Genomic DNA, 55,463 nt, shown 5'->3' with positions numbered 1-55,463 from the left:
GCGGCAAGCTGGCACAGCTGCTCAACGACGCCCGCAGCGCCGTCACGGTGAACTCCACCGCCGGGCAGCAGGTGCTGTGGCGGGGCATCCCGCTCAAGGTCTATGGCGAGGCGGTCTATGCCAAGCCCGAGCTCGTCTCGGCGCAGCCGCTGCCCGAGTTCTTCGCCCAGCCGGCCCGGCCCGACACCCGTGCCTATCGCGATTATCGGCGCTATCTGCTTGAAACCAGTCAAGTTCCCGGCGGCTTCTACTCCTCGCGCGGGCGCCGGCAGCTGCTGCGGCTGGTGGTCGACATGATGCTCTCGGCCGATGATCCCTACGATGCCCTGCGTCACGGCACCGCGGCCCCTCGGCAACAGTTGCGCGTGGTGCGCTGAGGCCGAGAAGCCCTCGGACTGGCTTTTGAGGCCGGATTCCGATAGGTTAGCGAAAAAACCTGAGGCAGATAAGAACAGGTCGAGGAGACCGAGCAGTGAACCTTTCCACCACACGATGGGTGAAGACCGTCGCGGTGCTGGCCGCGATGTCCATCCTGGCCTCCTGCACCTTGCCGCGGTCTGGCCCCACCAAGAGCGAGATCTACTCCGGCTCGGTGATGCGCGAAGGCGACGCCTTCATCGTCACCGTGAACGACCGGGTGAGCCGCGCCACCGCCGTGGTGCCGGCGCTCGGCTTCACCGAGGGCTTCCAGAGCGCCTCGGTCGTGGGCTCCGACACCATCCAGCCCGGTGACACGCTCGGGCTGACGATCTGGGAAAACGTCGATGACGGCCTGCTCGTGGCCGAGACCGCCAATGCCACCACGCTGGAAGAGGTGCAGGTCGACGGCTCGGGCTTCATCTTCGTGCCCTATGCCGGCCGCATCCGCGCCGCCGGCAACTCGCCCGAGGCGGTGCGCCGGATCATCACCGAGCGCCTCGCCGAGCAGACCCCGGACCCGCAGGTCGAGGTTCGCCGCCTGGCCGGCGACGGCTCCACCGTCAGCCTCGTGGGCGCGGTCGGCGGCCAGGGCGTCTATGCCATCGAGCGCCCGACCCGTACGCTCTCGGCCATGCTCGCCCGCGCAGGCGGCATCACACTGGAGCCCGAGATCACCCAGATCTCGGTGATCCGCGGCCAGCAGACCGAGCGCATCTGGTTCCAGGATCTCTACAAGAACCCGCGCTTCGACATCGCACTGCGCGGCGGCGACAAGATCCTCGTCGAGGCCGACACCCGCTCCTTCACCGCGCTCGGCGCCACCGGCACCCAGGCCCGCGTGCCGTTCGAGAGCCAGACGCTTTCGGCGCTCGAGGCGATCGCCCAGGTCGGCGGCCTGCTGTCGACCACCGCCGATCCCACCGGCGTCTTCGTGATGCGCAACGAGCCGGCCGAGATCGCCAACCAGGTGCTCGGCCGCTCCGACCTGATCGGCGCGCAGCGCATGGTCTACGTTCTCGACCTGACGCAGCCCAACGGCATGTTCATGGCGCGCGATTTCGTGGTGCGCGACCAGGACACGCTCTACGTCACCGAGGCGCCCTTCGCGCAGTGGAGCAAGACGATCTCGTCGCTGCTCGGCTCCTTCGGCGCCGTCAACACGCTGGCGACGACCGCGACGCTGGTGCAGGGATCGGGGGGCTGATCCTGAGCCAGACCGACGATGGTCGACCGGACGCCGGGGGTGAGAGCCCCCGGCGTCTTTACGTCTACAATGCCGGTTTTCTGCGCCAGCCGAGGCTGCGCCGCATCCTGTCGCTGGCAGGCTACCGGGTGTCGCTGGGCCGCCCCGGAGACGGCGACATGGTCGGGGTCTGGGGCCAGTCGCCCTATGCCCATCGCGGCGAGCGGGTGGCAACGGCGCGGGGCGCGCCCCTCCTGCGCATCGAGGATGCCTTCCTGCGCTCGCTGCATCCCGGCCGCAGCGGCGAGCCGCCGCTGGGCCTGCTGCTCGACCGCGCGGGGGTGCATTTCGATCCCGCAACCGTCTCCGACCTCGAGACGCTTCTGGCCACCCATCCGCTCGACGATCACGCGCTGCTCGAGCGCGCCCGCGGCGCGATGGCACGGATACAGGCCGCGCATCTGACCAAGTATGCCGCCGTCGATCCCGCCGACCCGGTGCCCGAGCCCGGCTATGTCCTGGTCATCGACCAGACCGAGGGCGACGCCTCGGTGCGCGCCTCCGGCGCCGACCGCAACCGCTTTCTCGAAATGCTCTACTGGGCGCAGGAGGAGCACCCGGGCCAGCGCATCGTGATCCGCAGCCACCCCGAAACCCGCGAGGGCTTCCGCGGCGGGCACTATCGCCCCGAGGACGCCACCGGGCGCGTCACGCTGTTCACCGACCCCGCCTCGCCGCAGGCGCTGCTCGAGGGCGCCATCGCGGTCTATACCGTGTCCTCGCAGATGGGCTTCGAGGCGATCCTCGCCGGCCACCGGCCGCGCGTCTTCGGCCAGCCTTTCTACGCCGGCTGGGGCCTGACGGACGAGGAAACACCCCTGCCCCGCCGCCAGCGCCGCCTGACCCGCACCCAGCTCTTCGCGGCGGCGATGATCCTCTATCCCACCTGGTACGATCCCTACCGCGACCGGCTCTGCGAGATCGAGGACGTGCTCGCCACGCTCGAGGCCCGCGCCCGGGCCTGGCGCGAGGACCGTCACGGCTGGGTCGCCGAGAACATGCGGCTGTGGAAGCGCAAGCCGCTGCAGGGATTCTTCGGCAGCGAACGCCCCGTGGTCTTCGCCCGCAGCGCCGAGGAGGCCCGGCAGCGGGCCGAGGGGGGCCGCGCCCGGATGATCTGGGGCGCCGCCGAAGCCGACCCCGGCACCGTCCGCATCGAGGATGGCTTCCTGCGCTCGCGCGGGCTCGGCGCCGAACTGGTGGCGCCGCTGTCGCTGGTGGCCGATGATCTCGGTATCTACTACGATCCCACGCGCCCCTCGCGGCTCGAACGCCTCATCGCCGAGACCGCCCAGCCCCGCCCCGACCAGAGCGAGCGCGCCCGACGTCTCATTGCCCGCATCGTCTCGGGCAGGCTCACCAAATACAACCTCTCCGGCCCCCTGCCGCCGCTTCCCGAGGGCCACCGCATCCTCGTGCCCGGACAGGTCGAGGACGACGCCTCGATCCGCCTCGGCAGCCCGGAGATGCAGAGCAATGCCGATCTGCTCGCCCGCGTCCGGGCCGCGAACCCCGGCGCGGTGATCCTCTGGAAGCCGCACCCGGATGTCGAGGCGGGCCTGCGCCCGGGCCACGTCGCGGCGCCCGAGCAATGGGCCGACCTGACGCTCCGGGACGCCGACATGGGCGCGCTGCTGCCACAGGTCCACGAGGTCTGGACCCTGACCTCGCTTACCGGCTTCGAGGCGCTGCTGCGCGGCCTGCCGGTCACCACGCTCGGCGCGCCGTTCTACGCAGGCTGGGGCCTGACCCGCGATCTCGGGCCCATCCCCGCCCGCCGCCTCGGCGGGCCGCGCCCGACGCTCGAGGCGCTCGTCCACGCCACGCTCATTGCCTACCCGCGCTACCGCGACCCGCTCACCGGCCTGCCCTGCCCGGTCGAGCTCGTGGCCCATCGGCTCGAGAGCGGCGCCCTGCCGCGCCCCGGGCCGGCCAACCGGCTGCTTTCCAAGCTTCAGGGCCTGTTTGCCAGTCGCGCGCCTCTCTGGCGCCGCTAGTCGCGGCCGCCCCACTTGTCGATCGCGGCCACGACTGCGATATACTGGGGCAAATGCCAGGGCCGCGATCCCCGCGCCCGCGACGCAGGAGAGAGATGATGCTGAAAGGTTTGGGCGGACTTGGCGACATGGCCAAGATGATGAAGGCCGCGCAGGACATGCAGGGCAAGATGACCCAGCTGCAGGACGATCTGAAGGCGATGGAAGTGACCGGCGAGTCCGGCGCGGGCCTGGTCAAGGCCACCGCCTCGGCCAAGGGCGAGCTGCGCGGGCTCGACATCGACCCGTCGATCTTCAATTCCGACGACAAGGAAGTGGTCGAGGACCTGATCCTCGCCGCCATCAAGGACGCGCAGGCCAAGGCGCAGGAGAAAGCGCAGGAGGAGATGCAGAAGCTCACCTCCGAGATGGGCCTGCCCGCCGACATGAAGCTGCCGTTCTGATCCGGCCTTCGGGCGGATCCGCGCCCTGACGATCCCCTCGCGGCGCCGGCCCCCGGCGCCGCGCATCCGCGCCCGCCGGAGTTTCCCCTTGCCCGACCGCACCGAAATCGACGCGCTGATCGACCTGATGGCCAAGCTGCCCGGCCTCGGGCCGCGCTCGGCGCGGCGCGCGGTGCTGCACCTGATCCGCAAGCGCGCGCTGCTCCTGCAGCCGCTCGCGGATGCCATGCAGCAGGTGGCGCGCTCGGCGCGCGAATGCCTCAACTGCGGCAATGTCGGCACTGCCGAGATCTGCCCGATCTGCGCCGACGAGCGCCGCGCCAACGGCCAGATCTGCGTCGTCGAGGACGTCGCCGATCTCTGGGCGATGGAGCGCTCGGGCGTCTTCAAGGGCCGCTACCACGTGCTCGGCGGCACGCTCTCGGCGCTCGACAACGTGGGCCCCGAAGAGCTGCGCATCCCGCAGCTGGTGGCGCGCATCGACGGCGAGGCGATCACCGAGGTGATCCTCGCGCTCAACGCCACCGTCGACGGCCAGACCACCGCGCATTACATCGCCGACCAGCTCGAGACCCGGGTGGAGCTGACCTCGCTGGCCCAGGGCGTCCCCATCGGCGGCGAGCTCGACTATCTCGACGACGGCACCATCACCGCCGCGCTGAACGCCCGCAAGCGGGTCTGAGCGCCGTTCCCCCCCTCGGACCATGAAAAAACGCGCCACTCTCGCGGCGCGTTTCCTGTCTCTGGAGATGAGGGGCGCGATCAGCGGCGCGGATCGTCGCTGTCGTCGTCCTCGTCATCGTCGCCGCCCGAGGGCAGGTTGAAGAAGCTGTCCGCATCCGAGAAATCGCTCGGGCCGCGGGTGTCCTCTTCCTCGTCATCCTCGCCGCGCGGGTCGGAGAGCGAGAAGGTCTCGAGCCCTTCGATGGCCGAGGGCAGACGCGGCTCGGGCTCCATGCCGAGGCTCTGCTCGGTCGAGACCAGCTTGCGGCGCTCGTCGTCGGTCATCACCTCGTCGAGCTTCTTGGCGGCCTTGGCCACCGCGGCATCGAGCTCGGACTGGCGGCACAGCCCCAGCGCCACCGGGTCGATGGGCTGCATGTTCTGGATGTTCCAGTGGGTGCGCTCGCGGATCGACTGGATCGTCGGCTTGGTGGTGCCCACCAGCTTGGAGATCTGGCCGTCGGACAGCTCGGGGTGGAACTTGACCAGCCACAGGATCGAGTTCGGACGGTCCTGGCGCTTCGACAGCGGCGTGTAACGCGGCCCGCGGCGCTTGTCTTCATCGACGGCGGCGGCGTTGTACTTCAGCTTGAGCTTGTGCAGCGGGTTGTTCTCGGCCTTGTCGATCTCCGACTGCTCGAGCTGGTTGTTGGCGACCGGGTCGAAGCCCTTGACGCCGGCGGCGACGTCGCCATCCGCGATCCCCTGCACCTCAAGCTCGTGATAGCCGGTGAAATCGGCGATCTGCTTGAAGGTCAGCGTGGTGTTGTCGACCAGCCAGACGGCGGTCGCCTTGGGATGCAGCAGTTTGGCCATGTCTCGTCTCCTTGCAAGTCTCCGTCCCCTCCCCCGGGCCCTCTTCGGGCCGGGAGGTCCCGAATCTGAACTCGGGACAGGTTACCGTTGTCGGGGAACTTGCGCGCTATATAGTGATCGAGACGCCAAGAGGGAAGAGAAAATGCGCTGGCTGGTTGTGTTGTTGCTGTCGGCCGGTCTGGCCAGCCTGTCCCATGCCGAGGGCGAACGCTCCGCGCGCTTCGATTACTACGTGCTGTCGCTGAGCTGGTCGCCGACCTGGTGCGCGCTCGAAGGCGACGCCCGCGGTGCCGAGCAATGCGAGAGCGATCACGGCTGGATCCTGCACGGGCTCTGGCCGCAATACCACCGCGGCTACCCCTCCTACTGCCCCAGCTCCGCGCGGCCGCCGAGCCGCGCCCAGACCGGCGCCATGGCCGATATCATGGGCTCCGGCGGCCTGGCCTGGCACCAGTGGAAGAAGCACGGCAGCTGCAGCGGGCTCTCGGCGGAGGAGTATTTCTCCCTGTCCCGAGAGGCTTACGGGCGCGTCACCCGGCCAGAGGTGCTGCGCCGGCTGGACGAGCCCGTCACCCTGCCTGCGACGGTCATCGAAGACGCCTTCCTGCAGGCCAATCCCGGTCTCGAGCCCGACATGCTCACCATCACCTGCCGCGCGGGCCGCATCCAGGAGGCCCGGCTCTGCCTGTCGCGCGACCTCGATCCGGTGCCCTGCGGCAGCGACGTGGTGCGCGACTGCTCGCTCGACAACGCGCTGTTCGATCCGGTGCGCTGACCGCCATCTCCGGCCACGAGGGGCGCTGCCCCTCGCGCTCCCCGGGATATTTTCAGCCAGAAGAAACACATTATTAAGATTAACGGCTCAGAATGGTTTCACGGTACAGGCGGGGACGCCGATGACCGTGCCAGGAGAAGCCTCGGCTTCGCCGCCCGTCCCTTCGGGAGCGGGTTTCCTTTTGGCCACAGGGGATTGAGCAGGGGATTGAGCGGCCCTGTCTTCTTCTGGCCAAAAATATCCCCGCCGGAGGCAGCCAGACAGCCTCACCCGGGCAACGCCGAGGCGTCTGAGACCACGTCGTCAAACCGGTAGCCGAAGCGGGCGATATCCTCGGCGCAGAGCCCCGCCACGCGTTCCGCCGTCGCGTCGTCGTAGTAGCTTCGGTAGTCGCTCCGGCGCTCAGAGGCGTTGATCCGCGCGATCTCGGGGCGAAAGCCGAGATGCGCCACGAAGGGCGCCATGTCTTCCTCGAGGTGCTCCAGCCGGATGTAGAGCGTGGCGCGTTCCTGCCCCGTTACATCGCGCATGTAGCGCCCGTAGGGCGCGGCGCGCAGGCTGGCGGCGGTCTGCGGGTGCGCCAGGAAGGAGGCGAAGGGCAGCTCCGCGGCAAGCGCCACCGCCGGGTGGTCGAAGCTCTGCGCCTGGAGCCAGTGATAATAGCTCACCATCCGGTCCCACGGGTTGCGCACCAGCGTGACGGTGAACATCGCCGCGATCTCCCCGGGGCTCAGCACGCCGTCGATATCGCTCAGCATCGCGTGCTTCCAGAGCCGCCCCCGCGCCGAGAGCTTCGCCACCCTCCCCCGCCGCTTTTGCGCCTTCGGAGTGTCGCCGATCAGGATGTCGTCGCGATGCGCCCGCGCTTCGAGCGCCGCCGCCATCGAGGTGCCGCCGGTCTTGGGGATATGCACGAAGATATAGCGGCGGCCGGGCGAGATGATCATGCCAGGCAGCGTAACCGCACGCGCGCGCATCGGGAATCCCCATTCGGGGCTTTTCGGCGCGCGCCCATCTGCGCATAGTCGGCGCAAGGAGACATCAGGGAGGATCCGCCATGGGCTGGCTTGCCAACGAAACCGGGCTCGGGAAATGCGCCGCGAACCACGTGCCGCTGACGCCGCTCTCGTTCCTGCGCCGGGCGCGGCAGATCTATCCCGATCACCCGGCGGTGCTCTACGGCCCGCACCGCAAGAACTATGCCGAGTATCACGACCGGGTCAGCCAGCTCGCCTCGGCACTTACGAAGATCGGCATCAGGCCCGGCGACGTGGTGGCGACGATCCTGCCCAACATCCCCGCGCAGGCCGAGGCGCATTTCGGCGTGCCCGCCTGCGGCGCCGTGCTCAACACCATCAACACCCGGCTCGATGTCGACACCATCGCCTATATCCTCGATCACGGCGAGGCCAAGGTGGTGCTCTGCGATCCGCAGTTCATACCGCATCTCGCCGAGGCCATCGAGCTGATGGAGCAGGAGCCGCCGACAGTGATCGAGGTGGCCGACCCGCATGGCGGCGCCAAGGCCTTCGGCGACTACCTCGAATACGAGGATTTCCTCGCGACCGGCGATCCGGAGTTCGACTGGATCATGCCCGAGGACGAGTGGGAGAGCCTCGCGCTCAATTACACCTCCGGCACCACCGGCCGGCCCAAGGGCGTGGTCTATCACCATCGCGGCGCCTACCTGAACGCCATGGGCCAGGTGCTGAGCTGGCGCATGGTGCTGCACCCGGTCTATCTCACCATCGTGCCGCTCTTCCATTGCAACGGCTGGTGCCACACCTGGATGATGCCGGCGGTGGGCGGCACCGTCGTCTGCTGCCGTGACATCACCGCCCACAATATCTACGACGCCATCGCCGACGAGGGCGTCACCCATTTCGGCGGCGCACCCATCGTGCTCAACATGCTGGTCAACGCCCCCGAGCAGGAAAAGCGCGCCTTCGAGCACGTGGTCGAGGTCTTCACCGCCGGCGCGCCGCCCGCTCCCGCAACGCTGGCCAAGATCGAGACCATGGGCTTCCACGTCACCCAGGTCTACGGCCTGACCGAGACCTACGGCCCCGACGTGGAATGCGCCTGGCAGGGCGGGTGGGATCATCTGCAGGGCGCCGAGCGCGCCGCGATGAAGGCGCGCCAGGGCGTCGCCATGCCGTTCATGGAACATGTCACGGTGATGGACGAGCAGATGAACATCATCCCAGCCGACGGCGAGACCAAGGGCGAGATCATGCATCGCGGCAACGGCGTGATGAAGGGCTATCTCAAGGCGCCGAAAGCCACCCGCGAGGCCTTCGAGGGCGGCTATTTTCATTCCGGCGACATCGCCGTCTTGCATCCCGACAGCTACGTGCAGATCGCCGACCGCGCCAAGGACATCATCATCTCCGGCGGCGAGAACATCTCCTCGGTCGAGGTCGAGAACACGCTGATGGGGCACGAGGCGGTGCTGCTCTGCGCCGTGGTCGCAAGGCCCGACGAGAAATGGGGCGAGGTGCCCTGCGCCTTCGTCGAGCTCAAACCCGGCCATGAGGCCAGCGAGGCCGAGCTCATCGCCTTTGCCCGCGAGCGGCTGGCCGGGTTCAAGACCCCCAAGAAGGTCGTCTTCGAGGAGCTGCCCAAGACCTCGACCGGCAAGATCCAGAAGTTCCAGCTCCGGGCCCGCGCCAAGGAGATCTGAGCGCGTCGAGGCGAGGCCCCCGAAGCTCCCGGCTCCCGGCGCCCTGCAGCTCTGCCATCCGCAAGGCACCGGGCCCTCCCGGTGCCCGGAAGCGCTCAGTGCGCCATCATTTCCTGCGCGATCTCCTCGCCGCTCAGATCGGCGGGATAGTAGGTCGGCCAGTTGCTGACCTCCTCGAGAAGCGCCGCACGGTCATCGCCCCAGTAGAGGTGATAGTGGTCGGCAGACTCCGGAGCGATCTTGTGGTCGCTAAACTGGATATACTCGGCCGCCTCCGCGTCCCCCTCCTGCTTCTCGAAGATGAAGCGCACGCCGCGATTGCCGGCGGCGTAGGTCAGCACCTCGTAGCCATCGCTGGCATAGCTGCCGCTGACCGCGCCGTCGGGGGTGTGAAACGTCACCGTCTGGCCATCGATCTCGATGCGGTCGACATCGGTGCGATAGCCGGTCTCGTAGGTGGCGCGGTGCTCGGCGGCGCTTTTCTCGCCGCTTTCGGCCTTGTGCGCCATGACCACGTCAAGCGTGCCATCCTGCAGATAGGGATAGACCGACTGCCAGTCGCCCTGCCAGTCCGACAGCGGGCGCGGGGCGATCGCGCTGTCTTCGAAATAGCCGCGATAGACATCGCTCTTGGCGTGATCATGGGCTTGCGCGTGTCCTTGATCGTGCTCGTGATCATGGTCGTGGCTGTCGCCGGACTGGGCGAGAGCGGCCAGCGGCGCCGCGATCAGCACGGCCATGACCGGCAGGTCGAAGCGATTGGAAAGAATGGACAACATGAAGACCTCTCAGGATAGGTGATTCTATTATGTTATAACGTTACACGTCCTGCCTACCTGCCCGGAGCCTGCCCCGCAACGCCCAATCTCCCAAGAGAGACCTGCGCTCCCAAACCGCGACCGTCCCGGCCCCGACCGGAACGCGTTGCCCCTGTCTCGACGCCCATGCTACGGTGCCGCGAAACGAGGCAGAGCAGCCCTGAATGACGGCACTCAAAGAGTATCAACGGTTGGAAGCATCGGGCCTGTGGCGGCCCGAGCCCGACGCGCAGCGTCGTGAAGTGATCGTGTCGCTGGGCGATGCGTCGCTCACGATCGCGGAGTTCTCAGGCCGCCCCCTCGCTCACTGGTCGCTGGCCGCGGTGCGCCGCGCCAACAGGGGTCAGACCCCCGCCATCTACCACCCCGACGGCGATCCCGGCGAGACGCTGGAACTGCCGGAAGACGAAACCACGATGATCGAGGCCATCGAGCGGCTCCTGCGCGCCATCGACCGGCGGCGGCCGAAACCGGGCAAGCTGCGCGTCGTGCTGCTGGGCGCGGTGGCGGCCACGGTGCTCGCGGGGGCGGTCTTCTGGCTGCCCGGAGCGCTGCTCGAGCACACGCGGCGGGTGGTGCCCGCGGTCAAGCGCGACGAGATCGGCGAGGCGCTGCTGGCGCGGATCACCCGGATCTCGGGCCAGCCCTGCATGACCGATGAGGCCCGCATGCCACTTCGCCGCCTCGCCCAGCGGGTGCTCGGGGAGGCGCGGCGCAACGATCTGGTGGTGCTGCCCGGCGGCGTGCGCGACACCGCCCACCTGCCCGGCGGGCTGATCCTGATGAACCGGGCGCTGATCGAGGATTACGAGGATCCCGACACCGCCGCAGGCTACCTGCTGGCGGAATCGCTGCGCGCCCGCGCCTCGGATCCGCTTGGCGAGTTGCTCGAGCATACCGGGCTGTGGTCGACGCTGAAACTGCTGACCACGGGCGCCCTGCCAGACGCCGCGCTCGATGCCTATGCCGAGACCCTGCTGACCGAGGCGAGCCCCCCGGTCCCGACCGACACGCTGCTGCGCGCCTTCGCCGCCGCCGAACTGCGCAGCACGCCCTACGCCTTTGCCCGCGACGTCACCGGAGAGAGCACCGTGGCGCTGATCGAGGCCGACCCGCGCGCGCTCGAAGGCAGCCGGCCCGTGCTCTCCGATCCCGACTGGCTGCGCTTGCAGGCGATCTGCGGCGGCTGACCGACAAGGCCCGCCGGCGTGCGTCCCTCCCCGACAAGGCAAAAGGCCCCGACGTTTCCGCCGGGGCCACAATTCGCGAATAGACCAACCGTCAGCGCAGATAGGCCTGTACGTAGCCGGTGCGCTGGACCCGGCGCAGCGCCGTTTGCAGCGCCGCCGGATCGCTGTAGGGGCCAACCACCACGCGGCGGGTCTCACCGCTGCGCAGGGTCCGGACCGGCAGCCCGGCACCGCGCAGACGCGCGGCGGCGGAGGCGGCCTTGTCCTCGGTGGTGAAGAGCCCGATCTCGACATAGCGCGCCGCCGCGGCGGCCGTCCGGGCCGAGGCCCCTGCCGCCGGCGCCGAGCGCGTCGAGACCACGCCGGTCCGGCGCGCCTGCGCCTCTGTCCGGCCGCTGGTGGCGATGATCTGCGCCGGCAGCGGAGCCGGCTCGCTGTCACGGTAGACGAGCTTCGGGTCGCGGGCCGGGATCCGGCGCAGGCTGGTGTCGTTGACCCGTGGCACGGTGTTGGTCCAGCGCCGCTGGGTGGCGTAGTAACCCTCGACCGTCTGCCAGGCCCGGTAACGGTTCAGCCGGTCATCCTCCCAGGCCGGGCGATAGCCGGGCGGCACCACCGGCGGCACCTCGGAACGGGCTTCCCAGACATGCTTCGGCACGATGCGCGCCTGCGGCTGGCGCGCCAGCTCGGCCAGGGCGACCGGATCATCCTGCGCGCTGACGGCGCTGCTGTCCTGCCAGCTGCCCTGCCCGTTGCCGTAATTGTAATAGACGTTCTTGCCGGCACTCGGCGCCTCGCCGCGACGCAGCTCGGTGACGAAGGGGCTCGACTGCACGCCACAGCGCACGGTGCGCCCGTTGGTCTGGATGGTGCCGGTGGCGCCCGGCGGGCAGAGCTGCGAGGGCGTCGCCACGCGCGGCATCTGCGACGCCGTGGTCACCGGGGCCGGCACCGTCTTCACAACGGTCTGCGGCGGCGGCGCCGAGGGCGGCTTGGAGGCCGGTGCCTTGACCACGCGCTGCGGCGCCGGTGCGGCCGGCTTCGAGGCCACGGTCTCGACCGGCTGGCGCTGCGGCGCGGTGCGGGCGGGAGCGGAACGGGCGGGAGCGGAAGCGACGGCGGCGGGCTTCGGCGCCACGGTGGGTTTCGGAGCGGGGGCCGGTGCGGCGGCGGTGGCGCGCGGCGCGGCCTGCGCGAAGGTCGGCGGGTAGCCGCAGACCTGGTCGCGATCGCGGGTCACCCGCGGCACCCAGACCACCGCCCCGTCATAGCCCGCGCGTACAAAGACGCAGCCGCGGCTGTCGGCGTATTGGGTGCCGGTGAAGCCGGCCGGCGGAAGCTCCGCCGGCGTGTCGATGGTGGTGATCCCCTGGGCCAGCGCCGGGCTGAGCCCGGCCCCTGCCGCCGCAGTGGTGATGGCCAGGAACGCCAGAGTTTTCAATCGCATGTCAGCCCCCACAGGATTGCCGGAATCATGCCTGATCCATATAGCCCTGTAAAGCGCGGTGACCGCTTATTTTGTGCCGAACATGCGGTCGCCCGCATCCCCTAGTCCCGGAACGATGTAGCCGTGCTCGTTCAGGTGATCGTCGAGCGCTGCGGTGATGATCGGCACGTCCGGGTGCGCCTCCTTCATCCGCGCCACACCCTCGGGGGCGGCCAGCAGGCAGAGGAAGCGGATGTCCTTGGCACCGGCCTGCTTCATCAGGTCGACCGCGGCGACCGAGGAATTGCCCGTCGCCAGCATCGGATCGACGAGGATCACGCAGCGGTCCTCGAGGTTCTTCGGCACCTTGAAGTAGTATTGCACCGGCTTCAGCGTCTCCTCGTCGCGGTAGAGCCCGACGAAGCCCACACGCGCCGCCGGCACCAGCTCGAGGATGCCGTCCAGCAGGCCGTTGCCGGCGCGCAGGATCGACACCAGCACCAGCTTCTTGCCCTCGATCACCGGCGCATCCATCTCGCACATCGGCGTCTCGATGCGCTTGGTGGTCACCGGCAGCTCATGGGTGACCTCGTAGGCCAGCAGCAGGCTGATCTCGCGCAGGAGCTGGCGGAAAGACGCGGTCGAGTTGTCCTTCTCCCGCATCAGCGTCAGCTTGTGCTGCACGAGCGGGTGATCGACGACGGTGAGATGCTGTTTCATGGCCCCGGGACTCCTTGCGCTTTGATCGCCTTCCTCCTTAGACCTCACGCCCGCGCGCCGCAACGCCCCGAACCCGCGCCACGCAGGGTTCCGGCGCGTCGACCAGCAGCACGAGCGCCGGAGCCCGGGAAAGCGGCGTCAGGCGTCCAGCCGCTTCAGCACCGCCTTGCGGGTCTCCTCGTCGCAGAACGCAGCCTCCGCGGAGGTGCGTGCGATCTCGCCGAAGACCTCCTCGTCCCAGCCGAAGGTCTTCGCCAGCGCCTCGTACTCGTCGGCCATGGTGGTGTGAAAGAACGGCGGATCATCGGTGCTCACCGTGACCTTGACGCCGCGCTCGCGCAACCGCTCGATCGGGTGTTTCGAGAGCGTGGGATAGACCCCGAGATTGACGTTCGAGCCCGGGCAAACCTCGAGCACGATGCCGTTCTCTACAAGCTTGTCCACAAGCGCCAGATCCTCGATCGCGCGCACCCCGTGGCCGATGCGCTCGACCCGCAGGTCGGTGATCGCATCCTCGACCTCGCGCGGCCCCCGCCATTCGCCGGCATGGCTGGTCAGGCGCAGCCCGGCCTCGCGGGCCATGTCGAACGCATAGGCGAAATCCCTCTGCTTGCCCTGGTTCTCGTCGCCGCCCATGCCGAAGCCCACGATCCAGTCGCCGGCGGTCTCCGCAGCGCAAAGCGCCGAGCGCTTGGCGGTCTCGGGGCCGAAATGGCGCACGCAGGTGACAATTCCCCTCAGAGTTATCCCCAGGCTTGTCTCCGCCTTGTCCGAGGCCTCCCGGATGGCGTGGAGATACTCGCGCCACGCCCCCAGATCGCCCCCGCCGCAGAAGTCGGGCGAGATGAAGGTCTCTGCGTAAACCACGCCGGTCTCAGCACATTCCTCGAGCACCGCGGTGGTCAGCCGGGCGTAATCCTCGGGGCTCTTCAGCACCGAGGTGGCGGCCTCGTAGACCGACAGGAAATGCACGAAATCGTTGAATGCGTAATTGCCGCGCTCGTCGAACACGCCATCGAGCCTGACCTTCTTTTCCTGCGCCAGACCACGGATGAAGGCGGGCGGCGCCGCGCCCTCGATATGCAGGTGCAGCTCGACTTTCGGCAGCCCCCGTATGGCCGCGATGCGCTCCTCGTCCATGCCGGTCTCCCTCACAGAAATGATTTTCCCGGCCCGCGCGCCGGCACGTTCAGATGCTTGGCGACGCTCGCGGCGACATCCGCGAATGCAACCTGCCCGAGCGCCCCTTCCCCGGCCCCCGCGACCAGCACCGGCACCCGCTCGCGGGTGTGATCGGTGCCGCTCCAGCTCGGGTCGTTGCCGTGATCGGCGGTGATCACGAGGATGTCGCCTTCGCGCAAGCGCGGCAGCAGCCGGCCCAACTCGGCGTCGAACCACTCGAGCGCGCGAGCATAGCCCGAGACATCGCGGCGGTGGCCGTAAAGGCTGTCGAACTCGACGAAATTCGCGAAGGTCAGCGATCCCTCCTCAGCTTTATCCACAAGCTCGGACAGATGCCGCATCAGCGTCGCGTCATCGCCTTTGTGCAAGTGGTCAATGCCTTCCATCGAGAAGATGTCACCGATCTTTCCCACCGCGTGCACCGTCCGGCCCGCCTCCTGCACCCAGTTGGTCAGGATCGGCTCCGGCGGACGGATCGCATAATCGTGCCGGTTCGAGGTGCGCTTGAACGCGCCCTCCTCGCCAACGAACGGCCGCGCGATCACCCGCCCGACCTTCCTCTCGTGCAGCATCGGCGCCATGCGCTCGCAGAGATCGAGCAGCCGCTCCAGCCCGAAATGTTCTTCATGCGCGGCGATCTGGAAGACGCTGTCGGCGGAAGTGTAGCAGATCGGCCAGCCTGTGCGGATGTGCTCGGCGCCGAAGCGGTCGAGCATGACGGTGCCCGAGCCGTGGCAATTGGCCAGCGTGCCCTCGGTGCCGGCGATCTCGCAGACCGCCTCGATCAGCGCCTGCGGGAAGGCCGGCTGCTCGTCGGGGAAATAGGTCCAGTCCCACGGCACCGGCAGCCCTGCCAGCTCCCAGTGCCCCGAAGGCGTGTCCTTGCCGCGCGAGCTCTCCGTCGCGGCGCCCCAGCGCCCCTGCGGCGCGGCCCCCAGCCCCGGCGGCAGCGTGCCGCTCGCCAGCTCCACCGCGCGCCCCAGCCCGAGCCCGTCGAGCACCGGCAGCGCCAGCGACCCGCTGCGCCCCTCCTCGGCCGCGCCGCGCGCGCAGGCCTCGGCGATATGCAGCAGCGTGTTGGCGCCGGTGTCGGGCACGCCATCGTTGAAATAGCTCGCCGCGTCGGGCGCGCCGCCGATGCCGACGCTGTCCATCACCACGAGAAACGCCCTCATCCGACGCGCTCCCGCACCAGTGGCCCGGGCTTGGCGGCCTCGCCGAGGGAGATCGCCGCCTGCACCACGCGCACCGCCTCGTCGGCCTGGTCCTCGCGCGCCGCGTGGACCCGCGCCAGCGGCATGCCCGTCTCGACCCGCGCGCCGAGCCGCACCACGTCCGACAGGCCCACCGCCGGGTCGATCATGTCGGTCTCGACGGTGCGCCCGCCGCCAAGGCGAACCACCGCCAGCCCCAGCGCCTCGCCGTCGATCGCCGCCACGTGGCCGGCCTCCGGCGCCGGCACCTCGCGGATCACCGTGGCCTCGGGCAGGAAACGCCCCCAGTTCTCGACGAACTCCACCGGCCCGCCGAGCCCGTAGACCATCCGCCCCATGCGCTCCGCCGCCGCGCCGCTCTCGAGCGCCTCGCGCAGCCGCGCCTCCGGGCGATCAAAGCCTGCGCCCTCGAGCAGCGCCGCGCCCAGCGCCAGCGTCAGATCGAAGAGCGGGCCCTTGTCGCGCCCGGTCAGCACGCCCATCGCCGCGTCGACCTCGAGCGCGTTGCCCAGTGCAGGGGCGATGGGCTGGTTCATGTCGGTGACGAAGGCGGTGGTCGGGCAGCCCGCCGCGTTGGCGGTCGAGACCAGTGCCTCGGCCAACCGGCGCGCCTCGGCGTCGGTCTTCATGAAGGCGCCCGAGCCCACCTTGACGTCGAGCACCAGCCCCTGCAGCCCCGCCGCCAGCTTCTTGGCGAGGATCGAGGAGGTGATCAGGTCGAGGCTCTCGACCGTGGCGGTGACATCGCGCACGGCGTAGAGCCGCCGGTCCGCCGGGGCGATCTCGGCGCTGGCCGAAACGATGGCGCAGCCCGCCTCGCGTACCACCCGATCAAAGCGCGCCTCGTCGGGGGCGACGATGTAGCCGGGAATGGCGTCGAGCTTGTCGAGCGTGCCGCCGGTATGGCCGAGCCCACGGCCCGAGATCATCGGGACGTAGCAGCCGCAGGCGGCCAACGCCGGGGCCAGCACCAGCGAGACGCAATCGCCGATGCCGCCGGTGGAATGCTTGTCGAGCACCGGCCCGTCGAGATCCCAGCGCATGACATGGCCCGAATCGCGCATCGCCAGGGTCAGCGCAACGCGGTTCTCCTCGGTCAGCCCGCGCAGGCAGATGCCCATGGCGAAGGCCCCGGCCTGGGCATCGCTGACCCGGCCATCGGCAAGGCCCGCCGCGAACCAGCGCAACCCCTCGGTGGCCGGCTCCTCGCCCCGCCTCAGGGCGGCGATCACCGTGCGCGCGTCCATCATGTGCGATCCATGTGGCCCGCCCCGAAGGCGCCGGGCAGGAGCTCGGCCACGGTGGTCTCGAGCGTGCCGCCGTCGACCGTGGCCAGCGTCACCGGCGTGTCGCCCCTGGCGAATTCCGCCAGCTTCTGCCGGCAGCCGCCGCAGGGCGGCACCGGGTGGGCGCTGTCGGCGATGACATAAGCCTCGGCGATCTCGGTCTCGCCAGCCGCGACCATGGCGGCGATGGCTCCGGCCTCGGCGCAGGTGCCCTCGGGATAGGCAACGTTCTCGACATTGCAGCCAGCATAGATCTTGCCCGAGGGCGCACGCAGCGCCGCCCCCACCTTGAAACGCGAATAGGGCACGTAGGCGTTTTCGCGCACGTCGCGCGCGGCTTTCTCGAGATCCACGTCCCAGACTCCTTCCAGACTTACGGACCCTCATGTTTGCGAGCCGCCCTGCCCGAATGCAACCCCGCAGCGACCACCTGCCGCGACGCCACCGGCGACGACCTCGATCGCCGCGCCCCGCCCAGTCGTCCGGCCTGCCTCCGGCGGGAGTATTTTTGACGAAGAGAAGCCAGGGGGCGCTCTTCCCGTGGCTTCTCTGGTTTCAAAATACCTCGGGGGTGAATTGGCCGTAGGCCAAGAGGGGGCTGGCCCCCCTCTTTGCTTGAAGCCGGCGCCGCGCCGGGTGGCCCGGACGACCTCAGCCCCGCGCGCCCTTCGGCATCGGGGTGGTGCCGCGGTTGTACGGGGTCCAGTCCTCGATGTCCGGATACCAGGCGCGCCGCCAGGACCGTACCTTCGGGTTCATGATGCGGCGCCAGAGCGGCGGCACCATCGCGGCCATGGTCATGATCGGGTAGCCATAGGGCAGCTGCGGCGCCTCGCTCTCCTGGTAGGTCTGCAGCAGGGGAAAGCGCCGGTCGGGCTTGTAGTGATGATCGGAATGGCGCTGCAGGTTGATCAGCAGCCAGTTGGTCGCGGTGTGGGCCGAGTTCCACGAGTGATGCGGCCGCACGTGCTCGTAGCGGCCATCACCCAGGTGGCGGCGGGTCAGCGCGTAGTGCTCGACATAGTTGGTCAGCTCCAACTGCCAGATCGCCACCCCCGCCTGCACCACGAAGAACAGCAGCCCCGGCCAGCCGCCGAGCAGCAGCGCCAGCGCCAGCATCGCCGCCTGAAGGGCGCCATATTTCCAGAACGGGTTGCGCCGGTGCCACCATGGCAGCCCGCGCCGCGCCAGCAGCGCCGCCTCGGCGCGGAAGGCCGAGACCGGGCTTTCCCGCAGCACCCGCGGGTAGAAGCGGTGGAAGCCCTCGTTGTAGCGCGCCGTCACCGGATCACGCGGGGTGCCGACCCAATGGTGATGCACCAGCAGGTGCTCGGAGCGGAAATGCGAGTAGAGCACCATAGCCAGCAGCGCGTCGCCGAGATGACGCTCGAGCTTGTTGCGCTGGTGCAGCAGCTCATGGGCGTAGACGATGCCCACCGAGCCGGTCATCACCCCGGTCCCGAACATCACCCCGAACGTCTCCCAGCCGTTCAGATGCGCAGCCCCCGGCACGTAGCAGATCAGTGAGACCAGCGTCACGAACTGCACCGGCGCCCAGAGCATCACCCCGGCGCGGTACCAGATCAGGTGCCGCTCCTCGGTCTGCGGGTCGGCATTCTCGGTGTTGAGGCCGAGCGCCGCGTCGAGCGCCGAGAACAGGTACCATGTCGCCAGTGGCGGCAGCAGCACCCAGAGCCCGCCCTTCACGGCGCCGATCCAGACCAGCGGCGGCAGGATATAGGTCAGCCAGAACGGCGCGGCCGCCCCGATGCGGGCAATCCTGTCCGACGAGATCATTCGGCCTCCTTCTCTGCTGCTCCCCTGTGCGCATGCGGGCCGAGACTAGCCCGCTGCCCGGGCGGCGTCACGGCCCCAGCGCCGGTCGCGGCAACAAAACCCGGCGGGCTGGCCTTTCTGCCTCAGCCGCCCCTGGCGAGATCGTAGGCCTTGCGCATCACCGTGGGCAGATCCTTGGGATCGAAATCCTCGGCATCGACGAATTCCCCGCGCGTGGGCGGGCGGTCCATCGGCACCAGGGCTGTCTTGACCGTCAGGCGCAGGTGAAAATGGGTGAAGGTATGGCGCGCCTCGGCGTTGAGCGCCTTCCACTCGGCGGCGATCGGCGGCGCCTCCTCCGGCGACTCGCCCCACTCGCTGCCGGGCCAGCCCAGCATGCCGCCGAGCAGGCCCTTGTCGGGGCGCCGCTCGAGCAGCCAGGCGCCGTCGACCCGGCGCACCAGGTAGGCGATGCCGAGCCGCGTCGGTTTGCGCTTCTTCGGCACCTTCTTCGGCAGCTCGGCCATCGTCCCCGCCTCCCAGGCGGCGCAGGCGCCGCGCCACGGGCAGAGCCCGCAGGCCGGGTTGCGCGGGCTGCAGATCGTGGCGCCGAGGTCCATCACCGCCTGCGCGTAGCAGCCCGGGCGCTGCTCGGGCGTGAGGGCTGCGGCCATCTCGGTGAGGATCGGCTTGGCCTGCGGCAACGGCGTGTGCTCGTCGTGCAGCCGCGCCATCACCCGCTCGACATTGCCGTCGACCACGGTGGCGGGGATGTCGAAGGCGATGGCCGCGATGGCGCCGGCGGTATAGGGGCCGACGCCCGGAAGGCTCAGCAAGCCTTCGAGATCGGCCGGGAACGCGCCGCCGTGTTCGGAGGCGACCACGCGGGCGCATTTCAGCAGGTTGCGGGCGCGGGCGTAGTAGCCGAGCCCCGCCCAGGCGGCCATCACGTCGGCATCCTGCGCCGCGGCGAGGTCAGAGACCGTCGGCCAGCGCGTGGTGAAGGCCTCGAAATAGGGCTTCACCGCCGGAACGGTGGTCTGCTGCAGCATGATCTCCGACAGCCAGACCCGGTAGGGATCAGGCCGGAGTCCGGCAGCACGGGCGCGCGGGCCCACCCGCCACGGCAGGTCGCGGGCGTGGCGGTCGTACCAGTCGAGAAGATCCGCGGCGCGGGCGGGGTCACGCAAAACTGACATTCCCTTGATTGGATGATTCCGGGCTGGCGCCCGTTGGCGCGGTCACTAGAATAGTGCCGCAGAGAGGGATTCAAGATGCAACGGCGCAAGAGCACCACCAAGGGCTTCGCCCTGACAGCGGGCCTGCTGAAGCAGAACATCCGCAAGGCCAGCGAAAGCCGCGGCTTTGCGCAATCCCGTGTTCTCACCCACTGGGAAGAAATCGCCGGCGCCGACATGGCGGCGATCTCGCGCCCGGTCGAGATCGGCTATGGCCGCGGCGGGCTCGGCGCCACGCTCACCCTGCTCACCACCGGCGCCAACGCGCCGCTGCTGGAGATGCGCAAGGAAGAGCTGCGCGAGCGCGTCAACGCAATCTACGGCTACAACGCCATCGCCCGCATCCGTGTCACCCAGACCGCCGCCACCGGTTTCTCCGAGGGCCGCGTCGCCTTCGAGCACCGCCCCAAGGAACAGGCCAAGCCAGAGCCCACGCCCGAGACCCGCGCCGAGGTGCATCGCGCCACGCAAGGGGTTGGCGACGAAGGGTTGCGGGCGGCGCTTGATCGTTTGGGTGCAAACGTCATAACCAAGTCACATCGCTGAGGCCCGTGAGGGGCTGTCGCAGAAAGAAGGAAGACCCATGAAGCGTATCCTGACCACCGTCGCGCTGGCCGCAACCCTCGCCGCAGGCGGCAGCTGGGTTCTGAACCCCACCGCCCAGCCCCCGCTCGGCGCCGCCGCGGCGCAGGACGCCACGGTGACCGACATGACCCTCGGGCAGGCCGACGCGCCGGTCGAGATCATCGAGTACGGCTCCTTCACCTGCCCGCACTGCGCCACCTTCGAGCAGGAGGTCTTCCCGCAGATCAAGGAAGACTACATCGACACCGGCAAGGTGAAGTTCACCTTCCGCGAGGCTTATTTCAACAAGTACGACATGTGGGCCTCGCTGATGGCGCGCTGCGGCGGCGAGATGAAGTATTTCGGCATCGTCGACATGATCTACGAGACCCAGAACGAATGGGCCCGCCAGAGCACCGAGGCCGGCGTCGCCGACGCGATCCGCAAGATGGGCCTGCAGGCCGGCATCGGCAAAGAGCAGCTCGATGCCTGCATGCAGGACGGCGAGCAGCTCAAGGCGCTGGTCGGCTGGTATCAGCAGAACGTCGAGGAAGACGGTTTCAACTCGACCCCGTCCTTCATGATCGACGGCGAGCTGCACACCAACATGCCCTACAGCGAGTTCACCGAGATCCTCGACGAGCGTCTCGAAGCCGCGCAATGACCTCGGCACCACGCGGCCCCCTCGAGGGGGTGAAGGTCATCGAACTGGCCCGAATTCTGGCCGGCCCCTGGGCCGGTCAGATTCTGAGCGACCTCGGCGCCGAGGTCATCAAGATCGAAGCGTCGCGCGGCGACGACACCCGCAAGTGGGGCCCACCGTTCATCGACCGCGAAAGCGAGCGCTCGGCGGCCTATTTCCATTGCTGCAACCGGGGCAAGCACTCGGTGGTGGTCGACATCTCCACGCCCGAGGGTCAGGCGCAGGTGCGCGAGCTGGTGGCCGATGCGGATATCCTGATCGAGAATTTCAAGGTCGGCGGCCTCGCCAAGTACGGGCTCGACTTCGCCTCGCTCTCGCAGGTGAACCCCGGCCTGATCTACTGCTCGATCACCGGCTTCGGTCAGGATGGCCCCTACGCCCACCGCGCCGGATATGACTACATCATCCAAGGCATGTCGGGCTTCATGTCGATCACCGGCACGCCAGATGGCCAGCCGCAGCGCGCCGGCGTCGCGATCACCGACCTGTTCACCGGGCTCTACTCGGTCTCGGGCATCCTCGCCGCGCTGCACCAGAAGCAGCGCACCGGCAAGGGCCAGCATATCGACATGGCGCTGCTCGATTGCGCAGTGGCAGCAACGGCGAACCAGGCGATGAACTATCTCGCCACCGGCGAGGCGCCCGGGCGCACGGGGAATTACCACCCCAACCTCACGCCCTACCAGGTGTTCGACTGCTCCGATGGCTACATCATCATCGCCACCGGCAACGACCCGCAGTATCAGCGGCTCTGCCGCCTGCTCGGGCTCGACGACCTGGCCGAGCATCCCGATTACCTGACCAATGCCGATCGCATCGCCAACCGCACCTCGCTGGAGGCGCATCTGATGGCCGAGACCGGCAAATGGACCAAGGCCGATCTGCTCGCCGGCTGCGAACGCGAGGGCATCCCCGCGGGACCGATCAACGATCTCTCCGAGGTCATGGCCGATCCGCAGGTGCAGGCCCGCGGCATGCAGATCTCGCCCGAGGGCGTCCCGGGCGTGCGCTCGCCGTTCAAGTTCTCGGATGCCGAGCTGTGCCTCGACAAGGCCTCGCCCAAGCTGGGCGAAGGCTGAAGCGCTTGCCCCGGCCGCTCTCACGAGGGGCGGCCGGTGGCCACGGGCTCAAGGCTCGGGACTCAGAGCTCGATGGTGCCGAGCACGCTATTCTGCGGCAGCCGCGCCACTTCGACACCGCCCTCGACGCGGCGGAGGTTGTAGCCGTAGCCCCGCATGCGAAACCGCCATTCGGTCTCGGTCAGGGTCTTGGCCCGCTCGTTGATCAGGAAATCCCGGACCTCGCTCAGGTCCTCGGTCATCTTGTTCTCAGCAAACATCACACTCTCCACTACGCCAATCACTGAACCCAGCCTGCCGCCGGATTGCGGCGCGAATGCGGAGACGTGGAGAATTTTTCGAGAATTGGAAACGCTGCGTTTCCGACCCGCCGCTCAGCTCTGCGCTTCCGGCCCGGCCGGCGCGACCCGCCGCTTCAGCACCGCCTCGCGCCAGGTGATGAACAGCACCGCGCCCATGATGATCGCACCGCCCAGGACCACCCAGGGATCGACCGGCTCGGCGAAGAAGATCGCGCCCACCAGCACCGACCAGACCAGTTGCAGGAAGGTCACCGGCTGGGTGACCGTCACCGGCGCGGCGGCGAAGGCCAGCGTCATCGCGTAATGCCCGCCGGTGGCAAAGCAGGCGACGAGGAAGAGGATGCCAAGATCGCCCCAGGACGGCGTCACCCAGACGCTCCACGCGAAAGGAAACAGCCCGATCGTCACGGTGATCGAGAGCAGCGCCACCACGACGGCGGCGCTCATCTCGCCCGAAATGATCTTGGCGATGAGGTAGGAGACCGAGAACAGCAGCGCTGTCCCCAACATCGCGAAATGGCCCGGGTCGAGCTCGCGGAAGCCCGGCCGCAGGATCAGCAGCGCGCCGCCCAGCGCCACCACGATGGCCATGATGCGCCGCATCGCCAGCCGCTCGCCAAGCACGAAGACCGCCAGGATAGTGACATAGACCGGCGTGAGATAGTTCATCGCCGTGACCTCGGCGATCGGGATCCGGGTCATCGCGAAGAACCAGCAGATCACCCCCACGGTCTGCGCCGCCCCGCGCAGCACCACCAGCCAAAGCTGACGTTTGCTGAGCCGCAGCGCGGCGAGGCTGCGCCAGGCCGGCAGCAGGAAGACCAGCCCGAAGATATAGCGCAGGAAGGCCGATTCCGCCGCCGGGACGCGCCCGGCCAGCAGCTTGACCAGCGCCGTGACGCCGACGAAGCACAGGCCGGTGACGACCATCCAGAGAATGCCCCTTACCGGGGCGGAAACAGCGCTCATGCGATGGTGTTAGACCACGAACAATCTCTCGAAAAGCGGAAAGCTCGCGGCGATAGCGTCCATGCCGCCGAGCACCAGCCTGGCCGCCAGCGTCCACATGATCCCCGCCATGGCCAGATCCAGCACCTGCCAGGCCCGTGGCCGGGCGAAGACAGGCGCCAGCGCGCGCGCGCCGTAGCCCAAGCTGAAGAAGAACAGGAACGAAGCACTGACGGCGCCAAGCCCGAAGGCGGCGGGCTGGTCGTATTGCGCCGAAATCGCGCCCAAGAGCATCACCGTATCGAGATAGACATGCGGATTGAGCCAGGTGAAGGCGAGGCAGGTCAGCACCGCCGCCCTGAGGCTCAGCGCCGCCCGCCCCTCGCCCATCGCCTCGCCACCGCGCCAGGCCGAGCGCAGGCTGCGCGCGCCGTACCAGGTCAGGAAGGCCGCGCCGAAAAGGCGCATGGCGGGCTCGAGCCCCGGGATCGCCTGGGTCAGCGCGCCGAACCCCGCGATGCCCGCGACGATCAGCACCGCGTCGGAGAGCGCGCAGATCAGGCAGACCGGCAGCACATGCGCCCGCATCAGCCCCTGCCGCAGCACGAAGGCGTTCTGCGCGCCGATCGCCACGATCAGCGAAAGCCCGAGGGCAAATCCCGCCAGCGCTGCCTGCATGTCTCTTTCCTCCATCTGTCGGCAAGGGCAGGTAGCATGCGGCGGGCGCGACAGCCTAGTTAAAGAAATTTAGTTCTGTTAAGTCTGGCTAATGTCGTTCGATCCCCAACAACTGGCCGCCCTCGACGCGGTGCTCCGGCTCGGCAGCTTCGATGCTGCCGCCGCGGAGCTGCATGTCACGCCCTCGGCGATCTCCCAGCGCATCAAGGCGCTCGAAGACCGGGTCGGTGGTGCCTTGGTGGTGCGCGCCGCGCCCTGCACCGCCACGCCCACGGGCGCAAGGCTCGCCCGCCACGCCGGCGAGGTGCGGCTGCTCGAGGCGGCGCTGGCCCGCGATCTCGAACTGCCCGGCACCCCTGCCCGGCTGCGCCTCGCGATCAACGCCGACAGCCTCTCGACATGGTTCCTGCCGGCGCTTCTGGGGCATGACCTGCTCTTCGACATCGCGGTGGATGACGAGGCGCATTCCGCCGACTGGCTGCGCCGTGGCGAGGTCTCGGCGGCGATCACCGCCCATGCCCGCGCAGTGCAGGGCTGCGACGCCTACGCGCTCGGCAAGATGCGCTACGTGGCGACCTGCGCGCCGGGCTATTACGAGAGGCATTTCAAAGCTGGCGTCACCACCGAAGCCTTCGCCCGCGCGCCAATGCTGCAGTTCAACGCCAAGGACGCGCTGCAACACGACTGGCTGCGGCGGATCACCGGACAGGCGCTGAGCCCGCCGCTGCACCGGTTGCCCTCGTCGCAGGGCTTTGTCGATGCGGCGCGGCTCGGGCTGTGCTGGGGGCTGAATCCCGAACCGCTGGTGCGCGAGGATCTGGCGCAGGGACGGCTGGTGGCCTTGCGGCCCGACCAGCCGCAGGACGTGGCCCTCTACTGGCAGGTCAACCGGCTGGTGGCGGGCGCGATCACCGGCCTCACCGACGCCGTGCGCCGCGCCGCAAGCGCCGCGCTGGTGCCGGCCTAACCGGCCTCGGTCTCGACCTCGTCGAGCCCCAGCGCGATCACGCCCCCCAGCGCGCTCAGCGCGGCAAACCCCGCCAGTGCCGCGATCGGCCCGATCCAGGCCAGTGCGCCGCCGAAGGCGCCTGAGAGCAGCAGCAGCCCGCCGATCAGCGTGTTGGCGAGTGCGGCATAGCGCGAGCGGGCATCCTCGGGCGCCATGTCGACAAGGTAGGTCGAGCGCCCCTGACGGACGCCGTGATAGGCGATCATCAGCGCGAACAGCAGCAGCGGCGTCACCCAGATCGCCGCCCCCGCCACGCCGGTCAGGCCTGCCAGCACCGCCAGCGCCATCGCCGCGGCGCCGGAGAAGCCGGAATACATCAGCACCTGCCGCGACGAGCGGTCCGAGAGCCGCCCCCAGACATAGGAGCTGACGAAGGAGGCCGCCGCCGAGGCGAGCACCAGCGCGCCGAGCTTCTGCAGCGCGCCCTCGCCGGTGTCGAGCAGCACGATATAGGGCGGCGCCAGCGCCGTGGCGGTGAGCGCCCCGCGGGCATAGACGAAGCGGCGGAACTGGCCATCCTCGCGGAATGGCGAGAGGTCGATGGCCGGGGCATCGCCGGTCTCTTCCGAAGCCTCTTCCTCAAGCGTCGAGAACAGCGCCGCCGCCCCGAACCACAGCAGCGCCGCGAGGCCCACGGCGAGCGCCAGGGGCGTCACGTCCTGCAACAGGCCGGTCATCAGCAGCAGCGCGAAGAGGATCACCCCCGCCGAGGCAACAGAGGCGGCGGTGCCGGTCACCGCGCCGCGCCGGGTCTTCTCGATGGTCTTGCCGAGGATGTCCTTGAAGCTCACCGAGCAGGCCGCGCGCGACAGCGCGAGGAAGGCCAGCAGCACGCAGAGCGCGACCCCGGCGGCCCAGCCCTCAAGGGTGAAGGCGACCGCAACCATGAGCGCGGCGGCGATCCCCTGCCCCAGCGAGCCGAACACCCAGGCCCATTTGCGGTGCCTCAGCGCCTCGACCCGATGCGCCAGCAGCATCTGCGGCAGCAGCGCGCCGGCCTCGCGGATCGGCACCAGCAGCCCAACGAGGACCGCCGGCGCGCCCAGCGCCTGCGCCAGCCATGTCAGCACCAGCTTGGGATTGATCAGGCCATCGGCCAGCTTGGTCATGGACAGCGACACGACGTGGCGCAGGCCGTTGCGGGCCTCCTCCGCCGGCACCTCGCCATCCGCCTCGCTCAATGCCGCAAAGGCGCGGCCTGCCAGCTTCCCGTCCATCTGTCCCTCACCTCGCATCTCGCTGGGGTCATGGGAGGGATGTAATCCGGCCGTGGCCGGCGTCCATCAGCCGATGCTGCGGGCCAGCACGCGGCTGATCGTGGTCAGGCTCTCGCCGCTCTCGGCGGCCCAGGCGTTGAACGCCTCCTGCATCGGCTGCATCGCCTTGCGGGAGCCCGGCGGTTTGTCGATCACGCCCTCCGCCACCAGCCGCGCCACCACATCCTTGCTCAGCATGTAGCCATCCTTGCCCATGCTGCGCAGCAGGTAGGCGCCGGTATTGCCGCCAAGCCGGGCGCCCTCGCGCTTCAGCCAGTCGAGCAGCCCGGCGAAATCCTCTCCCGGCCAGTCGGCCATCTTGCGCCCGAAGCCGCCCTCTGTCTCGCTGACACGCCGGATGAAGGCGGCGTTGTCGCGGATGGCGGCGATCTTCGGGCCCGAGCGGATCACCCGCGTATCGGTGAGCAGGCCGTCGAAGCGCTCCTCCGACATCAGCGACAACGGCCCCACCTCGAAGCCGTCAAACGCCTCCTCGATGCCGGGCCACTTGGCCTCGACCACCTTCCAGCTGATGCCGGCCTGAAAGATCCCGCGCGCCATGCCGGCAAGCCAGCGATCATCGGGGATGGCCGCGATCTGATCCGCACTGCGCGGCGCGGGCGCATCGCCCAGCACCGCCTCGCGGCTGCCCTTGCGCGCGATGGCGATGGCGAGAATATCGTCGAATGAACGCATGAGGCCCCTCCGGCAGGCTCTGGATCGCGTCCAGAGTGCCGAAGGGGCCCGGTCAGGTAAAGCGCCATGCGCGGTGCACGTCAGTCGTTGGCGGCGGGAGCCGTCTCCATCTGCGTGCTGCCGGCCTCGGTCTCGGTGGCGGCGGCGGGCTCGGTGGTCGCGGCGGCGGGCTCGCTGTCATCGGCGGCCGCAAAGACCCAGGCCAGCCAGCCCACCAAAAGGATCGCGACGATCCCCAGCCCGCCCCAGATGCCGACCAGGGGGCCCTTGTGCTGCTTTTCCTGCGTCTTGATGTTGGTGTCGGGTGCCGACATGGGAATGCTCCTCTCGAATTCAATTTTTGAGGCCACACGGTTGTGGCTGATGACTTGCGGACCTAACACTTCGCCATCGGGCGCAGTTCCTGCGCCGCCCCCGCCGACAGGATGAAGACGCATGAAAGACGCAAGCCCGCAGACGATTTACCTCAAGGATTACACACCCTTCGGCTGGCAGGTCGCGGATGTTCACCTGACCGTGAAGCTCGCCCCCAAGGCCACGCGCGTGGTCTCGCGCATCCATTTCGTGCCCAATCCCGGCGCGCCCGCGCAGGACTTCTTCCTGCACGGCGAGGAGCTCAAGCTGATCCGCGCCGCCATCAACGGCAGCGAGGTCACGCCCGAGCTGACGCCTCAGGGCCTCAAGTGCCAGGTGCCCTCCGGCCCGTTCCTGTGGGAAAGCGAGGTCGAGATCGCGCCGGCCGAGAACACCGCGCTCGAGGGGCTCTACATGTCGAACGGCATGTATTGCACCCAGTGCGAGGCCGAAGGCTTCCGCAAGATCACCTACTACCCCGACCGCCCCGACGTGATGGCGACCTTCACGGTGCGCATCGAGGGCGACGAGCCGGTGCAACTGTCGAACGGCAACCCCACCGACAGGGGCGAAGGCTGGGCCGAGTGGCATGACCCGTGGCCCAAGCCCGCCTATCTCTTCGCGCTTGTGGCCGGCGATCTGGTCAACCATCCCGGTGAATTCACCACAATGTCGGGCAAGGATGTCGAGCTCAACATCTGGGTCCGCCCCGGCGACGAGGGCAAATGCGCCTTCGGCATGGAGGCGCTCAAGGCCTCGATGAAATGGGACGAGGAGGTCTATGGCCGGGAATACGATCTCGACATTTTCAACATCGTCGCCGTGGATGATTTCAACATGGGCGCGATGGAGAACAAGGGGCTGAACATCTTCAACTCCTCCTGCGTTCTCGCCTCCCCCGAGACCTCGACCGACGCCAATTTCGAGCGCATCGAGGCGATCATCGCGCACGAGTATTTCCACAACTGGACCGGCAACCGCATCACCTGCCGCGACTGGTTCCAGCTTTGCCTGAAGGAGGGTCTGACGGTCTATCGCGATAGCCAGTTCACCTCCGACATGCGCTCCGCCGAGGTCAAGCGGATCTCCGACGTGATCGACCTGCGCGCCCGCCAGTTCCCCGAGGATCAGGGCCCACTGTCGCACCCGGTGCGCCCCGAGAGCTTTCAGGAGATCAACAACTTCTACACCGCCACGGTCTACGAGAAGGGCGCCGAGGTGATCGGCATGCTCAAGCGGCTGGTCGGGGATGAGGCCTATGGCAAGGCGCTGGATCTGTATTTCGAGCGCCATGACGGCGACGCCGCCACCATCGAGGATTGGCTCAAGGTGTTCGAGGATGCCACCGGGCGTGACCTGACGCAGTTCAAGCGCTGGTACGCGCAATCGGGAACGCCGCATCTGAGCGTCTCCGAGGCCTATGCCGACGGCACCTTCACCCTGACCTTCAAGCAGGACACGCCGCCGACCCCGGGCCAGCCCGAGAAGGCGCCGCAGGTGCTGCCCATCGCCGTGGGCCTGCTCAACCCCAATGGCGACGAGGTGGTGCCGACCACCGTGCTCGAGATGACCGAAGGCGAGCAGAGCTTCACCTTCGAGGGGCTCAGCGCGCGGCCCGTGGCCTCGATCCTGCGCGGCTTCTCGGCGCCGGTGGTGCTCGACCGCGAGAGCTCGGCGGAAGAGAAGCGCTTCCTGCTGGCGCATGACACCGACGCGTTCAACCGCTGGGAGGCGAGCCGCGATCTCGCCCGCGCCTGCCTCTTCGCCATGGTGACCGAGGGCGCCGGGCCGGATGTCGCGTGGATCGACGCGCTCGAGCAGGTGATCCGCGACGGCGACCTCGATCCGGCCTTCCGGGCGCTGATGCTGGCGCTGCCGACCCAGTCGGAACTGGCGCAGATGCTGCACGCCAAGGGCGTCACCCCCGACCCCGACGCCATCCACGCCGCCGCCGAAACCCTGCGCAACGCCATGGCCGAGCGCTGGTCTTCGCTGCTGCCCGAGCTGATGGCCGCGACCCGCGTCACCGAGCCCTACAGCCCCGACGCGGAACAATCGGGCAAGCGGGCGCTCGGCAACGCCGTGCTGTCGCTGCAGACCCGGCTCGATGGCGGCACCGCCGCGCAGGCGCAATATGACGCCGCCGACAACATGACCATGCAGCTGAGCGCGCTCTCCTGCCTGATCATGGCCGGCGCCGAGCAGGCCGCGCTGGCGGCCTTCGAGGAGCAGTGGAAGGACGATCGTCTGGTGATGGACAAGTGGTTCGCCCTGCAGGTCGCCGCCACCCGTCCCGAGAACGCCGCCCCGCGCGCCGAGGCGCTGACCAAGCGGCCGGATTTCGACTGGAAGAACCCCAACCGCTTCCGCGCGGTGATGGGTTCGCTGGCGATGAACCACGCCGGCTTCCACGCCAAGGACGGCAGCGGCTACCGCCTGCTCGCCGAGTGGCTGATCAAGCTCGACGGCAAGAACCCTCAGACCGCGGCGCGCATGTGCTCGGTGTTCCAGACCTGGAAACGCTACGACGCGGGACGTCAGGCGCTGATGAAGGCCGAGCTCGAGCGCATCGCCGCCAAGCCCGACCTGTCGCGCGACGTGACCGAGATGGTGGGCCGGCTGCTGTCCTGAGGTCGCATCATACTTGACGAATGGCCGGTGCACCCAGCTCCGGCCGACCATGTCTGGCCGCCACGCCGTGCGGAGCGATCGCTCCGCACGGCGATCTCCGCCGCGGCACATCTTCGCCTCAGGTCAACGGGCCTTGATGCCAGCGCCCTCGCTGAAGACGGAATCGGCTTCGAGATCGCATCGCCACAGAAGGATCACCGCGGCAGTCGCGGCGAGGAGACCATAATCCGGCGGAATAGTCAGCAACGCACCTGTGCTTCCGCCAATCACCCCCCAGAGCACGGGAGACACGAAGAGCGTGCCGGCGCCAGTCCCCCGCAGGATCATGAGTATGCCGAGCGTAAACATCGTGGTCGGATTGGGCGAAACGCCGAGGAGCTGCAGCGACAGAGCGCCCTCTTCTGACCACCACCCGAGCAGCGGATAGAGAAAGAGCCCGTAGGCCATGATGCCAAGCGCGAGGACCGAGAGAAGATCGCGCCGGATCTCGGCGCGCAGCTCGGTGGTCAACGCGAACAGGATCAGAAACACTCCCTGCAAGGCGTAGGATGGAGAAAAGATGGCGGATGTCCAGGAAATGCCCCTGATGAAATGACCTCCGAAATAGCCGATCCCGCAGACGATCCACATGATGCCGAGCAGCAGCAGGACAATCTTCATCGAACGGTCTTTGCCGTTCAGGCAGAGGACAAATATCAGCAGGCCCGCATGATAGGCCAGCAGCGCGAAGGGCCATGCCGCCGCGTTCCAAGCCGCGAAGATCGCATCGAACTCATCGCTAGTGAACGGCATAAGCCATCTCCCGGTCCAATCTGCGTGCTGTCCGGAAAGGCTCCCACGAGTGCCCACGACGGTCAATCCTGCAGGTCGCGAAAAGCCGGCGCGCCCTGCCGGCTTTGCCAAGGGGAGTTGGGTTTGCCTCGACAAGGGCAGCCCTTGCGAGAGCTGGCTCAGCAGACGCAAAAAAGGGGGCCAATTGGCCCCCTTTTTCATGCGCAATGCTGCGCGCGCTCGACAGGTTTGCGCCAGGGCGCGGATTGTCTTGGTTATTGTGCCGTGGCGTCCTGAGACTCGGTTGTGCCCGAAGTGGCGATGATCGGGTCCTGCGTCGGGCGCAGGATGGCGCCGTCAACGCTGTAGGCGATCACGCCGTCATGGGCGGGCAGCGCGGCCATAATCGCGTCTTCGCCCCAGCTGTCGGGGCGCGCCACCGGCTTCAGCGAGCGCGGCAGGCCGGCGCAATAGGGCTGCGCGCGGGTCCAGGCGATCATGTCCTCGCGCTTCTTGCGCGAATGAAACGGCCCCCAGTCGGCGGCGACGCCGCGCATGTTCTGGCTGACCACGCCGTCGCGCTGCACCGTCTTGGCCATGATGCGCAGACCGCAGGTCAGGTTGAGATGCGGGTCCTTCAGCTCGGCGCCGGTGCCGGCCTGGCAATCGTAGAGCCGTGCCGTCGAGGGCAGGATCTGCAGCAGGCCGTACCACAGGCCGCCGCCGCCAACGGCGGTCGGGCGGTAGGTGCTCTCGTGCTTGGCGAGCGCCGAGACAAGGCCGATCCAGAACGCCTCGCGATCCTCGCGACCGGCGCTCGGATAAGCCGGGCACCAGGTTGCGATGTCCTCCGGCACGATCTCGGGCAGGTTGCTGGCCGGGCCGCGCAGCGCCGACAGCGCCGCAAGCGACCAGGTGCCGCGCTCGCCGGAGGTGCCCCAGCGCGCTTCGGGGATCGTCATGCTCCGCTCTTGCGGGCGTACGGAGTGAACGACGGCCTGGAGAGAGTATCCGGGCGGCATCGGGGCGGGTTCTGACCAGGCGGCGCTTGCGAAGAACAGGGCCGACAGAACTGTGAAGAGACGTGGCAGCATATCGGGAGAATTGCCACAGGGTGTGGGTTCGGTAAAGCGCAGCTCTCGCCGCAGCTGAACCCCGTGGGAACAAGATTGCCGAAACCTTCGTTAAACCATTGGGACTCTTCGTGATAGCGGACCAAGAAACGTCGGCGGATTGCCGCCGCTAGACCCACTCCCTGCCCTCAATGTGCCCGATTCCCCAAACATCTTGTGGGCATGACCGTACTCGCCCGCCCAGCCTCGCTGCTTCACCTTGCCCGCGCCTTCCTGCCGCGCAGGAGCCGCGTCGACACCTATGCCGCGCTGGCGGCGAGCGCGAAGGCGGCCCCGCCCCGGCCCCGCGACACGGTCGCCCCGACGCGCCTGCACATCCCGGTGCGCGGCAGTTCTCCCGACGCCTCGGATTGCGAAAGCCTGCGCCTCGCCGGGCGCTACCTCGCGCGCCAGGAAGAGTGGGCGCGGCTGTCCGACCAGCTGCGCGAGGCCGATACCGCCCGCGCCGCGACCAAGGGCGGGGTGCCGATCGCTCTGCTGCTGGCTGAGGGCGCCTGCTCCGACGTCGTCGAGACCGCGCTCGCCGCGGTGGCCGAAACCGATCCGACCACGGCCCGCCGGACGCTGTTCTGCCTGCACGACGCGGTCGATCGGCTGGGCGAGGATCCCTGGCTTTCCTGCGCCGTGGCGCGCGCCCATCTCACCCTCGCCGAGGCCTGGCTCATGGCGCCGGGCGGCCAGGAGGCCGCGGCGCTGCGCGCCGATGCGCGCTCGCAGCATCTCGAGACTGCCGCGCGGCTGATCGCGCCCTTCCATCCGCTGGAATACGATTCCGCCGGCATCGCCGCGCTGCGCTGCGCGCTGCTCGATCTCGATCCGCGACCGAGCCGCCGGGTGGCCGATGAATATGAAGACCTGATCGATCTCGACCCGGGCTGCCCGGCCCACATGCGCGCTCTCGGCCGCGACCTGATGCCCAGCCGCTTCGGCAACTGGGACCGGCTCGAGATCGAGGCCCGGCGCACCGCCGGGCGCACCGCCGATGTCTGGGGGGCCGGCGGCTATGTCTGGGTCTGGCTCGACGCGCTTTCGGGCGCGCATCAGCGCGGCTTCGCCCATGTCGACGCCGAGCTCTTCACCGAAGGGCTGCACGACATCCTGACCCGCCGCCCCGACCAGCACACCGCCAACCTGCTCGCGGCGTTCTGCGGCATGACCCTCTCCGGCGCCTCCGAGCCGAGCAGCGCCCGGGCCCGGATCAGCGGCTGCTTCGGCTGGATCGTCGAGGATCACCTGCGCGAGATCCACCCCGCGCTCTGGGCCAGCTCGCGCCCCTTCGCCTGCAAGACCGAGGGCGGCGAGCGCCTGCGCCTCGGCGAGAGCCGCGCGCGCTCGGCGCTGGCGGAGCATTTCGCCCATCAATTGCGCCTCGGGCGCGAAGTTCACTTCACCGACAGCGGTGTGACCCTGTCTCCGGCGCCCTGCGCCTCCAGCACTCTTGCTCCCTCTGCCGCTCTGGCGTATCCCCGTCGCGAATTGCGAGACGAGGAAACGCCATGCTTGACCTGAGCTTCGAGCCCCCCAAACCCAAGGTCATCGCCGGGGCGAAATACGATTGGGAACTGGTGATCGGCATGGAGGTCCATGCGCAGGTCTCCTCCGAGGCCAAGCTGTTCTCGGGGGCCTCGACCAAGTTCGGCGCCGAGCCCAACGCCAACGTCGCCTTCGTCGACGCGGCGATGCCGGGCATGCTGCCGGTGATCAACGAGTATTGCGTCGAGCAGGCGGTGCGCACCGGGCTTGGCCTGAAGGCCGAGATCAACCTGAAATCCGCCTTCGACCGCAAGAACTACTTCTATCCCGACCTGCCGCAAGGCTACCAGATCAGCCAGCTCTACCACCCGATCGTGGGCGAGGGCGAGGTGATCGTCGACATGGAGCCGGGCGTCGCTCGCCGCGTGCGCATCGAGCGCATCCATATCGAGCAGGATGCCGGCAAGTCGATCCACGACATGGACCCCAACATGTCCTTCGTCGACCTCAACCGCACCGGCGTGGCGCTGATGGAGATCGTCTCGCGCCCCGATATCCGCGGCCCCGAGGAAGCGGCGGCCTACGTGTCGAAGCTGCGCCAGATCCTGCGCTACCTCGGCACCTGCGACGGCAACATGCAGAACGGCAACCTGCGCGCCGATGTCAACGTCTCGGTCTGCCGTCCGGGCCAGTACGAGAAATACCAGGAAACCCAGGATTTCTCGCATCTCGGCACCCGCTGCGAGATCAAGAACATGAACTCCATGCGCTTCATCCAGCAGGCCATCGACTACGAGGCGAAGCGCCAGATCGCCATCCTCGAGGCCGGCGGCTCGATCGACCAGGAGACCCGTCTCTACGATCCGGACAAGGGCGAGACGCGCTCGATGCGCTCGAAGGAAGAGGCGCATGATTACCGCTACTTCCCCGATCCCGACCTGCTGCCGCTCGAGATCGAGCAGGCCTGGGTCGACGACATCGCCGCCTCCCTGCCCGAGCTGCCCGACGAGAAGAAGGCGCGCTTCGTGAAGGATTTCGGCCTTTCCGAGTATGACGCCGGGGTGCTGACCGCCGAGGTCGCCAACGCCGCCTATTTCGAGCAGGTCGCCGGCGATGCGGGCGATGGCAAGCTCGCCGCCAACTGGGTGATCAACGAGCTCTTCGGCCGCCTGAAGAAGGAAGGCCACGAGATCACCGAGAGCCCGGTCTCGCCAGCGCAGCTCGCGGGCATCGTGCGGCTGATCAAGTCGGATGCCATCTCGGGCAAGATCGCCAAGGACCTGTTCGAGATCGTCTATACCGAGGGCGGCGACCCGGAGAAGATCGTCGAAGAGCGCGGCATGAAGCAGGTGACCGACACCGGAGCCATCGAGACCGCGGTCGACGAGATCATCGCCGCCAACCCGGCGCAGGTCGAGAAGGCCAAGCAGAACCCCAAGCTCGCGGGCTGGTTCGTGGGCCAGGTGATGAAGGCCACCGGCGGCAAGGCCAACCCCAAGGCGGTCAACGAGATCGTCGCAAAGAAGCTGGCCCAGTAAGCGCCAGCGCCACCCCGAGAACAGAAAACGCCCGGACGGAGATCCCCCGTCCGGGCGTTTTGTCTTCACCGGCGCCAAGATTTTTAGCCAAAAATCTTGGCCCGTCCCGATCATCGGCGCTCAGGCCGCGCGGCGGCGCGGACGACGGCGCCGTTGCCCCTGGCCACCGCCGGGCTTGCCACCGGCGCCCTGCGGCTTGCCACCGCCGAAGCCGCCACGGCCCCGGCCGCCACCGCCACCGCCGCCACCGCGACGACGGCGCGGGCCGCCCTCGGTCAGCTCGGTCGGCGCGTCACCGGAGGCCACGGGGATGTCGATCTTCATCAGCTTCTGGATCTGGCGCAGCAGATCGGCCTCGTCGGGCGCGCAGAAGGCAATCGCCTCGCCCTCGCGGCCGGCGCGGGCGGTGCGGCCGATGCGGTGCACGTAGTTGTCGGGCACTTCCGGCAGGTCGTAGTTGACCACGTAGGCCACGCCGGGGATGTCGATGCCGCGCGCGGCCACGTCGGTGGCAACGAGCACGTTGATCTCGCCGTCGCGGAACGCCTTGATGGCGCGGTCGCGCTGGCCCTGGCTCTTGTTGCCGTGGATCGAGGCGGCGTTGTAGCCATCGGCCACCAGCCCCTTCATCAGCCGCTCGGCACCGTGCTTGGTGCGGGCGAAGACCAGCGTCAGCGACTCGTCATCGCGGCCCAGCACCTCGCGCAGCTTCGACGGCTTGCCCGCCTTGTCGACGAAATGAACCGACTGGGTGATCTTGTCGGCGGCCTTGCCCGGAGGCGAGACCTGCACCCGGCGCGGGTTGGTCAGGTAGGCGGAGGAGAGCTCTTCCATCTGCTTCGGCATGGTGGCCGAAAACAGCATGGTCTGGCGCGGCGTGCCGAGCTGCGGCGCAATGCGGCGCAGGGCGTGGATGAAGCCCATGTCGAGCATTTGGTCGGCCTCGTCGAGCACCAGCTGGCGCACGGTCGAGAGATCCACCGCCTTGCGGTCCATCAGGTCGATGAGGCGGCCGGGCGTGGCGACGAGGATGTCGGTGCCGCGGCTCAGGAAGTTGATCTGGCGGTTGATCGACTGGCCGCCGACCACGGTGCCGACGCGCAGCTTGGTGCCATCGGTAAGCTGACGCAGGCTGTCGGCGATCTGGTTGACCAGCTCGCGGGTCGGCGCCAGCACCAGAGCCTTGACGGTCTTGGGCGCGGGCTTGCCGGGCTGGGCCAGCAGGCCGTCGATCAGCGGCAGGCCGAAGGCCAGCGTCTTGCCGGTGCCGGTCTGGGCGAGGCCGAGCACGTCATGCCCCTCGAGCGCCAGCGGGATCGCCTGGTTCTGGATCGGGGTCGGCTCGGAAAAGCCGTTGCGCTTCAGGGCTTCGGAGAGAGTCGGCGCGAGGCCGAGCATGTCGAAATCGAACAAGAGATATCCTTTGTCGGGCCGCACGGCCCTTCCACGGGCACGAATACGGCGTACGAACCTGCCGCCCGGGACGGGCGACATGGTCAGGGTGCGGCGCGGCCTCGGGACAGGCGGGCGTATCCCGCGCCATCCGGCCGTCGCATCGAGAACCCTGCGTGATGGGGAAATCGGTCGTGGTAACGCTGATGCGCCCGACGGGGAGGCAATCTCCCCAATGGCACGGCTAGCTCACGCGGCAGCGCAGCGTTACCGGTCCCAAATGGGGCTTCGTGCCCCATCTGTCAAGCTTTGTCAGGACACCAGGCCGGGAAAGCCGAAGCCGTGTTCGAGAACCTCGCCCGCGTCGCAGAGCACGTCCTCCCGCCAGGGCGCCCCGATCAGGTGCACGCCCGAGGGCACATTGTCGACCACGCCCGAGGCCACCGCGATGCCCGGCAGACCCAGCGCCGGGAAGGCGATCTGCGGCAGCTGCGCCTCCCAGAGCCGCGCCACGGCATCGCCACCGGCGAGGTCGGCATCCTGCTTGAAGGGTAGTTCCGCCGAGACCGGCATCAGCACCACGGGATAGTCCTGCAGGAAGTGACGCCAGTGGCGGGCCAGCGTGGCGCGGCGCTGGAACACCTCGCCGAAGCGCTTCGCATCGATGGCCTCGGCGCGGGGCGCGTAATGCTCGAGCAGCGCGATGGCGCCGGGATCGCCCTCCTCATGGGCCATGCGCAGCTTGGTGGCGTGATCGTCGGAGAGCCAGAGATCGATCTGCAGCTCCACCGCCTCACGAATCTCCGGGATCTCGCTCGGTTCGTCCACCTGCCAGCCGGCGGCGCGGAAGATCGCGGCTGCGCGGTCCAGATCCTCGAGGATGCGCGGATCGGGATCGATCCCGCCCGGGCGCTTCACCAGCGCCACCCGGCGGCGATAGGCCGGGCCGTTGAGCGGCACCGGCGCGCTCCAGACATCCTCCGGCGCGTAGCCCGCCATGCCCTCGAGCCCCAGCCGCAGATCGTCGACCCGGCGCGCCAGCGGCCCAGAGACCGCCATCAGCTGCGGCCCCACGCCGCGATCGCCGGAGGAGGCGTTGAACATCGGCACCCGTCCCAGCGTCGGGCGCAGCCCCTGCACGCCGCAGGCATAGGCGGGATAGCGGATCGAACCGGCAATGTCGGTGCCGTGGCCGATATGCCCCATCCCGGTCGCCACCGCGGCCCCTGCCCCGCCCGACGAGCCGCCGGCGGTCAGCGCCTCGTTATGCGGGTTCCTGGTGTCGCCGTAGAAGCCATTGGTGGTGAACCAGCGATAGGAGAAAGCCGGCGTGTTGGTCCGGCCGATGACGATGGCATCCTTCTCGCGCAGGTGGCGCAGGAAGGGCGCATCCTCGGTCGCCATCACGTCCTTGAAGATGCGGCAGCTGTTGGTCGAGGCATAGCCCGCCTGATCCGACAGCACCTTGATGGTCACCGGCACGCCCGCCAGCGCCCCCACCGTCTCGCCCTTGGCGATGCGCGCGTCGAGCGCCTCGGCCTCGGCCATGGCATCGGCGCCGCAATCCTGGATAATCGCGTTCACGCGCGGGTTCATCTTCGCCACGCGGTCGAGCGTGTCGCGGATGACCGAGGCGGCGGAGAGCGTGCCGGAGCGGACGCGGGCCGAAAGTTCGCGGGCGGAGAGGTCGTTGGGGTCGGTGGTCATAGCGTCCTGCGGGGAGAGGAGGAGGAGAGGATCAGGCGGGAACGAGCGCGCGCATCCGGTCGCGGATGCCGCGCACGACGAAGGTCGCCTCGGGGATCGAGGCCACATGCGGGGTGATGAGCACCTTGGGATGGCCCCAGAGCGGGCTCTCCGCCGGCAGGGGCTCGGTGTCGAACACGTCGAGCGAGGCACCGCAGAGATGGCCCTCGTCCAGCACATCGAGAAGCTGCGCCTCGTCGACCTGGCCGCCGCGCCCCATGTGGATCAGCGCCGCACCCTCGGGCAGCTTGCGCAGGAAGGCGGCGTCGATCAGCCCCTTGGTCTGCTCGGTCAGCGGCAGCACGTTGACCAGCATGTCGCTCTCGGCGAGGAAAGCGTCGAGCTGGCCGTCGGTGAAATGGCGCACGCCGGGCTCGGGCGGCTTGGGCTGCGAACGCGCATAGGCCGAGACCGGATAGCCCAGCGCCATAAGCGCCTTGGCAATCGCGCGGCCCATATGGCCGAAGCCCAGCACCCCTACCCGCTTGTGGGTCGGCGACAGACCGGTCAGCACCCGGTCCCAGACAGCGTCGCGCTGCTGGGCCACGTATCGCGCCATGTGACGGTGATGCCAATGCACGTGGAAGGCGGCATAGCCCGCCATCTGCAACGCCTGATCGGCATCCTCGACGCGATAAACCGGCACACCCTCGGGCAGCGACGGGCAGGCGTCGATGGCATCGGTCCCTGCCCCGGCGGAGAACACCGCTTTCAGGTTGGGATAGGGCGCGAAGGCATCATCGGCCGGGCGGAAGGTGAAGACAAAGCTCACCTCCTCGGGCCGAGCCACGTCTTCCGGGCGCAGGATGGTGATCTCGGGTGCCTCGGTGGCAAAGATCGGGCTGAAGCGGTCGAACATCTCGAACGCGGTATTGGTGACGACGCCGATCATGCTCAGGCGGCTCCCTGCTGATCCCAGTCGGCGCCGGGCACGGCGGCGAGAAGTTTGCGGGTGTAGTCCTGCTGCGGGTTCAGGAAGATGTCATGCACCGTGCCGATCTCGACCAGCTTGCCCTTCTGCATCACCGCGATGCGGTCGCAGAGCTGCGCCGCGACGCGCAGGTCGTGGGTGATGAACAGGATCGACAGCTCGAGCTTCTCGCGCAACTCGCGCAGCAGGTCGAGCACCTGCGCCTGGATCGACACGTCGAGCGCCGAGACCGCCTCGTCGGCGATGATCAGCTCCGGGTCCATCGCAAGCGCGCGGGCGATGCCGATGCGCTGGCGCTGGCCGCCGGAGAACTCGTGCGGGAAGCGGCTGGCGGCATCGGCGCCAAGCCCCACGATCTCGAGCAGCTCGCGGGCGCGGGCCTCGGCCTCTTTGCGGGGGATGCCGCGGGTGATTGGCCCGTCGGTGATCGCGCCCATGATACGCTGACGCGGGTTGAGCGAGGCATAGGGATCCTGAAACACCATCTGGACCTTGTGGCGCTGCTTGCGCAGCTCCTCGTCCGACAGCGCCGCCAGATCGGTGCCGCCGACCATCACCTGCCCGCCATCGGGGGTGACCAGCCGCACCGCGGTGCGCCCCAGCGTCGACTTGCCCGAGCCGCTCTCGCCCACGAGCCCCAGCACCTCGCCGCGCGCCACGGTGAGCGAGACATCGTCGACCGCGCGCACCTCGCGCACCGGTTTGAACAGGCCGCCGCCGGTGCGGTAGACCTTGCGCAGCCCCTTGATCTCGAGCGCCGGCGTCTCGGAGAGCTGCCGCGCCTCGGGCAGCCTGCCCGTCGGGATCGCCTCGAGCAGGCGCTTGGTGTAATCGTGCTGCGGGTTCTCGAGCACCTCGGCGGCAGAGCCGCGCTCGACCACCTTGCCCATGCGCATGACGATGACCTGATCGGCAATCTCGGCCACCACGCCGAAATCGTGGGTGATGAACATCACTGCCATGCCGCGCTTCTCGCGCAGGTCGAGGATCAGCTTGAGGATCTGCGCCTGCGTGGTCACGTCGAGCGCCGTGGTGGGCTCGTCGGCGATCAGCAGCTTGGGCTCGAGGGCCAGCGCCATGGCGATCATCGCCCGCTGCCGCTGCCCGCCCGAAAGCTGGAACGGGTAGGCGCGGATGATCTTCTCCGGGTCGGGCAGCTGCACCTCGCGGATCAGCGCCAGCGCCTTCTCGCGACGCTCGGACTGGGTGTAGCGGTCATGCGCGGCAAACACCTCGACGATCTGGTCGCCGATGCGCATCAGCGGGTTCAGCGCCGTCATCGGCTCCTGGAAGATCATCGCCATGCTGGCGCCGCGCAGCGCCTGCTTCTCGGCCTCGGGCAGACGGATGACATCGCGCGCCTCGAATACGGCGCGCCCGGCCTTCACGTTGACGCCCGGCGGCAGCAGCCCCATCAGAGCGTTGGCGGTCATCGACTTGCCGGAGCCGGACTCGCCCACCACGCAGAGGATCTCGCCCTTCTCGATGGCCATGCTCACATCCTCGACCGCGTAGGGGCGATCCGCGCCCTCCGGCAGGCCGATGGTGAGGTGTTCGATGGAAAGTGTCGTGCTCATGCCTTGCCCTTCCGGGAGAGGTGCGGGTTCAGCGCGTCGTTGAGACCTTCGCCGATGAGGTTCAGCGCCAGCACCGTGATGACGATGGCGATGCCGGGGAAGAAGCTCAGCCACCAGGCCGAGCGGATCACCGTGCGCGCGGCGCCGATCATGTAACCCCAGCTCATGGCGTTGGGATCGCCGAGGCCGAGGAAGGAGAGCGAGCTCTCCAGCAGGATCGCGGTGGCGACCATCAGCGAGGCCATGACGATGATCGGCGAGACCGTGTTGGGCAGCACCTGCCGCACCAGGATGCGCGGCTTCGACAGGCCCGCCAGCGTCGCAGCGTCGACGAATTCGCGCTTGCGCACCGACATCACCTCGGCCCGCACCAGGCGCGCCACCGGCGGCCAGGAGACGATGGCGATGGCCAGCGTGATCGAGGCCAGCGTCGGCTCGAAGATCGCCACCAGCACGATGGCCAGCGCAAAGTTGGGGATGGTCTGGAAGAACTCGGTGAAGCGCATCGCGCCTTCATCGACATAGCCGCCATAGAACCCGGCGAGCGCCCCCAGCGGCACGCCGATGAGCAGCGCCACCAACGTCGAGACCAGCCCAACCAGCAGCGAGACCCGCGCGCCGTAGGCGAGCTGCGCGGCCACGTCGCGGCCCAGCGTGTCGGTGCCGAGCGGCAGGCTGTCCATGCTGAACGGAGCGAGGAACGGGCGCTGCACCATCTGCCAGGGCGTGTTGGCGAAGATCAGCGGCGCGAAGATGGCGATCAGGATGACGGCGGCCAGCAGGACGACCCCGACCATGGCGCCGATATTGCTTCTGAAACGTTTCCACATGGCTCAGGCCCTCGCTCCAATCCGGGGATCGACGATCCGGTAGACGATGTCGGTCACGATGTTGAACAGGATGACCATGGCGGCCGAGACGAGGAACACGCCGAGGATCGTGTTGTAATCACGCGCGGCGAGGCTCTCGAACATCAGCCGGCCGATGCCGGGCCAGGCAAAGACCGTCTCGGTCAGCACGGCGCCGCCGACGAGCTGTCCCGCCTGCAGGCCGGCCAGCGTCACCACCGGCAGGATGGCGTTGCGCAGGATGTGACGGCGACGGATCACCGCGCCCGAGAGACCCTTGGCCTTGGCGGTTTTGACGAAATCGGCGGTCGAGACCTCGAGCATCGAGGCCCGCGTCATGCGCATGTAGACCGCCATGAAGAACAGCCCCAGCGTCAGCGCCGGCAGGATCAGGTGCTTGAGGATGTCGATGGCGCGGGCGAAGCCCGAGAAATCGGCGCCCACGGTCTCGTAGCCGAAGCCGGGCAGCCAGCCGAGCCAGACCGAGAACACCAGCACCGCCATCAGCGCCAGCCAGTAAAGCGGCGTGGCGTAGAACAGCAGCGCCAGCGTGGTCAGCAGCGAGTCCGACACCTTGCCGACGCGGGCGGCGGCGGCGACGCCCAGCGCGATGCCGCAGGTCAGCGAGATCACGAAGGCGGTCAGGGTCAGCAGCAGCGTCGCCGGCAGCCGCTCGGCGATCAGGTCGATCACCGGGGCGCTCTGGCGGAAGGAATAGCCGAGATCCAGCTGCACGATGCCGGCGATATACTTGCCAAGCTGCACGTAGAGCGGCTGGTCAAGGCCGAAGCGTTCGCGCAGCTGCGCGATCATCTGCTCGTCGGCCGCGCCCGCCTCGCCCGCAAGCACCACCGCCGGATCACCCGGCGCCGCGTGCAGCAGGCAGAAGTTCAGGACAGCGATGGCAAGCAGGGTCAGTGCCGCCTTCGCGAGCCGCGAGAGGATTGCGATGAGAATGGTCATGCGTCCTCAGGGGGAATTCAGTTTCCCGGAGCGCCACCCACGGGGATGGGGCAGCGCTCCGAGGTCAGGCCGGCCAAGGGACAGCCGGCCCGATCAGGGGAGTTACTTCTCGATCCAGGCGTTGCGCGGGCCATCGTTGACACCGATGCCGGTGGTCACGAGGTCCTTGATGTCGCAACGGTAGATGGTCGGAAACTCGAGCTCGAGCAGCCAGGCGACGGGCACGTCATCGACGATCTCCTTCTGGATCTCGTCATAGGCGGCCTGACGCTCTTCCGGCGAGATCATCGTCGCGGCGGCGAACCACTTGGCGTCGAGCTCGGGGTTATCGTAGCCCTCGACGTTGTTCCACGGGCTGCCCTTCTGGATGCGGTCGGCGGTGTAGTTGCGCGACACGCCCAGCGCGGGATCGCCGTACTGGTAGAGATAGGTGAAGGCCATGTCGTAGTCCCACTGCGAGGTCTTCTCGTTCCAGCCGGCCACGTCGGTGCTGTCGATCGACACGTTGATGCCGACCTCGCTCAGGTTCTGGCGGATGGCCTCGGCCCAGCGCTGCCAGGTCTCGCCATAGGGCAGCGGCAGCAGGCGGACCTCTTCGCCGTCATAGCCCATTTCCTCGAGCAGCTCTTTCGCCTTCTCGGGGTTGTGGTCATAGATCGTCACGTCGTCGGAGTAGAAGTTGGTCTTCGACGAGACCGGGCCGGTGGCGACGTTGCCGAAGCCGTTCCACACCACGTCGCGCTGGAAGTCGCGGTCCATCGCGTACATCACCGCCTGGCGGAAGCGCACGTCGCTGGTCGGGCCTTCGCGGTTGTTGAGCCACATCCAGGCGTGCGGCGCGAAGAATTCCCAGCCCGAGCCGGTCGAGCAGACATTGTCCATCTCGGTCAGGCGCGGCACGTCCCAGTTCTCGACCGAGCCGCCGGGCAGCACGTCGACTTCACCGGTCTCGAAGGCCACGGCGCGGGCGGCGGCATCCGGGATCACGCGGTAATAGACCTCGTCGAGATAGGGCAGACCGTCGACATAATAGTCTTCGTTCTTCACGAGGTGGATGTAGCTGCCCTTCTCCCAGGCTTCGAACTTGAACGGACCGGTGCCGATCGGCGTGGCGTTCATCTCGTTGTTGGCGAAGTCGGTGCCTTCGTAGATGTGCTTCGGCACGATCGGCATGGTGCCGGTCTCGAAAACGCTGATGAACGGGCCGAAGGGCTCCTTCAGCTGGAACACCACGGTGAGCGGGTCGGGCGCGGTGATGCTCTCGACATAGGCCAGCGAGGCACGCAGGCGGGCATGGGTCTCGCGCAGGAAGACATCGGCCGAGAACACCACGTCATCGGCGGTGAAATCCTCGCCGTCGTGCCACTTCACGCCCTCCTGGAGCTTGAAGGTGTAGGTCAGGCCATCGTCCGAGATCTCCCAGCTTTCGGCGAGTCCGGGCTGCGGCTGCAGGTCGGTGCCGTAGCGCAGCAGGCCCTCGTAGATATCGCCGGCAACCAGCTGGGTCGGGCCGTTCTGCACGAGGCCGAGCATCAGCCCCGGCGGCTCCGGCTGAACCACGATGTCGAGCCGTCCGCCGGCCTCTTGCGCGGCAAGCGGCGCCGCGAGGGCGGCAGCGATCAGGAAGGTCGTCGCTTTGAGATGTTTCATGTTTTCCCTGTCAGTTCTGGTTTCGGGGGTGATGGGTCCGGTTCTGGGCCGGACCGCCTTGGTTATGGTCTTGTTCGGAGCCTGCCGGCCTCAGCCCAGATAGTCGGGCGCGGCCTTCTCCAGCATCCGCAGGAAAGCGGCCCATTCCGGGTCGGTCCCCGGGGTGCTCTCCATCTTGTCGTACATCTTCTGGTACTGGCTCGCGGTGTGCTCGGCGACATCGTCGGGCAGCACAACCGGCGTCAGCCCCATGCCGAGCGCGGCCACCTGCGCCTTGCAGGAGCGTTCGAGGTTTAGCGCCAGCTTCACCGCCTCGGCGACCGAGCGACCGAGCAGCAGCGTGCCGTGGTTGCGCAGCAGCATGACCTGCTTCTCGCCAAGATCGGCCACGATGCGCGCGCGCTCCTCGAGGTTCAGCGCGATGCCCTCGTAATCGTGGAAGGCGATGCGGTCGAAGAACTGCGCCGACCACTGGTTCAGCGGCAGCAGCCCCTCCTTGATCGAGGAGACCGCAACGCCCGCGACGGTGTGGGTGTGCAGCACGCAGACCGCGTCGTGGCGCGCCATGTGCACCGCCGAGTGAATGGTGAATCCGGCGGCGTTCACGCCGGCGCCGTAGGGGTCGTCGACCACCGCGCCGGTCTCGTCGACGGTGACGAGATTGGCCGCGGTGACCTCGTCGAAGCGCAGGCCATAGGGGTTCAGCAGGAAGCGCTTCTCGCCTCCCGGACCGTCCGGCATGCGCGCCGAGATATGGGTGTAGATGCTGTCATCCATGCCGAAATGCGCGATCAGGCGGTAGGCCGCGGCAAGATCGCGGCGCAGCTGCGTGACGGTGTCGGCGGGTGCTCCATCGGGCATCAAAGTCGTCCTTTTCATCGCTTGGCCCAAAGAAAGGCCAAAGACGCACCTTTGGTCAAGTAAATTGTCGACAATCGCCAAATCTACAATTAGCGTGACCTCAACTTGTGCGTTTTACCCTCGGACCCATGGACCCAAAGCAAGACAGTGACGGTTTCCGGCCCCTCGACCGCGAAGGGCTCGTTCAGCGTGTCGCGCGCCTGCTCAGCAAGGCGATCGTGACCGGCCAGCTCTCGCAGGGAGAGCGGCTGTCCGAATCGGTGGTGGCCCGCCAACTCGGCGTGAGCCGCGCCCCGGTGCGCGAGGCGGCGCGCCTGCTCGAGAATTCCGGCCTGGTGACCTACCTGCCCAATCGCGGCTTCTTCGTGCGCTCTATGAGTGCGCGCGAGCTGGGCAATCTCTACGAGTTCCGGCTGGTGATCGAGAGCGCCGCGGTGCGCCGCCTGATCCGCGACGGGCTCGGCGAAAGCGAGGCCAAGCTGATCGGCCAGATCGAGGAGATGCGCCGCGTCGCGGGCCCGGGCTTCGACATGCTGACCCAGGTCGAGGCCGACATGCAGTTTCACCGGCTGATCTGCGCCGGCTCGGGCAACCCCAAGTTCCTCAACACCTTCGAGCAGATCGCGATGGAGTCCGAGCTGACGATCATGATGATCGGCCGGCTCTATGATGACGCCCAGCGTCTCGCCGAAACCCACGTGCCGATCCTCGACGCCCTGCTGCGCCACGACGAGGCCGAGGCGGTGGAGGCGCTGCGCTACCACATTGAAGTCGCTCGCGACCTGGTCGTCGAGCAGTTCCGCAAAATGGAAGACGAGCAAGACTGATGAAGTGTTTCTACGCCCCCGAAACCGAGCGCCACGATCCGGTGTTTCGCCTGACCCACGGCAAGATCCTGCGCAACGCCGAGCAGGCCGAGCGCGCCACCCTGCTGAAGGCCGGTCTCGATCAGCTCGGCCTCGCCACCACCGAGCCGCCCGAGGCGCCGCGCGCGGCGCTCGAGGCGGTGCATACCGATGCCTTCCTCACCTTCCTCGAAACCGCATGGGACGACTGGCAGGCGCTTCCGAACGCCGGCCCCGAGGTCGTGCCGAACGTCTTCGCGCAGCGCGGCTTCGCCACCTACCCGACAAGCATCGTGGGCCGCGCCGGCTGGCACATGGGCGACACCTCGGCCCCGATCGGGCCGCACACCTGGGTCGCCTCGCGCCGTGCCGCCGATTGCGCCGTGGCCGCGGCTGACGCGGTGCTCGCGGGCGACCCTGCGGCCTACGCGCTTTGCCGCCCCGCTGGCCACCACAGCTCCGCCGACATGGCCGCCGGCCATTGCATGATGAACAATTCCGCCGTCGCCGCCGCACGCCTGCGCACACAGCACGCCAAGGTCGCGACGCTCGACATCGACGTGCATCACGGCAACGGCACGCAGGCGATCTTCTACGAGCGCGACGACGTGATGACGATCTCGGTTCATGCCGATCCTGAGACCTACTACCCGTTCTTCGTGGGCTACGCGCACGAGACCGGCGCCGGCGCCGGCGCGGGCTTCAACACCAACTACCCCCTGCCCCGCAGCACCACCGACGCGGTCTGGCTCGAGACCATCGCCGAGGCGCTCGAGAAGATCGCCGCCTTCAAGCCCGGCGCGCTGATGCTGAGCCTCGGGCTCGACGCGCATGAGAAGGACCCGCTCCTTGGCATGCAGATCAGCTGGGACGGCTTCCGTCGCGCCGGCGAGATGATCGCCGCTGCGGGCTATCCCACGGTGATCGTGCAGGAAGGCGGTTACCTCTCCGAAGATCTCACCACCTCGCTGGTGTCGTTCATGGAAGGGTTCCTGGGGCGCGGCAAATGACCCTCTCGCCCGAGCTGACCCAGAAGATCCTCGCCGCCGTCGAGGACGGCTTCGAGGAGCAGATCGCCTTCACCGAAACGCTCGGCCGCTACCCGTCCCTGCGGGGACAGGAAGCCACGGCGCAGGATTTCCTGCATGACGAACTGAAGGCGCGCGGCTACGCGATGGACCGCTGGACCATCGAGGTCGACGACATCAAGCACCACCCCGGCTTCTCGCCGGTCGAGGTCGACTATTCCAACGCCATCAACGTGGTGGGCACCATGCGCCCGCGCGAGGAGACCGGAAAGTCGCTGGTCCTGAACGGCCATGTGGATGTTGTCCCCGCCGGGCCGCTCGACATGTGGTCCTCGCCGCCCTTCGAGCCGCGCCGCGAGGGCGACTGGCTCTATGGCCGCGGCATCGCCGACATGAAGGCCGGCATCGCCGCCAACATCTTTGCCGTCGATGCGCTCAAGCGCCTCGGCTACCGCCCCGCCGCCACGCTCTACCAGCAATCGGTGGTCGAGGAGGAATGTACCGGCAACGGTGCGCTGGCGGCGCTGCTGCGCGGCTACAACGCCGACGCCGCGATCATCCCCGAGCCCGAGGACGACATGCTGGTGCGCGCCAATACCGGCGTGCTGTGGTTCCGCGTCCGGGTGCAGGGCGCGCCGGTGCATGTGCGCGAAGCGGGCTCCGGCGCCAACGCCATCGAGGCCGCCTACGAGCTCATCAGGGGGCTGCGCGCGCTCGAGGAGGCATGGAACGCGCAGAAGGGCGAGCACCGCTACTTCGAAGAGCTCGACCACCCGATCAATTTCAATGTCGGCAAGATCGCCGGCGGCGACTGGGCTTCGTCGGTGCCGGCATGGTGCGAGTTCGACTGCCGCATCGCGCTCTATCCCGGCATCAAGGCCGCCGACGCGGCGCGCGAGATCGAGGATCACCTGCGCCGCGTGTCCGACGGCATCCCGTTCCTCGCCAACAATCCGCCGCAGGTCATCTTCAACGGCTTCTTCGCCGAGGGCTACGTGCTCGAGGAAGGCAGCGCCGCCGAGGAGACCCTCGCCCGCGCCCACATGTCGAGCTACGCCAAGCCGCTCGAGAGCTTCGTCACGCCGGGCTATCTCGACGGCAGGGTCTTCGTGATCTACGGCGAGACCCCTTGCCTCGTCTACGGCCCCTATTCCGAGGCCATCCACGGCTTCGACGAGCGGGTGAAACTGTCCTCGGTAAAGCGCGTGACCGGCACGATCGCGCTGTTTATCGCGGAATGGTGCGGGCTGGAGGAAATTTGATCAAATTCTCCCCGTGACCTTTGACCCAAAGTCATCTTAACTGTGCGCCGACGGGGACCTGAGTCTCCCGCGGCCTTCTCCCCAACCGAAACCTCAGGCCCTGCGGGGGCCACTGCCAACACGGAGACCGACATGAACCAGCGTCCGAACTCGCTTCACGCCGCCGACATCGCCTACACGATGCACCCCTACACCAACATGCGCCTGCACGAGGAAAAGGGTCCGATGATCATGAGCCATGGCGACGGCGCCAAGGTCTACGACACCGAGGGCAAGGAATATTACGAGGCGCTGGCCGGGCTGTGGTCGGTCGCCGTGGGCTTCTCCGAGACCCGTCTCGCGGATGTGGCCTACGAGCAGCTCAAGAAGCTGCCCTACTACCACACCTTCGCGCACAAGTCGCACGAGCCGTCGATCCGCCTCGCCGAGAAGCTCGTCGAGATGACCCCGGAAGGGCTCAACAAGGTGTTCTTCACCAATTCCGGCTCCGAGGCCAACGACACCGTCGTCAAGATGGTCTGGTTCCTCAACAACGGCCTTGGCCGGCCGGAGAAGAAGAAGTTCCTGTCGCGCAACAAGGCCTATCACGGCATCACCATCGCCTCGGGCTCGCTCACCGGCCTGCCGGCGAACCAGAAGGATTTCGACCTTCCGGCGATCCCGGTCACCCACCTGACCACGCCGCATTACTGGAAGTTCGCCGAGGAAGGCGAGACCGAGGCCGAGTTCACCGCGCGCCTGCTCAAGGAGCTCGAGGACACCATCCTCGCCGAGGGCCCCGAGACCATCGGCGCCTTCATCGGCGAGCCCGTCATGGGCGCCGGCGGCGTCATGGTGCCGCCCGAGGGCTACTGGCCGGGCGTTGCCGAGATCTGCAAGAAATACGACATCCTGCTGGTGGCCGACGAGGTCATCAACGGCTTCGGCCGCACCGGCAAGCCCTTCGGCTGCGAGCGCTTCGGCTTCACCCCCGACATCCTCGTGACCTCGAAGCAGCTAACCTCCTCCTACATGCCGCTCGCCGCCATCGTGGTGAACGACAAGGTCTATGACGCCATCGCCGACAACACCGCCAAGCTCGGCACCTTCGGCCACGGCTTCACCGGCTCGGGCCACCCGGTCGCCTGCGCCGTCGGCCTCGAGAACCTGAAGATCATCGAAGAGAAGGATCTGATGGGCAATGCCGAGCGCCTCGAGCCGATGTTCCAGGACGGTCTGCGCAAGTTCGCAGATCACCCGCTGGTCGGCGAAGTGCGCGGCGTCGGCCTGATCGCGGGCGTCGAGCTGGCCAAGAACCGCGACACCCGCGAGGCCTTCGAGCCGGCGGGCTCGATGGCGGCCAAGGTGGTGGCGCTCTGCGCCGAAGAGGGGCTGATCGTGCGCAACGTCTACGAGACGGTGGCCTTCTGCCCGCCGCTGATCGTCACCGAGGCCGACCTGACCGAGATCCTCGCCCGCTTCGGACGCGCGCTCGACCGGGCGCTCGATTGGGCGAAATCGGAAGGCATGCTCTGAGGCGACTGAGGTCGCTCTGGGCTGAGAACACCGGACCGGGGGCGCTGCCCCCGGACCCCCGGGATATTTCTGGCCAGAAGAAGACAGGGGCGTCAGGCGTGCGGTTCGCTTGGCGCCCTTTTCTTGTCTGGGCTGGTCAGAGCGGGGCGATGAGCTGCAGGCCCTGATCGGTTTGTTTGAGGCGCAGGATGTCGGCGGAGCCGCCTTCGGTGATCGTGCCGACGGTTTCCGGCATGTTTGCCAGCCGCGCCGGGATCGAGCTTGCCATCGCGAGGGCCCGCTCGAGCGGCAGGTCCAGCTCTCTGACGAGCAGGGTGATGGCGCGGGTGAGGTCGAGATCGGCCCCGGCCAGCGTGCCGTCCTCCAGCACGAGGCGGCCCTCGGCGCGGGTGATCTCGCGGCCGTTGAGCCGGAAGCTCTTGGCCTCGGTGCCGGCCACGGCCATGGCATCGGTGACAAGGAAGATCCCCTCGGGCTTGGCCGCTAGGGCAATGCGCATGGCGGCCGGGTGCACGTGGACGCCATCGACGATCAGCCCCGCCGCAAGCCCCCCGGTGGCGAGGGCGGCACCGACCACGCCGGGCGCGCGCTTGTCGAGGCCGGACATGGCGTTGAACAGATGCGTCACGCAGCGGGCGCCGGCGCGGGCATAGGCGCGGCAGGTGTCGTAATCGGCATCGGTATGGCCGAGCGAGACCAGCGCACCGGCCTCGGCGAGGGCTGAGACCTGCGCCTCGGTGGTGCTCTCCGGGGCGATGGTCACTTTCAGCACCGGCAGGCGGCGGGCGGCATCGCAGAGCATTTCGAGATCGGCCTCGCCCATCGGGCGGATCAGCGCACCGTCATGGGCACCCTTGCGCGACAGCGCCAGATGCGGGCCCTCGAGATGCAACCCGCCGATGCCCGGCACGCCCTCGGCCACGGCCTGCGCCACCGCCTCGATGGCGGCGCGGCTGCGTTCGGGCGTGTCGGTGATCAGCGTGGGCAGGATGGTGGTGCTGCCGAGCCGGCGGTGGGCCGCCGCGATGGTCGAGAGATCCGCCACGCTGGGGCCGTCATTGACCATCACCCCGCCGCCGCCATTGACCTGCAGGTCGACATAGCCCGGCGCCAGCAGGTCGCCGTCGAGATCGACGATCTCTCCGAGCGGCGCAAGCGCGACCTCGGGGGCCAGCGCCGCCACGCGGCCCTCGGAGCAGCGCAGGGCGAAACCGTGCAGCAGGCGCTGGCCGTCGAAGATCGGGCCGCCGCGATAGGTGATGTCGGTCATGGTCATCCGCGCTGAGACAGGTCTGGCGCGACCCTAGGAAAGCCGTGCGGCGGCTGCAATGGGCAGCTCAGACCAGGCTGCTGGTGGCCAGCTCGGTGATCTCCTGGGTGATGTCCTCCTGGCGCAGGCGGCGGGCCTCGCCGATCATCTCCTGCAGGCTCTCGGAGACGTTGTCCTTCGCCGCCACCATGGCGCGCATCCTGGCCTCGTTCTCGGCGGCGAAGGCCAGCATCACCGCCTCGATCAGCTCGGCGAAGATATGCTCCTCGACGAGCTGCGCCAGCAGCCGCTCGGGCGGCAGGGTGACGCGCGGCGGCGCGCGGCGGGCCGAGGGCCGAAAACGGGCATAATCGAAAGGCACCAGCTCCTTGACCCGGATCTTCAGGGCGCCGCCGGAGCCGGGATCGGCATGGACCAGCGTCACCCGCGTCACCGCCTCGCGGGTGATGCGGCGGAACAGCGCGTCGGTCATCCGTGTGGCGAGCTCAGGCGCCTGCGAGGGGTGCGAGATCATCGAGGCGAACCAGGCGATGGCGAGCCCGCGCTCCTCGGCGACGTAATGCCCGCGATCGCCGATCACCACCAGCTCGCAGGTATCGTCCCAGAGCGGCTCGACGGCCTGGAACACCTTGTCGGAATAGGTCCCGGCAAAGCCCTGCTCGGCGGCGAAGAGCACCACCAGCCGGCGCCCCTCTCCCCTGTGCAGCGGCGCGTCGAGATCGAGGTCGGGCGAATAGGTCAGCGCCTCGCCGATGGCATCGCCGATGGTGGTGGCATAGGCCCGGATGCTCTCGAGATGGCGCTGCGCCTCCTGCACCCGCGCCGCCGCGAGGCCGCGCATGGCGGAGATCACCGCATCGAGCTTGTGCACCGTGACGATGCGTTTCTCGACCTCTGAGAGCCGGCTGCTCATGCCTCCTCGGCCTCCCTCTCGCGGAACGCCTCGGCCAACCGCGTGACCGCCGCGACCAGCGCGGCGCGGGCGTCGTCGCCGAGCGCGCGGGTCTCGCTCACCTCCGCCACCGCCTCGGCGGCATCGGCGTTGAGGCGGGCGGGCAGCCGGCCGCGCAGCTCGGCCATGCGCCCGATCGGCACGGTGTCGAACACGCCCTCGGCCAGCGCCGCCAGAAGCGCCACCTGGTCGACCAGCCGCAGCCCGGAGAAGCGCGGCTGGGTGAGCAGTGCGCGGATGCGCTCGCCGCGGGCGATCTGCGCCTTGACGCGCGGGTTCTCGATGCCGCCGAAGCGGGTGAACATCTCGAGCTCCTGGAACTGCGCGTAATCGAGCCGCACCCGGCCCGAAACCTTGCGCAGCGCTGGGGCCTGCGCCTTGCCGCCGACCCGGCTCACCGAGAGCCCGACATCGACCGCCGGGCGCAGGTTGGTCGAAAACAGGTGCGTGTTGAGAACGATCTGGCCATCGGTGATCGAGATCAGGTTGGTCGGGATGTAGGCCGAGAGGTTGCCGGCATCGGTCTCGGCCAGTGGCAGCGCGGTCAGCGAGCCGCCGCCGAGCTCGGGCGAGAGCTTGGCCGCGCGCTCGAGCAGGCGGGCATGGAGGTAGAACACGTCGCCCGGATAGGCCTCGCGGCCCGGCGGCTCGCGGGTCAGCAGGGCGAGCTCGCGGTGGGTGGCGGCGTGCTGGGTCAGGTCGTCGATGACGATCAGTGCGTCCTGCCCCTTGTCGCGGAAATGCTCGGCCATCGACATGCCGGCGAAGGGCGCGATCCATTGCAGACCGGGGGCCGCCGAGGCGCTGCCGACGACGAAGATGCAGCGCTCGATGGCGCCGTGCTCGCGCACCGCCGCGACCACGCGCTCGATCGCCGTGGCGCGTTGGCCGACGGCGACGTAGACGCAGATCACGTCGCTGTGCTTCTGGTTGATGATCGCATCGACCGCCAGCGCGGTCTTGCCGGTGGCGCGGTCACCGACGATCAACTCGCGCTGCCCGCGGCCCAGCGCAAAGAGGCTGTCGACCACCAGCACGCCGGTCTCGAGCGGCTCCGACACGAGCCCGCGCTCGATGATCTCGGGCGCCGGGCGCTCGACCGGCAGCCAGTCTTCCGGGGCCGGCGCGGCGCCGCCGTCGAGAGGGCGCCCCAGAGGGTCGACGATGCGGCCGAGAAAGCCGTCGCCCACCGGCACCCGCAGCACCTCGCCGGTGTCGCTGACCTGATCGCCCACCGCGACGCTGGCGGTCTCGTCGAGCAGCACGGCGTTGATCTCGTCGGGGCCGAGGCTGTGGGCGAAGGCGAAGGCGCCGCTCTCGACGCTCAGGAGCGCGCCGAGGCTCACCGAGGGCAGGCCCGAGACATGCGCAATGCCGTCGGCCAGCTGGACCACGCGGCCCACCGCCTTCGCCTCGGGCTTGAGCTCGGTTTCCGAGAGCTGGGCGCGGCTGCGCTCGAGCCAGTCGGTGTCGGTGCTGCGATCAGTCATGGCGTGTCAGCTCCGCTGTGATCCGGGCGAGGTCGGCCCGGAAATGGTTGCGCACGATGGCGTTGGTGGCGTCGAGCTCGAGCCCCGCGATAAGATCGGGATCCTCGCTGATCTCGAGCGGCAGCGTGCGGCCCAGCGTCTCGGCCAGCCGCGCTTCGAGCGTGGCGCGCTCCTCGGGCAGCAGCATGCGCGCAGCGCGCACCGGCACCGGGCCATCGCTGCCCAGACGGTCGCGCACCGGGGCGGGCAGCTCGGCCACCGCCGCCACCAGCCCGTCGATGAAGCCCGCGGTGAGCGCCGCGTCGGGCAGCCGCCGCAGCAGCCGTTCGGCGATGTCGGCGGCGAGCTGGCCGGCCTGCGCGTCGAGCGCCCGGCGGCGCTCGGCCTCGGCCCGCGCCAGCGCCGCCTCGGCACGGCGGCGCTCCTCGGCGATCCCGGCCTGCGCCTGCTGCATCAGCCGCTCGGTCTCGCGCCCGGCATCGGCCTGCGCCGCATCGAGCAGGGCGGCGCGGCTGGCCGAGATCTCGGCCCGCTCGGCCTCTGCCGCCGCGCGTTCGGCCTCGGCGGCGGCCTTCGCCGCCTCCGCTGCATCAAGATCCGCGTGGGCCAGCGCCTGCCGCTTTTCGATGATTTTGGACACTGGCCGGAACAGGAACCGGGCGAGCAGCCAGATCAGGATGGCCGCGTTGACGGTCTGCAGACCGAGTGTCCACCAGTCGATGGTCATGGCGATGTGCCGATCAGACGAAGGGGTTGGCGAAGAGCACCAGCAGCGCGATGACGAGCGTGTAGATGGCCATGGTCTCGATCATGGCGAGGCCCACGAACAGGGTGCGGCTGAGGGTGCCGGCGGCTTCGGGCTGGCGCGCGATGGCGTCCATCGCCGCGGCGACGGCGCGGCCTTCTCCCAGCGCGGGGCCGATGGCGCCGAAGCTCACGGCGAGGGCGGCGGAGAACACCGAGACGATTTCAACGAGATTGCCTTCCATGGTCAGTCAGACTCCTTGGCGGTTAGCGGGATCTCCTCGCTCTCTCCGGCGGCGGCGCCGATGAAGACGGTTGCGAGGATCGCGAAGATGTAGGCCTGCACGGCGCCGGTCAGCAGCTCCAACGCCATCAGCGGGATGGGCACGAAGAGCCCGGCCAGCGACAGCACGATGCCGACGACGAAGACGCCCGACATGACGTTGCCGAACAGGCGGATGATGAGCGAAAACGTGCGGGTGATCTGCTCGATGAGGTTGAGCGGCATCATCACCCAGCTGGGCTCCACGAAGGTCTCGAGATAGCCCTTCAGCCCGCGCCCGGAGATGCCGAAGACGATGGTCGCCACGAAGACCCACACCGCCAGCGCGGCGTCGGTCTCGATATGGGCGGTGGGCGGCTCGATGCCGGGGATCAGCGACGACCAGTTGGCGATCAGGACGAAGAGCAGCAGCGTGCCGATCAGCGGCCGGAACGGCGCCGGGTCGCGGCGCATGGTGTCGCGAATCTGGTCATCGAGCACGGTGACGAAGAGCTCGAGCACGGTCTGGGTCTTGCTCGGCAGGATGCTGAGCTTGCGGGTGGCGAGGAAGGCGAAGGCCCCGAGCCCCGCCATGATCAGCCAGGTCACGACCACCGGCTCGGCGATCGGCACCGGGCCGATATGAAAGAGGGTGACGTGTTCGAGCGGGCTCTGCATCAGCTCTCCTCCCTGCGCGCCCGGCGCACGACGACCTCGCGGCCGAGCACCAGCCCCAGCGCGCCCGCGAGCAGCGGCAGCGCGCCGAGCTGGACCAGCCCGAACAGCACCAGTCCCACGATACCCAGCCGCAGCAGCTGCAGCGCCACGGCCTTTTTCGGCGCGCGCCCCTCGAGATAGAGCGCCGTCAGCCGGCGTAGGCTGGAGAAATGCGCCAGCCCCACGAGGAAGCCCGCCACGAGCCCGAGGGCGGCATATGCGAGATCCGGGGTCATTGTTTGTGCATCCATCTCCAGACCGCGTGCATGCCGATGGCGGCGCCGAGGAAGATCCCGGCGGCGGTGAACATGATGTTGGTGTCGGC

At 68.5% G+C, this 55,463-nt stretch carries 54 protein-coding genes (2 of these 54 cut by a window edge); 19 read left to right on the top strand and 35 right to left on the bottom strand.

Annotated features, from left to right (window positions below; all coding sequences use genetic code 11):
• The 5 genes from KUV62_RS06880 to recR all read left to right on the top strand — a co-directional run.
• On the top strand, positions 1–377 hold the end of the coding sequence (locus tag KUV62_RS06880) for a capsule biosynthesis protein (RefSeq protein WP_222602929.1). 916 nt of this gene lie to the left of the window's left edge; only the last 377 of its 1,293 coding nucleotides appear in the window; its start codon lies off the left edge, out of view; its stop codon occupies positions 375–377.
• A gap of 146 nt (positions 378–523) precedes the next feature.
• Positions 524–1,624 (top strand): polysaccharide biosynthesis/export family protein, encoded by a 1,101-nt coding sequence (locus tag KUV62_RS06875; protein WP_261395431.1) that lies wholly within the window; start codon positions 524–526, stop codon positions 1,622–1,624.
• Positions 1,625–1,626: 2 nt separating this feature from the next.
• A complete protein-coding gene (locus KUV62_RS06870) occupies positions 1,627–3,660 on the top strand; it encodes a capsular polysaccharide biosynthesis protein (RefSeq protein ID WP_261395430.1) in 2,034 nt (677 codons plus the stop codon).
• 98 nt (positions 3,661–3,758) lie between these two features.
• Positions 3,759–4,103: a YbaB/EbfC family nucleoid-associated protein gene (locus KUV62_RS06865; protein WP_222602926.1), complete on the top strand. Its 345-nt coding sequence runs from the start codon at positions 3,759–3,761 to the stop codon at positions 4,101–4,103.
• A gap of 88 nt (positions 4,104–4,191) precedes the next feature.
• On the top strand, positions 4,192–4,785 hold the full coding sequence (recR, locus tag KUV62_RS06860; RefSeq protein ID WP_222602925.1) for a recombination mediator RecR: 594 nt from the start codon (positions 4,192–4,194) through the stop codon (positions 4,783–4,785).
• Positions 4,786–4,865: 80 nt separating this feature from the next.
• On the opposite strand, the gene KUV62_RS06855 is transcribed toward recR, so the two are convergent.
• Positions 4,866–5,642 carry a DUF1013 domain-containing protein gene (locus KUV62_RS06855; protein ID WP_222602924.1) on the bottom strand — a complete coding sequence of 259 codons (777 nt, stop codon included), beginning with the start codon at positions 5,640–5,642 and terminating at the stop codon, positions 4,866–4,868.
• A 142-nt stretch (positions 5,643–5,784) separates the two neighbouring features.
• Here KUV62_RS06855 and KUV62_RS06850 point away from each other — a divergent pair, with 142 nt between their 5' ends.
• Entirely contained in the window at positions 5,785–6,417 is a 633-nt protein-coding gene (locus KUV62_RS06850) for a ribonuclease T2 family protein (RefSeq protein WP_222602923.1), read from the top strand.
• A gap of 266 nt (positions 6,418–6,683) precedes the next feature.
• Here the strand turns inward: KUV62_RS06850 and KUV62_RS06845 are convergent, their stop codons facing one another.
• A complete protein-coding gene (locus tag KUV62_RS06845; RefSeq protein ID WP_222602922.1) occupies positions 6,684–7,364 on the bottom strand; it encodes a sulfotransferase family 2 domain-containing protein in 681 nt (226 codons plus the stop codon).
• A gap of 110 nt (positions 7,365–7,474) precedes the next feature.
• Here KUV62_RS06845 and KUV62_RS06840 point away from each other — a divergent pair, with 110 nt between their 5' ends.
• On the top strand, positions 7,475–9,100 hold the full coding sequence (locus tag KUV62_RS06840) for an AMP-binding protein (RefSeq protein ID WP_222602921.1): 1,626 nt from the start codon (positions 7,475–7,477) through the stop codon (positions 9,098–9,100).
• A 95-nt stretch (positions 9,101–9,195) separates the two neighbouring features.
• Here KUV62_RS06840 and KUV62_RS06835 read toward each other — a convergent pair whose 3' ends face one another.
• Positions 9,196–9,879 carry a ZinT family metal-binding protein gene (locus KUV62_RS06835; RefSeq protein WP_222602920.1) on the bottom strand — a complete coding sequence of 228 codons (684 nt, stop codon included), beginning with the start codon at positions 9,877–9,879 and terminating at the stop codon, positions 9,196–9,198.
• Between the two features lie 203 nt (positions 9,880–10,082).
• Between KUV62_RS06835 and KUV62_RS06830 the strand changes: the two genes are divergently transcribed.
• Positions 10,083–11,108 (top strand): hypothetical protein, encoded by a 1,026-nt coding sequence (locus tag KUV62_RS06830; RefSeq protein ID WP_222602919.1) that lies wholly within the window; start codon positions 10,083–10,085, stop codon positions 11,106–11,108.
• Between the two features lie 91 nt (positions 11,109–11,199).
• Here the strand turns inward: KUV62_RS06830 and KUV62_RS06825 are convergent, their stop codons facing one another.
• The 8 genes from KUV62_RS06825 to mutY form a co-directional block, all read right to left on the bottom strand.
• The gene (locus tag KUV62_RS06825) at positions 11,200–12,555 is read right to left on the bottom strand and encodes an SPOR domain-containing protein (RefSeq protein WP_261395389.1); all 1,356 of its coding nucleotides are present in this window, start codon (positions 12,553–12,555) and stop codon (positions 11,200–11,202) included.
• 66 nt (positions 12,556–12,621) lie between these two features.
• Positions 12,622–13,254: a uracil phosphoribosyltransferase gene (upp, locus tag KUV62_RS06820; RefSeq protein ID WP_222602918.1), complete on the bottom strand. Its 633-nt coding sequence runs from the start codon at positions 13,252–13,254 to the stop codon at positions 12,622–12,624.
• 138 nt (positions 13,255–13,392) lie between these two features.
• Positions 13,393–14,394, bottom strand: a complete 1,002-nt coding sequence (locus KUV62_RS06815) for an adenosine deaminase (protein ID WP_222602917.1) — start codon at positions 14,392–14,394, stop codon at positions 13,393–13,395.
• 11 nt (positions 14,395–14,405) lie between these two features.
• Entirely contained in the window at positions 14,406–15,611 is a 1,206-nt protein-coding gene (locus KUV62_RS06810; protein ID WP_222602916.1) for a phosphopentomutase, read from the bottom strand.
• Positions 15,608–16,897, bottom strand: a complete 1,290-nt coding sequence (locus KUV62_RS06805; RefSeq protein WP_222602977.1) for a thymidine phosphorylase — start codon at positions 16,895–16,897, stop codon at positions 15,608–15,610. Before KUV62_RS06805 ends, KUV62_RS06810 begins: the two co-directional genes overlap by 4 nt.
• Entirely contained in the window at positions 16,897–17,289 is a 393-nt protein-coding gene (locus KUV62_RS06800) for a cytidine deaminase (RefSeq protein WP_222602915.1), read from the bottom strand. Before KUV62_RS06800 ends, KUV62_RS06805 begins: the two co-directional genes overlap by 1 nt.
• A gap of 298 nt (positions 17,290–17,587) precedes the next feature.
• Positions 17,588–18,733 (bottom strand): alkane 1-monooxygenase, encoded by a 1,146-nt coding sequence (locus KUV62_RS06795; RefSeq protein ID WP_222602914.1) that lies wholly within the window; start codon positions 18,731–18,733, stop codon positions 17,588–17,590.
• Between the two features lie 122 nt (positions 18,734–18,855).
• Positions 18,856–19,902, bottom strand: coding sequence for an A/G-specific adenine glycosylase (gene mutY, locus KUV62_RS06790; RefSeq protein ID WP_222602913.1), 1,047 nt, complete (start codon positions 19,900–19,902; stop codon positions 18,856–18,858).
• Between the two features lie 84 nt (positions 19,903–19,986).
• On the opposite strand from mutY, the gene KUV62_RS06785 reads away from it, so the two are divergent.
• Genes KUV62_RS06785 through KUV62_RS06775 form a run of 3 tightly spaced genes read left to right on the top strand, consistent with a single transcriptional unit; the run spans position 19,987 to position 22,296 of the window.
• Positions 19,987–20,496, top strand: a complete 510-nt coding sequence (locus KUV62_RS06785) for a DUF721 domain-containing protein (protein ID WP_222602912.1) — start codon at positions 19,987–19,989, stop codon at positions 20,494–20,496.
• 37 nt (positions 20,497–20,533) lie between these two features.
• Positions 20,534–21,178 carry a DsbA family protein gene (locus KUV62_RS06780; RefSeq protein WP_222602911.1) on the top strand — a complete coding sequence of 215 codons (645 nt, stop codon included), beginning with the start codon at positions 20,534–20,536 and terminating at the stop codon, positions 21,176–21,178.
• Positions 21,175–22,296 carry a CaiB/BaiF CoA transferase family protein gene (locus KUV62_RS06775; protein WP_222602910.1) on the top strand — a complete coding sequence of 374 codons (1,122 nt, stop codon included), beginning with the start codon at positions 21,175–21,177 and terminating at the stop codon, positions 22,294–22,296. The genes KUV62_RS06780 and KUV62_RS06775 overlap by 4 nt, the downstream gene beginning before the upstream one ends.
• A gap of 62 nt (positions 22,297–22,358) precedes the next feature.
• Here the strand turns inward: KUV62_RS06775 and KUV62_RS06770 are convergent, their stop codons facing one another.
• The 3 genes from KUV62_RS06770 to KUV62_RS06760 form a co-directional block, all read right to left on the bottom strand.
• Positions 22,359–22,556, bottom strand: coding sequence for a hypothetical protein (locus KUV62_RS06770; RefSeq protein ID WP_222602909.1), 198 nt, complete (start codon positions 22,554–22,556; stop codon positions 22,359–22,361).
• Between the two features lie 114 nt (positions 22,557–22,670).
• The gene (locus tag KUV62_RS06765) at positions 22,671–23,567 is read right to left on the bottom strand and encodes a DMT family transporter (RefSeq protein ID WP_261395388.1); all 897 of its coding nucleotides are present in this window, start codon (positions 23,565–23,567) and stop codon (positions 22,671–22,673) included.
• A 9-nt stretch (positions 23,568–23,576) separates the two neighbouring features.
• Positions 23,577–24,224 carry a LysE/ArgO family amino acid transporter gene (locus KUV62_RS06760; RefSeq protein WP_222602908.1) on the bottom strand — a complete coding sequence of 216 codons (648 nt, stop codon included), beginning with the start codon at positions 24,222–24,224 and terminating at the stop codon, positions 23,577–23,579.
• A gap of 91 nt (positions 24,225–24,315) precedes the next feature.
• Here KUV62_RS06760 and KUV62_RS06755 point away from each other — a divergent pair, with 91 nt between their 5' ends.
• Positions 24,316–25,191: a LysR family transcriptional regulator ArgP gene (locus KUV62_RS06755; RefSeq protein ID WP_222602907.1), complete on the top strand. Its 876-nt coding sequence runs from the start codon at positions 24,316–24,318 to the stop codon at positions 25,189–25,191.
• Here KUV62_RS06755 and KUV62_RS06750 read toward each other — a convergent pair.
• The 3 genes from KUV62_RS06750 to KUV62_RS06740 all read right to left on the bottom strand — a co-directional run bounded on the left by KUV62_RS06750 (position 25,188) and on the right by KUV62_RS06740 (position 27,499).
• Entirely contained in the window at positions 25,188–26,450 is a 1,263-nt protein-coding gene (locus KUV62_RS06750; protein WP_222602906.1) for an MFS transporter, read from the bottom strand. The genes KUV62_RS06755 and KUV62_RS06750 overlap by 4 nt on opposite strands.
• Before the next feature lie 66 nt (positions 26,451–26,516).
• Positions 26,517–27,185 carry a DNA-3-methyladenine glycosylase I gene (locus KUV62_RS06745; RefSeq protein WP_222602905.1) on the bottom strand — a complete coding sequence of 223 codons (669 nt, stop codon included), beginning with the start codon at positions 27,183–27,185 and terminating at the stop codon, positions 26,517–26,519.
• 80 nt (positions 27,186–27,265) lie between these two features.
• The gene (locus KUV62_RS06740) at positions 27,266–27,499 is read right to left on the bottom strand and encodes a hypothetical protein (protein WP_222602904.1); all 234 of its coding nucleotides are present in this window, start codon (positions 27,497–27,499) and stop codon (positions 27,266–27,268) included.
• Between the two features lie 121 nt (positions 27,500–27,620).
• Here KUV62_RS06740 and pepN point away from each other — a divergent pair, with 121 nt between their 5' ends.
• Positions 27,621–30,170 (top strand): aminopeptidase N, encoded by a 2,550-nt coding sequence (gene pepN / locus KUV62_RS06735; RefSeq protein ID WP_222602903.1) that lies wholly within the window; start codon positions 27,621–27,623, stop codon positions 30,168–30,170.
• A 123-nt stretch (positions 30,171–30,293) separates the two neighbouring features.
• On the opposite strand, the gene KUV62_RS06730 is transcribed toward pepN, so the two are convergent.
• A complete protein-coding gene (locus tag KUV62_RS06730) occupies positions 30,294–30,962 on the bottom strand; it encodes a DUF6064 family protein (RefSeq protein ID WP_222602902.1) in 669 nt (222 codons plus the stop codon).
• Between the two features lie 254 nt (positions 30,963–31,216).
• Positions 31,217–31,903, bottom strand: a complete 687-nt coding sequence (locus tag KUV62_RS06725) for a transglycosylase SLT domain-containing protein (RefSeq protein WP_261395384.1) — start codon at positions 31,901–31,903, stop codon at positions 31,217–31,219.
• A gap of 333 nt (positions 31,904–32,236) precedes the next feature.
• Between KUV62_RS06725 and KUV62_RS06720 the strand changes: the two genes are divergently transcribed.
• Positions 32,237–33,583, top strand: coding sequence for a hypothetical protein (locus KUV62_RS06720; RefSeq protein WP_222602900.1), 1,347 nt, complete (start codon positions 32,237–32,239; stop codon positions 33,581–33,583).
• Positions 33,571–35,085: an Asp-tRNA(Asn)/Glu-tRNA(Gln) amidotransferase subunit GatB gene (gene gatB / locus KUV62_RS06715; RefSeq protein WP_222602899.1), complete on the top strand. Its 1,515-nt coding sequence runs from the start codon at positions 33,571–33,573 to the stop codon at positions 35,083–35,085. The genes KUV62_RS06720 and gatB overlap by 13 nt, the downstream gene beginning before the upstream one ends.
• A gap of 120 nt (positions 35,086–35,205) precedes the next feature.
• On the opposite strand, the gene KUV62_RS06710 is transcribed toward gatB, so the two are convergent.
• From KUV62_RS06710 to KUV62_RS06675, 8 genes are all read right to left on the bottom strand, one after another.
• Positions 35,206–36,498: a DEAD/DEAH box helicase gene (locus KUV62_RS06710; RefSeq protein WP_222602898.1), complete on the bottom strand. Its 1,293-nt coding sequence runs from the start codon at positions 36,496–36,498 to the stop codon at positions 35,206–35,208.
• 291 nt (positions 36,499–36,789) lie between these two features.
• Positions 36,790–38,184, bottom strand: coding sequence for an amidase (locus KUV62_RS06705; protein WP_222602897.1), 1,395 nt, complete (start codon positions 38,182–38,184; stop codon positions 36,790–36,792).
• Positions 38,185–38,215: 31 nt separating this feature from the next.
• Entirely contained in the window at positions 38,216–39,115 is a 900-nt protein-coding gene (locus KUV62_RS06700) for a 2-hydroxyacid dehydrogenase (protein WP_222602896.1), read from the bottom strand.
• 2 nt (positions 39,116–39,117) lie between these two features.
• Entirely contained in the window at positions 39,118–40,731 is a 1,614-nt protein-coding gene (locus tag KUV62_RS06695; RefSeq protein WP_222602895.1) for an ABC transporter ATP-binding protein, read from the bottom strand.
• On the bottom strand, positions 40,728–41,561 hold the full coding sequence (locus KUV62_RS06690) for an ABC transporter permease (protein WP_222602894.1): 834 nt from the start codon (positions 41,559–41,561) through the stop codon (positions 40,728–40,730). The genes KUV62_RS06695 and KUV62_RS06690 overlap by 4 nt, the downstream gene beginning before the upstream one ends.
• A gap of 3 nt (positions 41,562–41,564) precedes the next feature.
• The gene (locus KUV62_RS06685) at positions 41,565–42,542 is read right to left on the bottom strand and encodes an ABC transporter permease (protein ID WP_222602893.1); all 978 of its coding nucleotides are present in this window, start codon (positions 42,540–42,542) and stop codon (positions 41,565–41,567) included.
• A gap of 102 nt (positions 42,543–42,644) precedes the next feature.
• Positions 42,645–44,192: an ABC transporter substrate-binding protein gene (locus tag KUV62_RS06680; protein ID WP_222602892.1), complete on the bottom strand. Its 1,548-nt coding sequence runs from the start codon at positions 44,190–44,192 to the stop codon at positions 42,645–42,647.
• A gap of 90 nt (positions 44,193–44,282) precedes the next feature.
• A complete protein-coding gene (locus tag KUV62_RS06675) occupies positions 44,283–45,053 on the bottom strand; it encodes a class II aldolase/adducin family protein (RefSeq protein WP_222602891.1) in 771 nt (256 codons plus the stop codon).
• Between the two features lie 128 nt (positions 45,054–45,181).
• Here KUV62_RS06675 and KUV62_RS06670 point away from each other — a divergent pair, with 128 nt between their 5' ends.
• The 4 genes from KUV62_RS06670 to KUV62_RS06655 all read left to right on the top strand — a co-directional run bounded on the left by KUV62_RS06670 (position 45,182) and on the right by KUV62_RS06655 (position 49,703).
• Positions 45,182–45,880 carry a GntR family transcriptional regulator gene (locus KUV62_RS06670; RefSeq protein WP_222602890.1) on the top strand — a complete coding sequence of 233 codons (699 nt, stop codon included), beginning with the start codon at positions 45,182–45,184 and terminating at the stop codon, positions 45,878–45,880.
• Positions 45,880–46,908, top strand: a complete 1,029-nt coding sequence (locus KUV62_RS06665; RefSeq protein WP_222602889.1) for a histone deacetylase family protein — start codon at positions 45,880–45,882, stop codon at positions 46,906–46,908. The genes KUV62_RS06670 and KUV62_RS06665 overlap by 1 nt, the downstream gene beginning before the upstream one ends.
• On the top strand, positions 46,905–48,188 hold the full coding sequence (locus KUV62_RS06660) for an ArgE/DapE family deacylase (protein WP_222602888.1): 1,284 nt from the start codon (positions 46,905–46,907) through the stop codon (positions 48,186–48,188). Before KUV62_RS06665 ends, KUV62_RS06660 begins: the two co-directional genes overlap by 4 nt.
• Before the next feature lie 132 nt (positions 48,189–48,320).
• Positions 48,321–49,703 (top strand): aspartate aminotransferase family protein, encoded by a 1,383-nt coding sequence (locus KUV62_RS06655; protein WP_222602887.1) that lies wholly within the window; start codon positions 48,321–48,323, stop codon positions 49,701–49,703.
• 136 nt (positions 49,704–49,839) lie between these two features.
• On the opposite strand, the gene nagA is transcribed toward KUV62_RS06655, so the two are convergent.
• The 8 genes from nagA to KUV62_RS06615 form a co-directional block, all read right to left on the bottom strand.
• The gene (gene nagA, locus KUV62_RS06650; RefSeq protein WP_222602886.1) at positions 49,840–50,979 is read right to left on the bottom strand and encodes an N-acetylglucosamine-6-phosphate deacetylase; all 1,140 of its coding nucleotides are present in this window, start codon (positions 50,977–50,979) and stop codon (positions 49,840–49,842) included.
• Between the two features lie 61 nt (positions 50,980–51,040).
• Positions 51,041–51,886, bottom strand: coding sequence for a F0F1 ATP synthase subunit gamma (locus KUV62_RS06645; RefSeq protein ID WP_222602885.1), 846 nt, complete (start codon positions 51,884–51,886; stop codon positions 51,041–51,043).
• Positions 51,883–53,415, bottom strand: a complete 1,533-nt coding sequence (locus tag KUV62_RS06640) for a F0F1 ATP synthase subunit alpha (protein ID WP_222602884.1) — start codon at positions 53,413–53,415, stop codon at positions 51,883–51,885. Before KUV62_RS06640 ends, KUV62_RS06645 begins: the two co-directional genes overlap by 4 nt.
• On the bottom strand, positions 53,408–54,142 hold the full coding sequence (locus KUV62_RS06635; RefSeq protein WP_222602883.1) for a F0F1 ATP synthase subunit delta: 735 nt from the start codon (positions 54,140–54,142) through the stop codon (positions 53,408–53,410). Before KUV62_RS06635 ends, KUV62_RS06640 begins: the two co-directional genes overlap by 8 nt.
• Before the next feature lie 13 nt (positions 54,143–54,155).
• Positions 54,156–54,404, bottom strand: a complete 249-nt coding sequence (locus tag KUV62_RS06630; RefSeq protein ID WP_222602882.1) for a F0F1 ATP synthase subunit C — start codon at positions 54,402–54,404, stop codon at positions 54,156–54,158.
• Between the two features lie 2 nt (positions 54,405–54,406).
• Positions 54,407–55,102 (bottom strand): F0F1 ATP synthase subunit A, encoded by a 696-nt coding sequence (locus KUV62_RS06625; protein ID WP_222602975.1) that lies wholly within the window; start codon positions 55,100–55,102, stop codon positions 54,407–54,409.
• Complete coding sequence (locus KUV62_RS06620; protein WP_222602881.1) at positions 55,099–55,374, bottom strand: ATP synthase subunit I; 276 nt, start codon at positions 55,372–55,374, stop codon at positions 55,099–55,101. The genes KUV62_RS06625 and KUV62_RS06620 overlap by 4 nt, the downstream gene beginning before the upstream one ends.
• A protein-coding gene (locus KUV62_RS06615; RefSeq protein ID WP_222602880.1) for an AtpZ/AtpI family protein crosses the window boundary here: on the bottom strand, positions 55,371–55,463 show its 3' end. It continues 186 nt past the right edge of the window; 93 of the gene's 279 nt are visible here — the last part of the coding sequence; its start codon lies beyond the right edge, outside the window — the gene reads right to left on this strand; the stop codon is at positions 55,371–55,373. Before KUV62_RS06615 ends, KUV62_RS06620 begins: the two co-directional genes overlap by 4 nt.

The organism is Salipiger bermudensis (assembly GCF_019801965.1).
Classification (GTDB): domain Bacteria; phylum Pseudomonadota; class Alphaproteobacteria; order Rhodobacterales; family Rhodobacteraceae; genus Salipiger; species Salipiger bermudensis_A.
The sequence above is the reverse complement of the archived record's forward strand: the minus strand, read 5'-3'. Positions and strand labels throughout refer to the sequence as shown.

Excerpts from the sequence above, each read along its gene's own strand:
- KUV62_RS06875 (WP_261395431.1), top strand. The coding sequence starts at position 524 with ATGTCCATCCTGGCCTCCTGCACCTTGCCGCGGTCTGGCCCCACCAAG.
- KUV62_RS06865 (WP_222602926.1), top strand. The coding sequence starts at position 3,759 with ATGCTGAAAGGTTTGGGCGGACTTGGCGACATGGCCAAGATGATGAAG.
- KUV62_RS06855 (WP_222602924.1), bottom strand. The coding sequence starts at position 5,642 with ATGGCCAAACTGCTGCATCCCAAGGCGACCGCCGTCTGGCTGGTCGAC.
- KUV62_RS06850 (WP_222602923.1), top strand. The coding sequence starts at position 5,785 with ATGCGCTGGCTGGTTGTGTTGTTGCTGTCGGCCGGTCTGGCCAGCCTG.
- KUV62_RS06845 (WP_222602922.1), bottom strand. The coding sequence starts at position 7,364 with ATGATCATCTCGCCCGGCCGCCGCTATATCTTCGTGCATATCCCCAAG.
- KUV62_RS06840 (WP_222602921.1), top strand. The coding sequence starts at position 7,475 with ATGGGCTGGCTTGCCAACGAAACCGGGCTCGGGAAATGCGCCGCGAAC.
- KUV62_RS06835 (WP_222602920.1), bottom strand. The coding sequence starts at position 9,879 with ATGTTGTCCATTCTTTCCAATCGCTTCGACCTGCCGGTCATGGCCGTG.
- KUV62_RS06830 (WP_222602919.1), top strand. The coding sequence starts at position 10,083 with ATGACGGCACTCAAAGAGTATCAACGGTTGGAAGCATCGGGCCTGTGG.
- KUV62_RS06825 (WP_261395389.1), bottom strand. The coding sequence starts at position 12,555 with ATGCGATTGAAAACTCTGGCGTTCCTGGCCATCACCACTGCGGCGGCA.
- upp (WP_222602918.1), bottom strand. The coding sequence starts at position 13,254 with ATGAAACAGCATCTCACCGTCGTCGATCACCCGCTCGTGCAGCACAAG.
- KUV62_RS06815 (WP_222602917.1), bottom strand. The coding sequence starts at position 14,394 with ATGGACGAGGAGCGCATCGCGGCCATACGGGGGCTGCCGAAAGTCGAG.
- KUV62_RS06810 (WP_222602916.1), bottom strand. The coding sequence starts at position 15,611 with ATGAGGGCGTTTCTCGTGGTGATGGACAGCGTCGGCATCGGCGGCGCG.
- KUV62_RS06805 (WP_222602977.1), bottom strand. The coding sequence starts at position 16,897 with ATGGACGCGCGCACGGTGATCGCCGCCCTGAGGCGGGGCGAGGAGCCG.
- KUV62_RS06795 (WP_222602914.1), bottom strand. The coding sequence starts at position 18,733 with ATGATCTCGTCGGACAGGATTGCCCGCATCGGGGCGGCCGCGCCGTTC.
- KUV62_RS06785 (WP_222602912.1), top strand. The coding sequence starts at position 19,987 with ATGCAACGGCGCAAGAGCACCACCAAGGGCTTCGCCCTGACAGCGGGC.
- KUV62_RS06780 (WP_222602911.1), top strand. The coding sequence starts at position 20,534 with ATGAAGCGTATCCTGACCACCGTCGCGCTGGCCGCAACCCTCGCCGCA.
- KUV62_RS06775 (WP_222602910.1), top strand. The coding sequence starts at position 21,175 with ATGACCTCGGCACCACGCGGCCCCCTCGAGGGGGTGAAGGTCATCGAA.
- KUV62_RS06770 (WP_222602909.1), bottom strand. The coding sequence starts at position 22,556 with ATGTTTGCTGAGAACAAGATGACCGAGGACCTGAGCGAGGTCCGGGAT.
- KUV62_RS06765 (WP_261395388.1), bottom strand. The coding sequence starts at position 23,567 with ATGAGCGCTGTTTCCGCCCCGGTAAGGGGCATTCTCTGGATGGTCGTC.
- KUV62_RS06760 (WP_222602908.1), bottom strand. The coding sequence starts at position 24,224 with ATGCAGGCAGCGCTGGCGGGATTTGCCCTCGGGCTTTCGCTGATCGTG.
- KUV62_RS06755 (WP_222602907.1), top strand. The coding sequence starts at position 24,316 with ATGTCGTTCGATCCCCAACAACTGGCCGCCCTCGACGCGGTGCTCCGG.
- KUV62_RS06750 (WP_222602906.1), bottom strand. The coding sequence starts at position 26,450 with ATGGACGGGAAGCTGGCAGGCCGCGCCTTTGCGGCATTGAGCGAGGCG.
- KUV62_RS06745 (WP_222602905.1), bottom strand. The coding sequence starts at position 27,185 with ATGCGTTCATTCGACGATATTCTCGCCATCGCCATCGCGCGCAAGGGC.
- KUV62_RS06740 (WP_222602904.1), bottom strand. The coding sequence starts at position 27,499 with ATGTCGGCACCCGACACCAACATCAAGACGCAGGAAAAGCAGCACAAG.
- pepN (WP_222602903.1), top strand. The coding sequence starts at position 27,621 with ATGAAAGACGCAAGCCCGCAGACGATTTACCTCAAGGATTACACACCC.
- KUV62_RS06730 (WP_222602902.1), bottom strand. The coding sequence starts at position 30,962 with ATGCCGTTCACTAGCGATGAGTTCGATGCGATCTTCGCGGCTTGGAAC.
- KUV62_RS06725 (WP_261395384.1), bottom strand. The coding sequence starts at position 31,903 with ATGACGATCCCCGAAGCGCGCTGGGGCACCTCCGGCGAGCGCGGCACC.
- KUV62_RS06720 (WP_222602900.1), top strand. The coding sequence starts at position 32,237 with ATGACCGTACTCGCCCGCCCAGCCTCGCTGCTTCACCTTGCCCGCGCC.
- gatB (WP_222602899.1), top strand. The coding sequence starts at position 33,571 with ATGCTTGACCTGAGCTTCGAGCCCCCCAAACCCAAGGTCATCGCCGGG.
- KUV62_RS06705 (WP_222602897.1), bottom strand. The coding sequence starts at position 38,184 with ATGACCACCGACCCCAACGACCTCTCCGCCCGCGAACTTTCGGCCCGC.
- KUV62_RS06700 (WP_222602896.1), bottom strand. The coding sequence starts at position 39,115 with ATGATCGGCGTCGTCACCAATACCGCGTTCGAGATGTTCGACCGCTTC.
- KUV62_RS06695 (WP_222602895.1), bottom strand. The coding sequence starts at position 40,731 with ATGAGCACGACACTTTCCATCGAACACCTCACCATCGGCCTGCCGGAG.
- KUV62_RS06690 (WP_222602894.1), bottom strand. The coding sequence starts at position 41,561 with ATGTGGAAACGTTTCAGAAGCAATATCGGCGCCATGGTCGGGGTCGTC.
- KUV62_RS06685 (WP_222602893.1), bottom strand. The coding sequence starts at position 42,542 with ATGACCATTCTCATCGCAATCCTCTCGCGGCTCGCGAAGGCGGCACTG.
- KUV62_RS06680 (WP_222602892.1), bottom strand. The coding sequence starts at position 44,192 with ATGAAACATCTCAAAGCGACGACCTTCCTGATCGCTGCCGCCCTCGCG.
- KUV62_RS06675 (WP_222602891.1), bottom strand. The coding sequence starts at position 45,053 with ATGCCCGATGGAGCACCCGCCGACACCGTCACGCAGCTGCGCCGCGAT.
- KUV62_RS06670 (WP_222602890.1), top strand. The coding sequence starts at position 45,182 with ATGGACCCAAAGCAAGACAGTGACGGTTTCCGGCCCCTCGACCGCGAA.
- KUV62_RS06665 (WP_222602889.1), top strand. The coding sequence starts at position 45,880 with ATGAAGTGTTTCTACGCCCCCGAAACCGAGCGCCACGATCCGGTGTTT.
- KUV62_RS06660 (WP_222602888.1), top strand. The coding sequence starts at position 46,905 with ATGACCCTCTCGCCCGAGCTGACCCAGAAGATCCTCGCCGCCGTCGAG.
- KUV62_RS06655 (WP_222602887.1), top strand. The coding sequence starts at position 48,321 with ATGAACCAGCGTCCGAACTCGCTTCACGCCGCCGACATCGCCTACACG.
- nagA (WP_222602886.1), bottom strand. The coding sequence starts at position 50,979 with ATGACCATGACCGACATCACCTATCGCGGCGGCCCGATCTTCGACGGC.
- KUV62_RS06645 (WP_222602885.1), bottom strand. The coding sequence starts at position 51,886 with ATGAGCAGCCGGCTCTCAGAGGTCGAGAAACGCATCGTCACGGTGCAC.
- KUV62_RS06640 (WP_222602884.1), bottom strand. The coding sequence starts at position 53,415 with ATGACTGATCGCAGCACCGACACCGACTGGCTCGAGCGCAGCCGCGCC.
- KUV62_RS06635 (WP_222602883.1), bottom strand. The coding sequence starts at position 54,142 with ATGACCATCGACTGGTGGACACTCGGTCTGCAGACCGTCAACGCGGCC.
- KUV62_RS06630 (WP_222602882.1), bottom strand. The coding sequence starts at position 54,404 with ATGGAAGGCAATCTCGTTGAAATCGTCTCGGTGTTCTCCGCCGCCCTC.
- KUV62_RS06620 (WP_222602881.1), bottom strand. The coding sequence starts at position 55,374 with ATGACCCCGGATCTCGCATATGCCGCCCTCGGGCTCGTGGCGGGCTTC.